Below are 56,831 nucleotides of genomic sequence, written 5' to 3'. Positions count from 1 at the left end.
CTGAAATCGTCGCGGCCATCGCGCCGATCCTCGGTTACTCCGAGGGTAACCAGGCGATCACCTTCACCGTGACCCAGGCCCTGCAACTGGCCGACGCGCTCAAAGGCGTCGACGCCACACAAGCCGCCCTGCTGAGCCGCCTGGCAGAAAGCCACACGCCTCTGGTCGCCACCCTGCTGGCCGAAGACGCCGCGCTGACCTCAACGCCTGAGGCCTACCTCAAGCTGCACCTGCTGTCCCACCGCCTGGTCAAGCCTCACGGCCTGAGCCTGGCTGGCGTGTTCCCGCAACTGCCGAACGTGGCCTGGACCAGCCAGGGCGCGATCGACATCAGCGAACTGGCCGAGCGCCAGCTGGAAGCACGCCTGCGTGGCGAGTTGCTGGAAGTGTTCTCGGTAGACAAGTTCCCGAAAATGACCGACTACGTCGTCCCGGCCGGCGTGCGTATTGCTGACGCGGCACGTATCCGCCTGGGCGCCTACGTAGGCGAAGGCACAACGGTGATGCACGAAGGTTTCGTCAACTTCAACGCTGGCACTGAAGGCCCGGGCATGATCGAAGGTCGTGTATCGGCTGGCGTATTCGTTGGCAAGGGCTCGGACCTGGGCGGCGGCTGCTCCACCATGGGCACCCTGTCGGGCGGCGGCAACATCGTGATCAAGGTCGGCGAAGGCTGCCTGATCGGCGCCAATGCCGGTATCGGTATCCCGCTGGGCGACCGCAACACCGTGGAATCGGGTCTGTACGTCACCGCCGGGACCAAGGTTGCGCTGCTGGATGAGCAGAACCAACTGGTCAAAGTGGTCAAGGCGCGCGAGCTGGCCGGCCAACCGGACCTGCTGTTCCGCCGTAACTCCGAGACCGGTGCAGTGGAGTGCAAAACCCACAAATCGGCCATCGAACTGAACGAAGCGCTGCACGCTCACAACTAAGCAGCCACTCGATGCCACTAGCGGGCCCCGACCCTGGGGCTCGCTTATACGAGTTTTGAACACCATGCTAGTGCCCTCCCCCTGGCGCGCCGACTTTCCGGCCATCGCCGCCCTGCAACGGCAAGGCCAGACCTATCTGGACAACGCCGCCACTACACAAAAACCCCAAGCTCTGTTGGATGCCATCAGCCATTACTACGCCAATGGCGCAGCCAATGTGCACCGGGCCCAGCATTTGCCCGGGGCCCATGCGACACAGGCCTTCGAGGACAGTCGCAGCAAGGTGGCGCAGTGGTTGAATGCAGGTGACACCGGGCACATCGTGTTTACCCACGGCGCGACCTCTGCGCTGAACCTCCTGGCCTACGGCCTCGAGCACTTATTCAATGCGGGCGATGAGCTTGTCATCAGCGCCCTGGAACACCACGCCAACCTGCTGCCCTGGCAGCAACTGGCCAAACGTCGCGCGCTCACACTGGTGGTATTGCCACTCGGTGATGACGGCGTGATCGACCTGCAAGCCGCCGCCGAGTTGATCGGTCCACGCACGCGCCTGCTTGCGGTGAGTCAGCTGTCCAACGTGCTTGGTGCCTGGCAACCGCTGCAAGCCTTACTGGATTTGGCCAAGCCACACGGTGCCCTAACCGTGGTCGACGGCGCCCAGGGCATCGTCCACGGTCGTCACGACGTGCAAGCGCTGGGATGCGACTTCTACGTTTTCTCCAGCCACAAGCTCTACGGCCCGGACGGTGTCGGCGTGCTCTTTGGCCGCAACGAGGCTCTGCATCACCTGCGCCACTGGCAGTTTGGCGGTGAGATGGTGCAGCAGGCGGATTACCACAGCGCCAGCTTCCGTCCAGCACCGCTGGGGTTCGAGGCAGGTACTCCGCCGATAGCCAGCGTGATTGGCTTGGGGGCAAACCTGGATTATCTGAGCTCGCTGGATCAGCAAGCGGTAACCGCCCACGAGGCGGCCCTGCATGACTACCTGTTAAGCGGCCTGAAGGCGCGCAATGGCGTGCGTGTGCTGGGTTCGCCGCAGGTGGCGCTGGTCAGCTTTGTGGTCGAGGGCGTGCATAACGCCGACCTTGCGCACCTGCTGACCGAGCAGGGCATTGCTGTACGCGCAGGCCATCATTGCGCGATGCCCCTGCTCAAGGCGATGCAGCTGTCGGGGGCGATCCGCGTTTCCCTGGCGCTGTATAACGACTCCAACGACCTCGAGCGCTTTTTTGAAGCGCTGGACCAGGCGCTGGATATGTTGCGATGAGCTTGCCGGTGGATGCGGTGGCTGCGCTGGAAGCCTTCCAGGCCGTAGGAAGTTGGGAGCAACGTGCTCGCTTGCTGATGCAGTGGGGTGAGCGTCTGCCGCCTTTAGCGGATGATGAAAAGGTCGACGCCAACCTGGTACAGGGCTGCGAAAGCCTGGTGTGGTTGGTGGGGCACTTAGACCAAGGTCATTGGCAATTTGCCGCGAGCAGCGATGCGCGGATGATCCGTGGTTTGGTGGCATTGCTGCTGGCGCGGGTCAATGGGTTGTCGGCGGACGAGTTGCAGGCAGTCGACTTGCCTGACTGGTTCAATCAACTCGGGCTTTCCCGCCAACTGTCGCCGTCGCGCAGCAATGGCTTGAATGCAGTCCTGCAGCGTATGCGAACGCTAAGCCATACACAGGACTAAATGTGGGAGGGGGCTTGCCCCCGATAGCGGTGGATCAGTCAGCTTATCCAGTGGCTGACACTCTGCAACCGGGGGCAAGCCCCCTCCCACCTTTGAACTGTGTAAAGTTCTGAGATTCAGGCGGGTTTGACCCGCTCGGAAGGCCTACGCACGCCAGCCACAATCTTGTCCACCGCCTTGGTCGCCGCCACCATGCCAAAGGTCGCCGTCACCATCATCACCGCGCCAAACCCGCCCGCGCAGTCCAGCTTCACCCCATCTCCCACAAAACTTTTTTGCAGACAAATGCTGCCGTCCGGCTTGGGATAACGCAGTTGCTCGGTGGAAAACACGCACGGCACGCTGTAATGACGGGTCACGGTGCGAGAGAAGCCGTAGTCACGACGCAAGGTGGAGCGCACCTTTGAGGCCAAGGGATCGTTGAAGGTGCGGTTCAGGTCGCACACCTGGATCAGCGTCGGATCAATCTGCCCACCGGCGCCGCCGGTGGTGATGATTTGGATCTTGCGGCGTTTGCACCACGCAATCAGCGCGGCCTTGGCGTTGACGGCGTCGATACAGTCGATCACGCAATCGATGTTCGGCGTTATGTATTCGGCCATGGTGTCGCGGGTCACGAAATCCGCCACCGCGTGCACAGTGCAATCCGGGTTGATACCGCGCAGGCGCTCGGCCATCACCTCGACCTTGGGCTTGCCCACAGTGCTGTCCAGGGCGTGCAACTGCCGGTTGCTGTTGCTGACGCAGACATCGTCCAGGTCAAACAGCGAAATCTCGCCGACCCCACAACGGGCCATGGCTTCCGCCGCCCAAGAGCCCACACCGCCGACGCCGACGATCGCCACATGGGCCGCCTTCAAGCGTTCCAGGCCTTCAATGCCATACAAGCGGGCGACGCCTGCAAACCGCGGATCTTCTGTACTCATGACCATTACCCCAAAAACCGGCGCGCATTATGGACTACCGAGCGACAAGTACGAAGCAACAAGCTACAAGTAAAGAACTTAGATGGCCTTTCGCTGACTAACGTCCGGCTTTTCTCTGTCTGCTGTACGCTCGGGGAAAGGCCGGTGTAGGATGCGCGCCGTTCGGTGCAGGCCGACACCTCTTTTCGTTCCACACCCTTTGGAACCCGACATAACCATGGCATCGCGTAAATTTGGACTCAACCTGGTGATCGTGCTGGCAATTGCAGCGCTATTCACCGGCTTCTGGGCGCTGGTCAACCGCCCGGTCACTGCTCCCAACTGGCCTGAGCAAATCTCCGGTTTTTCCTACTCGCCGTTCCAGCAAGGCCAGTTCCCGCAGAAAGACCAGTACCCCACTGACGAACAGATGCGTCAGGACCTTGCGATCATGAGCAAGCTGACGGACAACATCCGCACCTACTCGGTCGACGGCACACTGGGGGATATCCCCAAGCTGGCGGAAGAGTTCGGCTTGCGCGTCACCCTGGGGATCTGGATCAGCCCAGACCTGGAGCGCAACGAACGCGAGATCCAGCGCGCCATTGAGATCGCCAACAGCTCGCGCAGTGTCGTGCGCGTGGTGGTCGGCAACGAAGCCTTGTTCCGCGAAGAAATCACCCCCGAGGCACTGATCGTGCTGCTGGACCGGGTGCGCGCCGCGGTGAAGGTACCGGTGACCACCTCCGAGCAATGGCACATCTGGGAAAAGAACCCGCAACTGGCCAAGCACGTCGACCTGATCGCCGCGCACATTTTGCCGTTCTGGGAATACATTCCGATGGACAAGGCCGGCCAATACGTACTCGATCGCGCCAGGGACCTGAAGAAATTGTTCCCGAAAAAGCCACTGCTGCTATCGGAAGTTGGCTGGCCGAGCAACGGCCGCATGCGCGGTGGCAACGAAACGTCCCCGGCAGACCAGGCGGTGTACTTGCGCACCCTAGTGAACAAGCTCAATCGCCAGGGCTACAACTACTTTGTGATTGAGGCCTTCGACCAGCCGTGGAAAGTCAGCGATGAAGGCTCGGCCGGCGCCTACTGGGGCGTTTACAACGCCGCGCGCCAGCAAAAATTCAACTTTGAAGGTCCTATTGTCGCCATCCCGCAATGGCGCGTACTGGCCATCGGCTCGGTGGTGCTTGCCCTGCTGTCCCTGACCCTGCTGATGATCGACGGCTCGGCCCTGCGCCAGCGTGGCCGGACGTTCCTGACCTTTATCGCATTCCTTTGCGGCTCGGTACTGGTGTGGATCGGCTACGACTACAGCCAGCAATACAGCACTTGGTTCAGTGTCACCGTGGGTATCCTCCTGGCACTCGGCGCCCTCGGCGTATTTATTGTGTTGCTGACCGAGGCCCACGAACTGGCGGAAGCAGTCTGGACTCACAAGCGTCGCCGTGAATTCCTGCCGGTTGAAGGGGATTCGGACTACCGCCCGAAAGTGTCGATCCACGTGCCGTGCTACAACGAGCCGCCGGAGATGGTCAAACAGACCCTCGACGCCCTGGCCGCGCTCGATTACCCGGACTACGAAGTCCTGATTATCGACAACAACACCAAAGACCCGGCTGTTTGGGAACCGGTGCGCGACTACTGCGAAACCCTCGGCCCGCGCTTCAAGTTCTTCCACGTCGCGCCCCTGGCCGGTTTCAAGGGCGGCGCGCTGAACTACTTAATCCCGCACACCGCCAAGGATGCTGAGGTGATCGCGGTGATCGACTCGGACTACTGCGTGTCGCCGAACTGGCTCAAGCACATGGTGCCGCACTTCGCCGACCCGAAAATCGCCGTGGTGCAGTCGCCGCAGGACTACCGCGACCAGAACGAAAGTACCTTCAAGAAGCTCTGCTACGCAGAATACAAAGGCTTCTTCCACATCGGCATGGTTACCCGTAACGACCGCGACGCGATCATCCAGCACGGCACCATGACCATGACCCGTCGCTCGGTGCTCGAAGAACTCGGCTGGGCCGACTGGTGCATCTGCGAAGACGCTGAACTGGGCTTGCGGGTGTTCGAGAAAGGCCTGTCGGCGGCGTATTACCACGACAGCTACGGCAAGGGCCTGATGCCCGATACCTTTATCGACTTCAAGAAACAGCGTTTCCGCTGGGCCTATGGCGCGATCCAGATCATCAAGCGTCATACCGCCAGCCTGCTGCGCGGCAAGGACACGGAGCTGACCCGTGGCCAGCGCTACCACTTCCTCGCGGGCTGGTTGCCGTGGGTGGCGGACGGTATGAACATCTTCTTCACCGTCGGCGCGTTGTTGTGGTCGGCGGCGATGATCATCGTGCCGACGCGGGTCGATCCGCCGCTGCTGATTTTCGCGATCCCGCCGTTGGCGTTGTTCGTTTTCAAGGTGGGCAAGATCATCTTCCTGTACCGCCGTGCCGTGGGCGTGAACCTCAAGGATGCGTTCTGCGCCGCGCTGGCTGGCCTGGCGCTGTCCCACACCATCGCCAAGGCGGTGCTGTATGGCTTCTTCACCACCAGTATTCCGTTCTTTCGTACGCCGAAAAACGCGGATAACCACGGCTTCTGGGTCGCGATTTCCGAAGCCCGCGAAGAAATGTTCATCATGCTGCTGCTGTGGGGCGCTGCGCTGGGGATCTACCTGGTGCAGGGCCTGCCAAGCAATGACATACGTTTCTGGGTGGTGATGCTGCTGGTGCAATCGCTGCCGTATGTGGCGGCGTTGATTATGGCGTTCCTGTCGTCGCTGCCAAAACCGGCAGCCGCGTCTGAGCCAGCGCCGGCCGCGTAAAAACTTGCGCAATGCACTAAACGGCGGCCTCTGGTCGCCGTTTTGCTATAAGATAACGGCCGTTTTGTCCGCCCGCCCTGCTCTTCCAAACATGCTTTCCGGAGTTTTCCCATGACGGCCCATGCCGACCTTTCGCCGACCCTTCAACTTGCCATCGACCTGATCCGTCGCCCCTCGGTCACACCGATCGACGCCGATTGCCAGAAGCTGATGATGCAGCGCCTGGGCGACGCTGGTTTTGCGCTGGAGCCGATGCGTATCGAAGATGTGGACAACTTTTGGGCTACCCACGGTAAGCACGAAGGTCCGGTGCTGTGCTTCGCCGGTCACACTGATGTAGTGCCAACCGGCCCGGTACAGGCCTGGCAGAACGACCCTTTTGACGCGCTGATCGACGAAAACGGCATGCTCTGCGGGCGTGGCGCAGCCGACATGAAAGGCAGCCTCGCCGCGATGCTGGTGGCTTCGGAACGTTTTGTCGCCGACTACCCGGACCATAAGGGCTCGGTTGCCTTCCTGATCACCAGCGATGAAGAAGGCCCGGCGCACCACGGCACCAAAGCCGTGATCGAACGCCTGGCCGCGCGCAAAGAGCGCCTGGACTGGTGCATCGTCGGCGAACCGTCGAGCACCACCCTGGTAGGTGATGTGGTCAAGAACGGCCGTCGCGGCTCCCTCGGCGCTACGCTGACCGTACGCGGCGTGCAGGGCCATGTGGCCTACCCGCACCTGGCGAAGAACCCGATCCACCTGGCCGCACCGGCCTTGGCGGAATTGGCCGCCGAGCATTGGGACAACGGCAACACCTTTTTCCCGCCGACCAGCTTCCAGATCTCCAACCTCAATTCCGGCACTGGCGCCACCAACGTGATCCCCGGTGACCTGACGGCGGTGTTCAACTTCCGTTTCTCCACCGAATCCACCGTCGAAGGCCTGCAGCAACGCGTTGCAGCCATCCTCGACAAACATGGCCTGGACTGGCATGTGGAATGGGCGCTGTCGGGCCTGCCGTTCCTCACCGAACCAGGCGCTTTGCTCGACGCCGTGTCTGCCAGCATCAAGGCGATCACCGGTCGCGAGACCCAGGCGTCCACCAGCGGCGGTACGTCGGATGGCCGCTTCATCGCCACCCTCGGCACCCAAGTGGTCGAGCTGGGCCCGGTCAACGCGACGATCCATCAGGTCAACGAGCGCATCCTCGCCAGCGACCTCGATGTACTGACCGAAATTTATTACCAGACCCTGATCAAGTTGCTCGCCTGATGCTTGCTTGTCCCATTTGCAGTGCCCCGCTCAACGCGGTCGAAAACGGCGTAGCCTGCCCGGCGGGGCACCGGTTCGACCGGGCTCGCCTGGGTTACCTGAACCTGTTGCCGGTGCAGCACAAGAACAGCCGCGATCCGGGCGACAACCTGGCCATGGTCGAAGCACGCCGTGACTTCCTCAACGCCGGGCATTACGCCCCGGTGGCCAAGCGCCTCGCCGAACTGGCGGCTGAACGCGCACCGCAGCGCTGGGTCGACATCGGCTGTGGTGAGGGTTACTACACCGCGCAGATCGCCGATGCCTTGCCCCACGCCGACGGCTATGCCCTGGATATTTCCAAGGAAGCGGTCAAGCGTGCGTGCAAGCGCAACCCGAAGCTGACCTGGTTGATCGCCAGCATGGCACGCGTGCCGTTGGCCGACGCCAGCTGCCAGTTCCTCGCCAGCGTGTTCAGCCCATTGGACTGGCAGGAAGCCAAACGCCTGCTCAGCCCCGGCGGCGGCCTGATGAAAGTCGGTCCTACGAGTGGCCACCTGATGGAGCTGCGCGAGCGTCTGTACGATGAAGTGCGCGAGTACACCGACGACAAACACCTGGCCCTGGTGCCGGACGGCATGAGCCTGGCGCACAGTGAAACCCTGGAGTTCACCCTGAGCCTGGCCGACCCCAAAGACCGCGCTAACCTGCTGGCCATGACACCCCACGGCTGGCGCGCCAGCGCCGAGCGCCGTGCCGAAGTGATCGAGGCTGCCGAGCCGTTGCTGGTCACCGTGTCGATGCGTTACGACTATTTCGTGCTTCAATAACCGACTTTAAGTATCCGCGAATGGATTTTCGAATCCCGCAACGAGGAATATCCATGCGCCAACCCGATATCGAGATTTACCTGAAGGACGCCGACGTCGACTACAAGGCCATCGCCGCCTGGCTGGGCGCCGCCCTGGGCCCGTGCACCGACTGGGTCCAGCGTGGCCAGACCTACAAGTGCAAGGCCGGTGACGTGCCGGTCACCTGGCTGCCCAAGGCTGTAGGCAAATGGAACAGCCTGTACCTGGAAAGTGACCAAACCCCGTGGGACGACGACATCGCCTGCGCCCGCGCCGCGTTTGCTGCACTGAACGTTGAAGTGCGCTGCGCGCCGGGGACGTGGGTCGAGGAAGAAGGTGAGGAAAGCGCCGACACCTGGATTCGCATCAGCGCAGACGGTGAAGAGCAGATCACCTGGAAAACTGCCTGAGCCTGAGCGGTAAACCACAATCAACATGTGGGAGGGGGCTTGCCCCCGATAGCGGTGTATCAGCCAATGTGTTCAGTGGCTGACACTCTGCAATCGGGGGCAAGCCCACTCCCACATGGGTTCTGCGGTGTAACAAAAACCCGTATTACAAACCGACCACATCCTCCGCCTGCAAGCCCTTCTCGCCGGTCACCACGGCGTATTCCACCTGCTGGCCCTCGGCCAGGGAACGGTGGCCATCACCGCGAATAGCGCGGTAGTGCACGAACACATCCTTGCCATCTTCACGCTGAATAAAGCCATAGCCCTTTGCATCGTTGAACCACTTCACATTGCCGGTTTCGCGCGTTGCCATCTGTCTTACTCCCACGTACGTTTTTTTATTGTTGAGTCAGTCGCGTTGAACTGCCGAGTATAAGACAGGCTCAAAAACGATCAACTCAAGTTTACATCGCTGCTTTTTTGCCGATTTTCGGCGAATACGGCACACTACGCGCCCGAGCGCCTGCTCGGTTTTTTCCACTTGAAGCAGCTCGCCTATGACCCGCTCCCCGTTCCGCCGTCTGGTGTTTGGCACCTTGCGCCGACTGTTGTACCTCTGGGTTCGCTCGGAAACGATCAACCAGTCGTCCCTTACCCTCAACCTGGACCGCAGCCGGCCGGTGTTCTACGTCCTGCAATCGCCCTCCCTCACCGAATTGGCGGTGGTCGATGCCGAGTGCACCAAGGCCGGCCTGCCGCGCCCGGTGCTGCCAGTATCGGTTGGCCCGTTGATGGAGCCAGCGGCGTTCTTCTACCTCACGCCTGAACCGGACTGGCTCGGCCGTCAGGACAAGCGCGGCGCGCCGCCCACCCTGACTCGCCTGGTCAACACCCTGAGCGAACACGCCGAAGAGAATGCACAAATCATTCCGGTCAGTGTGTTCTGGGGCCAAACCCCGGCGAGCGAGTCCAGCCCGTGGAAACTGCTGTTTGCCGACAGTTGGGCCGTCACCGGCCGTCTACGCCGTCTGTTGAGCATCCTGATTCTTGGTCGCAAGACCCGTGTGCAATTCTCCGCGCCCATCAACCTGCGTGAATTGATCGAGCACAATAAAGGGCACGAACGCACCGTGCGCATGGCCCAGCGCATCCTGCGTGTGCACTTTCGTAACCTGAAGACAGCCGTAATCGGCCCCGACCTGTCTCACCGCCGCAACCTGGTCAAAGGCCTGGTGAATATGCCGCTGGTGCGTCAGGCCATCCTGGATGAAGCCGAACGGGAAAAAATCAGCCCCGAAAAAGCCAAGGCCCAGGCCCTGCGCTATGGCAACGAAATCGCCTCGGACTACACCTACACCGCGATCCGCTTCCTCGAAGTGGTGCTGAGTTGGTTCTGGAACAAAATCTACGACGGCATCAAGGTCAATAACATCGAGGGCGTGCAAAAGGTTGCCCAAGGCTACGAGGTGATTTACGTGCCTTGCCACCGCAGCCATATCGACTACCTGCTGCTGTCCTACCTGCTGTTCAAGAATGGCCTGACCCCGCCGCACATCGCCGCGGGCATCAACCTGAACATGCCGGTGATCGGCAGTTTGCTGCGCCGTGGCGGGGCGTTTTTCATGCGCCGCACCTTCAAAGGCAACCCGCTGTACACCTCGGTGTTCAACGAATACCTGCACACCCTGTTCACCAAGGGTTTCCCGGTTGAGTACTTCGTCGAAGGCGGACGCTCGCGTACCGGGCGCATGCTGCAACCGAAGACCGGGATGCTGGCCATTACGCTGCGCAGTTTCCTGCGCTCCTCGCGTATGCCAATTGTGTTTGTGCCGGTGTATATCGGCTATGAACGCGTGCTGGAAGGCCGGACCTACCTCGGAGAACTGCGCGGCGCGAGCAAGAAGAAGGAGTCGATTTTCGACATTTTCAAAGTGGTCGGCGCGCTCAAGCAGCGCTTTGGCCAGGTCGCGGTCAACTTCGGCGAGCCGATCAAGCTGGCGGAATTCCTCGACAGCGAACAACCCGACTGGCGCACCCAGGAACTGGCTCCGAACTACAAGCCGGCGTGGCTCAACGAGACCACCAACCGCCTCAGCGAGCGGGTGGCCCGCCACTTGAACGAAGCGGCGGCGGTGAACCCGGTGAACCTAGTGGCCCTGGCGCTGCTGTCCACCACACGCCTGGCGTTAGACGAACAGGCCATGGCCCGCCAATTGGACCTGTACCTCGCGCTGCTGCGCCGCGTGCCTTACTCACCCCACACCACTCTGCCCGAGGGGGATGGCCTGGCGTTGATCAAGCACGTCAAGGACATGGACCTGCTGTCAGAACAGAGCGACGCCCTAGGCAAGATTGTCTACCTGGACGAGCAGCACGCCGTCCTGATGACCTACTACCGCAACAACGTGCTGCACATCTTTGCCCTGCCGGCGCTGCTGGCGAGTTTTTTCCAGAGCAGTTCGCGGATGAGCCGCGAACAAATTCTGCGCTACACCCACGCGCTGTACCCATACCTGCAATCGGAGCTGTTTATCCGCTGGTCGCTGGAGGAGTTGGACACTGTCGTCGACCAGTGGCTGGAAGCCTTTGTCGAACAAGGTCTGCTGCGCTTCGAAAACAACGTGTACTTGCGCCCGGCGCCAAGCTCGCGGCAATTCGTACTGCTGACGCTGCTGTCCAAGAGCATCGCCCAGACCCTGCAACGCTTCTACATGGCAATCTCGCTGCTGCTCAACAGCGGCCAGAACACCATCAGCGCCGAAGAGCTGGAGGACCTCTGCACGATCATGGCCCAGCGCCTGTCGATCCTGCATGGCCTCAATGCCCCGGAGTTCTTCGACAAGAGCCTTTTCCGACACTTCATCCAGACGCTGCTGGAACAGGATGTGCTGCGTCGCGATGAGGCCGGCAAACTGAGTTATCACGATCTGCTCGGCGAACTGGCAGAAGGCGCGGCCAAACGGGTGTTGCCGGCTGAGATTCGCCTGTCGATTCGCCAGGTGGCCCTGCATCGTGTTGATGGCGCGGCCGAACAACCGGATGAGCCTGAAGAAACCCGCTAGATTGAATAAGGCGCCAGCGGGATGCTGGCGTCGCTGACAAGGAGCCGCACCATGAAAAAGATCATCCTCCTGAGCCTGACCGCCCTGCTGGGAGCTTGCCAATCCATGACCCCTGCCCCCAAGGCCAGCCTCGATGGCGAAGTGTTTTACCTGCAACGCATCGCCCTGCCGCCAACAGCAACCTTTAGTGTCAGCCTGCAGGACGTGTCCCTTATGGACGCCCCGGCCGTGATCCTTGCGGAACAGAAAGGCCCGATCAAAGGCCAGGTACCGCTGCCGTTTCACCTGAATTACGACCCGGCACAGATTAAACCGGGCCACAGTTATTCGGTGAGTGCTCGCATCGAACAGGATGGCAAGCTACTGTTTATCACTACCGAACGTCACGCCGTGCAGCTCAACGGCCAGGATCCGCAGCCGCTGCGCCTGCGGGTTGATGCGGTCGCACACTGATATTTTCCAGATCATAAGGAAGCGCAAATGCTCCGTAATTCCCTTCGCCTCACTGCTCTGTGTGCCGGCCTGCTGCTCGGCGCCAACGCCATGGCCCTGGACCTGAGTAGCCTGTCCCAAGGCGACGCCAGCGGCGGCCTTAAGGATGCCCTGACCCAAGGCGCACAGATCGCAGTGAAACAACTGGGCAAACCCGGCGGTTTCAGCGACAACCCTGAAGTGAAGATCGGCCTGCCGGGCAAACTGGGCAAAGTCGCCGAGAAGTTGAAAATGTTCGGCATGGGCGACCAGGTTACGCAACTGGAAACCAGCATGAACAAAGCGGCTGAAACCGCTGTGACCCAGGCCCAGCCGATCCTGGTCAACGCCGTGAAAAACATGAGCGTGACCGACGCTAAAGGCATTCTCAGCGGCGGCCAGGATTCGGCCACCCAATACCTGAACAAAAGCTCGCGCGATGCAATCCGCGCCAAGTTCCTGCCGATCGTCAAGGCCGCTACGGATAAGGTCGGCGTGGCCCAGCAGTACAACGCCCTGGCGGGCAAAGCGGCAGCCTTTGGTGCGGTGGATGCCAAGAGCGCCAACGTCGAAAACTACGTGACCGAACAGGCGCTGGATGGTTTGTTCAAGATGATTGCGCAGCAGGAAGAGACGATTCGCAAGAACCCGGCCGCTGCAGCGACGAGTTTGGCGAAGAAGGTGTTTGGAGCACTATAAGCAGCGCGAGGATCGCTCCCTGCAACGGGGAGCGATTCTAGTGAAAAACTGAATCGGCCAGTCGGCCCATCATCAAGGTTGCGAAGCAGCCAATGGCAATCGACGTGATTCGATTGATCTTCAAGGGCGTGAGCCAACTCTTCTGCATCCCTTCGAAGCGACTCCCCAACAACACCCAAGCAGCCCCTACCGGCACAACCACCAACGCCAATAACCCCATGAACTCGGCATAACCTTGCGCGGCGGTGAACGTATTGGACGGAGCGATAAAGGAAACGATCAGCAAGCCCTTGGGATTCATGACCGTCAACAAAAAGAAGTACAACCCGGTGAAGCGATCTTTGCCAGGGCTGATCTCGCTGTTCTTGCGCTGCCACAATTTGCACGACACATACAGCAGGTAGCACGCCGCCGCCAGTTGCGTCGCCTTCAACGCCCACGGTGAAAACGCCGCGAGATAGAGAAGCGCCACACCCCATGCCGACACTTGCAGCAAGTACGCCAGGCACTCGATTAGCACGAGCTTGCAGGATGCCCGAAACCCGAACAACACACCTGCGCGAAACAGCAGGGTGTTGGTGGGGCCAGGGGCAAGCAGTAGCAATATCAGGGCTGAAACAGTGGCCAACATGGTTACGCGACGTCCTTCCTCACTTTGAACCACGCAGCATACAGTGCCGGCAGGAACAATAGCGTCAACGCCGTCGCCACAATCAGCCCGCCCATGATCGCCACCGCCATCGGTCCGAAGAACACACTGCGAGACAGCGGGATCATCGCCAATACCGCCGCGAGTGCCGTCAGCACAATCGGGCGAAAGCGTCGGACGGTGGCTTCGATAATCGCCTGCCACGGCGCCAAGCCAGCCTTGATGTCTTGCTCGATCTGGTCCACCAAGATCACCGAGTTGCGCATGATCATGCCCGACAAGGCGATGGTCCCTAACATGGCTACAAAGCCAAAGGGCTGACGAAACACCAGCAGGAACAGCGTGACGCCGATCAAGCCCAGCGGCGCCGTGAGAAACACCATTGCCGTGCGTGAGAAGCTGCGCAGTTGCAGCATCAGCAAGGTCAGCACCACCACAATAAACAGCGGCACGCCGGCCTTCACCGAGTTCTGCCCGCGGGCGGAGTCCTCGACGGTACCGCCGACGTCCAGCAGGTAGCCATCCGGCAGTTCGGCCCGCACGCCTTCGAGGGTCGGCAGGATCTGCTGCACCAGCGTCGCCGGTTGTTCCTTGCCATAGATGTCGGCGCGCACGGTGACCGTCGGCAGGCGATTACGGTGCCAGATGATGCCTTCCTCGAATCCGTATTCGAGGGTGGCGATCTGCGACAGGGCCACGCTTTTACCGTTGTCGGTCGGCACCGCCAGGCTAGGCAGCAGCGACAGTTCGGTGCGTTCGTGGACCGTGCCGCGCAGGAGGATCTCGATCAATTCGTTGTCCTCCCGGTATTGGCTGACGCTTGAGCCGGTGAGTGAACTCTGCAGGAATTTCGACAGGTTGGCAGTGCTCACACCAAGGGCGCGGGCGCGGTCCTGGTCGATGTTCAGGTAGACAATTTTGCTCGGTTCTTCCCAGTCCAAGTGAACGTTGACCACGTGGGTATTTTCGCGAACCTTGGCGGCAACTTTCCGTGCAAGGGCGCGAACTTCCTCGATATGTTCGCCGGTCACGCGAAACTGCACCGGATAACCCACGGGCGGGCCGTTTTCCAGGCGGGTAACGCGCGAACGCAGGTCGGGAAATTGTTCGTTGAGGGTTGCGATCAGCCAGGTACGCAAGCTTTCGCGCTCTTCGATGGTTTTGGCCAGCACCACAAATTGCGCAAAGCTCGCGGCGGGCAGTTGCTGGTCCAACGGCAAGTAGAAACGCGGCGAACCGGTGCCGACGTAAGCCACGTAGTTCTCGATGCCGGCATGGTCCTTGAGTAAGGCTTCCAGGCGTTTGACCTGATCGGCAGTGTTGCTCAGGGACGCGCCTTCGGCCAGTTTCAGGTCGACCATCAGTTCCTGGCGCCCCGAGGCCGGAAAGAACTGCTGTGGCACAAAGCGAAATAGCGCCACTGAGCCGATAAACAGCAGCAGTGTCAGTACAATCACGGTTTTACGTCGAGTGACGCACCACTCCACCAAACGCCTTACGCGCTGGTAGAACGGCGTTCCGTAGGGATCCGGGCCCTCAGCGCCATGTTTGGCTGCGTGAATCTTCGCCAGGTCCGGCAGGAGCTTTTCCCCCAGGTATGGCACGAACACCACCGCGGCGACCCACGAGGCCAGTAACGCGATGGTCACCACCTGGAAAATCGAACGGGTGTATTCGCCGGTGCTCGATTGCGCAGTGGCAATCGGCAGGAAACCTGCCGCCGTAATCAGCGTGCCGGTGAGCATCGGGAAGGCGGTGCTGGTCCAGGCGAAACTGGCGGCCTTGAGCCGGTCGTAGCCCTGCTCCATTTTGATTGCCATCATTTCCACGGCGATGATCGCGTCATCCACCAGCAAACCGAGGGCGAGTACCAGTGCGCCGAGGGAAATCTTGTGCAGGCCAATGCCGAGGTAATACATGGTGGCGAAGGTCATCGCCAGCACCAACGGAATCGCCAGGGCCACCACCATGCCGGTGCGTACGCCGAGAGAGAAGAAGCTCACCAGCAATACGATCGCCAATGCCTCAGCCAATACCTGCACGAATTCTCCGACACTGGTTTTCACCGCTGCCGGTTGGTCCGACACCTTGCGCAACTCCATGCCTGCCGGAAGGTTCTTCTGCAAACGTGCGAATTCGCCTTCTAGCGCCTTGCCCAATATCAGGATATCGCCGCCGTCGCGCATGGCCACGGCCAGGCCGATTGCATCGGCGCCCATGTAACGCATGCGCGGTGCCGGCGGATCGTTGAAGCCACGGTGAATGTCAGCTACATCGCCGATACGAAAGGTCCGGTCGCCCACTCGAATCGGAAAGTCGCGGATCTCCTCCACCGTCTTGAAGTTGCCCGACACACGCAGTTGCACGCGCTCGCTCGGGGTTTCAAAGAAGCCGGCCGTGGACACCGCGTTCTGTTCCTGCAACGCCTGCTGCACCGCTGCCAATGGCAGGCCGAGGGTGGCGAGCTTGAGGTTGGACAGCTCGATCCAGATTTTCTCATCCTGTAGGCCGAGCAACTCCACCTTGCCCACATCCGCTACCCGTTGCAGCTGAATCTGGATGCGGTCGGCGTAATCCTTGAGCACGGCATAGTCGAAACCGTTGCCGGTCAGCGCATAGATATTGCCGAAGGTGGTGCCGAATTCGTCATTGAAAAACGGGCCCTGGATATCCGGCGGCAAGGTCTGGCGGATGTCGCTAATCTTCTTGCGCACCTGGTACCACAGCTCAGGAATCTGCGCCGAGTGCATGGAGTCGCGGGCAATGAAGGTAACCGTGGACTCGCCAGGGCGCGAGAACGAGACAATGCGCTCGTACTCGCCGGTTTCCATCAGTTTTTTCTCGATGCGCTCGGTGACTTGACGCGAGACTTCCTGGGCCGTAGCACCGGGCCAGTTGGTCTTGATCACCATGGCTTTGAAGGTGAATGGCGGGTCTTCACTTTGTCCCAGCTTGGTGTAGGACAAGGTGCCAACCACGGCCAGCAGGATCATGAGGAACAGTACAATCTGGCGATTACGCAACGCCCATTCGGAAAGATTGAAACCCATCGGGGACTACTCCTTGGCCGCCAGATTCACGACACGGTTGGAGCGATCCACCGGGCGCACTTGCTGGCCCTCGTGGAGCACATGCACGCCCGCGGCGACCACCCAATCGGTGGGTTTCAAGCCTTCCAGCACCGGAACGGTTTTTTCGCCGAAGGCGCCAATGCGCACCGGTACGCGCTTGAGGGTATTGTCCGTTTCCACACGCCAGACGTAAGACGCGCCATTCTCCGCGCTGAGGGCAGACAGCGGCACCGACAGCGGAACGACACCCTCGGTCTGTATGAATACGCGAGCGCTTTGGCCCAATTCCGCCGGGACTTTACCGCCGGTAAACGCCACTCGGGCGGCAAAGGTGCGCGATTTTGGATCGGCTGCGGGAGACAGTTCACGGATGCGTCCGGTAAAACGCTGGTCCGGCTGGCTCCACAACTCCACGGCTACCGGCTGACCGATCTTGAAGCGACCAAAGCCTTGTTCGGGCAGGCTAATGAGCACTTCGCGCTCGCCATCGGTGGCCAGGGTGAACACGGTTTGGCCAGCCGACACCACTTGGCCGACCTCCACGGCGCGCTTAGCGACGACTCCATCCTGCGGGGCACGGAGCACGGCGTAACCGGCTTGGTTGCTGGCCACGTCGAATTCGGCCTTGATCTGCTTGAGGCGCGCTTCGCCGGATCGGTAGAGGTTTTCGGAATTGTCGTACTGAGAACGGCTGACCATCTGACGGTCCATCAGGGTCTTATAGCGATCGCGCTCGGCGCGGACCAGGCTCAGGTTAGCTTGGGCAGCGGCGACTTGGGCGCGGGTAGCCTCCAGTTGCAGGCGCACGTCCTGGGGGTCGAGTTCCGCCAACGGTTGGTTGGCCTTGACGCGCTCACCCTCTTCAACCAGGCGTTTGCTGACTTTGCCACCGATGCGAAAGGCCAGGTCCGGCTCATAGCGAGCCCGCACTTCTCCGGGGTAGCTGTCCATCGACTGTGCCGACGGTTGCGGTTGCACCACCATGGCAGGGCGGACGGTGATCTGGGCCGATTCTTCATGGCCGCAGGCGGCCAACATTAAGACCAGGCTGACAGGCAACGCAAAGGGCAGGAAAGTGCTGCGCATGCTGAAGGACCTTTCGCAAATGAAGCTAGGAATAATTATACTGGCCAGTATGTTATTAATACCAAACTCACCAGTCCAGTATTAAAGGTGAAAATGTCCGACAATCGCGTTAACACCAATAGCCCCGGGCGTCCCAAGGACATGGCAAAACGCCAGGCAATTCTTCAGGCAGCGAAAACTCTGTTTTTGGGGAATGGTTATGCCAGCACCAGCATGGATGCCGTAGCCCTTGAGGCCGGCGTGTCGAAACTGACCGTCTATAGCCACTTCACCGACAAAGAGACCTTGTTCACCGCCGCCGTGGTGGCGACGTGCGAAGAGCAGCTACCGGTGATGTACTTCGAGCTGCCGGAGGGCATGCCAGTCGAGACGGTGTTGCTGAATATCGCGCGCGGTTTTCATCGGCTGATCAACAGCGAGGAGTCGGTGAACCTGCATCGTTTGATGATGACCACCGGCAATCAGGACGTGAAACTCTCACAGATCTTTTTCGAAGCCGGGCCCATGCGCATGCTCCAGGGCATGGAGCGCCTGCTCAGCAAGATCGACCAGAGCGGTGCCCTGAGCATCGACAAACCTTTCACGGCGGCCGAGCACTTCTTCTGCCTGCTCAAGGGCACGGCAAATTTCTGCCTGCTGTATGGCTGCGGCGGGCATCTGAGTGAACACGCCGCCGAAGCCCATGTGCAGGAGGTAGTAGGGTTGTTTATGCGGGCGTACAGGCCTTGAACATCAGGCTTTGAGCGCTTTTTTGGGATAGATGTCATACCGGCTGGACTTGCCGTCCAGCGCATGGCTCGGCTTTGGTCCCTCGATGCACGGCGCCTTGCGGGGGCGCTTGACCACCACGCGATGGCTGGCCAGGGCCAGGGCGGCGGCCAACAAGGCTGGCGCATCCGGATCATCACCCACCAGCGGCCGAAACAGGCGCATTTCCTTCTTCACCAAGGCGGTTTTCTCACGGTGAGGGAACATTGGGTCGAGGTAGATCACCTGGGGCGGCTCGCCTTCCCAGTTGAGCATAACGTCGATGGAGTTGCCCTTGAGCAGCTTCATGCGTGCCACGATTGGCGCGACTTCAAAGTCATCTGCACCACGCGCCAGGCCGTCTTCAAGCAAAGCGCCGATCAACGGCTGGCGCTCGATCAGGCTCATCTCACAGCCCAGGCTGGCCAGCACAAACGCGTCCTTGCCCAGGCCTGCCGTGGCGTCCAGCACCCGAGGGCGCACGCCTTGGGCGATGCCTACGGCTTTAGCGATCATCTGCCCGCTGCCGCCACCATAGAGTCGACGATGAGCTGCACCGCCCTCAACAAAGTCCACCCGCACCGGGCCCGGCGCGTCAGGACCTAGCTGTTGCAGCTGTAGGCCATGCTCGCCAACTTGCAGGGAAAAGTCCGCGTCCGCGAGCTGTAAAGGCAAGCCAAGCAGAGATGCCCACTGCTCGGCGCGGCCCTTAAAACCTTCGCCCAAAGCCTCGACCTGGATGCGGCTGGCCGCTGGTTGTTCGCTCATGAATCACTACGCTCAAAAATATTAAGGATCGGCAAACAGCGGCCGATAAAAATAACAGTCAGGTATTTTGCCAGAGCTGAGCGTCGACCGAGAAAAATGTCAGACATTCTCCCCCTAACCATCGGTGTACTGCCGACCCATAACCATTACGGCCTGCGCAATACTCAAGCGCTGGCCGGGGTGAGTCATGTGTGGCAAGACTTCTTCGCCCGAGCGCTGGCCGAGCAGCTCGGCGATACGCCGGGCGCGCTGGCCGCCCAGGCGCCGGCGCCGGTGGACCCTGCGGTAGAACCCCACGAAGGCGCCGACCTGCTGTCGCAGATCCTCACGCAGCGTGAGTGCGACGTGAAAGACACTGAAATCGCTCCGCCTGAGCCACTTTTCCTGCCGATCGCCGAATTCGAAACCGAGTTGCTGCCACCGGCTGCAACTCCGTTCCCGGACGAAGAAATCGTCGCCCAGCAGCGCCAACAGAACTTCGAAAGCGGTTGGGTACGCCCCATCGTCCTCACCGCAGGCCAACCGCTGCCCGAGCCTAGCCCGGCGCCGCAACCTCGCCCTCTGCACCTGCCGATCGCGGAGTTCGAACTGGACTTGCTGCCGCCGCCCGCCACGCCGTACCCGATCGAAGAGCTGGTGGCCCAACAAAAGGCCTTGGACTTCGACTACTACTGGGCACGCCCACTGATCGCCAACAACCTGCGCCTGGCCGCCTGAGCCTCAGCGACACACCCACCAACGCCCCATGTCCAGATGGAAATGGTTGCGGTGCGCGGCGTTGTAATCCGGGCTCAACACCACGTTGAAATCTTCACAGGCACCATCGCGCACCTGACGTAAAAACCGTGCGCTGGCGCCCTCCCCCGGCCAATCCTTGAGCACGCTGATACTGCGCCCATCCGCCAGCCGAAACCCGGCGATATCCAGGGCATTGGCCGAAGCATGCTGGCTGAGCCGCCCCTCGGCCCGACCATAGATATTGCGGCAGGCAAAGCTGCCCAGGTGATCGACACGCGTGACCGCCTGGCCAAACACCGCCTGCGCCGCCGGTTGCAGGCTGTGGCGCTCAAACAGTGCGAACGCCACCGCCAACGGGCAACTGGCGAGAAAGCTGCTGCTTAATGCCACTTCTGCGCCCTGCACGCGCAAGGTATTGCGCAAAGGGCAGGCGGCGTCTGCGGGCGTGTCCGCCTGATGACTGACACGCAGACCGGACGTTTTCAGCACCTGGTCGCACAACGCCGGATCCTCCTGCAGGCGGCCCAGTTTGTAGCGGGTCAACAGGTTCGGACTGGCACGCACGTCCAGCGGCGCCCACGGGTTCCACTCAGCGGGCAGCGGCACCCAGCCTCGCCATACGCCCACGGCAACAGCACCGCCGAGCAGCAGCAACACGCCCAATATTTTGAAAAAACGCACCGCTTAGCCCTTGAAGAACTGATTGGCCGTGCTGAAGGGCATCGAGCGTTCAGTAAAGCTGAAGGTGCCCAGTTCATAGACTTCCTGGGCCGCCCGGTAGAATTCACCATAAGCCGCCAGCGCCATGGCCGATCCCACGCTGATGCGCTTCACTCCCATCGCGCTCAATTGCGCCACGCTGAGTTTCAGCCCACCGGACATCAACACATTCACAGGCTTTGGCGCCACGGCCTTGACCACCGCCAACACCTCATCGGCGCTGCGCAAGGCCGGCGCATACAGCACGTCGGCACCCGCTTCGGCGTAGGCCTGCAGACGGCGAATGGTGTCAGGTAAATCCAGGCGACCATGCAGGAGGTTTTCCGCACGGGCCGTCAGGGTGAAGGGGAATGGCAGACTGCGAGCGGCGGCGACGGCGGCTTCCACACGTTCCACTGAGAGGTCAAAGGGGTAGATCGGGTCGGCGCTGATACCTGTGGCATCTTCGATGGAGCCGCCGACAATGCCGCTGGCAGCAGCGCGCAGGATGGTTTGGGCACAGCCTTCGGGGGTATCACTGAAGCCGTTTTCCAGGTCGGCTGCCACCGGCAGTGCGGTGGCCTTGGCGATCATGGCGGCATTGAGCAAGGTGTCTTCCAGGGACAACGCCCCTTCCGCATCCGGGCGCCCCAGGCTGAACGCGTAACCCGCACTGGTCGTGGCGAGAGCTTCAAAGCCGAGGCTGGCGAGCATTACTGCGGAGCCTGCGTCCCAAGGATTGGGCATCACGAAGGCGCGGTCGCGCTCATGCAAGGCCTTGAAGGTTTCGGCGCGTCGGGTTTGGGCATCCATGACTGAATCCTGGCGAAAAAAGGAGCCTTAGAGTAACCCCAGTTGTTCGACTTCGGGTTGCCGATCCAATGTCGGCAACGCGGGCAAGCCAGGCAGACGCGCCATCAGCTGGGCGTGGAAGCGCAGTGCCAGCTGCGCGGCGAGCCGGTTATCCGAGGTGTGCAGGAACACATAGGGCGTGCGGCCCTCTTCGATCCAGCCGGCAATTTTCTCCACCCATGGGATCAGGAACGGGTCGTTAGCCTCAAGCTCGGGATGGCCGATAAATCGCACTTGGGGAAACTGGGTCAGCGCGGCCGGGCGTGTGGGCACCTTGGGCTTTTTTGATTGGGCATGCAGCACCGCTGCCGATGTGGACGTGCAACTGAACAATGCGCGCGGGTCGAGGCAGATACGTTCGACGCCACGGTCGCGCAGCAGACGGTTGAGCATGCGCTCGGCATCGCCCTTGGCGAAGAACTCCGGGTGGCGCACTTCCACTGCCAGCGGGCGCTCCAGGCCATCAATAAAACCGGCCAGTTCCGCCAGGCGCTGCGGCGAGAAACTCGCCGACAGTTGCAGCCACAACGGCGAAACCCGCTCACCGAGCGGGCTCATCAAACTGACAAAGCTTTCTGCCGCTGGCAATTGCTCACGCAAGTCGCCGCCATGGCTGATATCACCTGGAAACTTGGCTGTGAAACGAAAATCGTCGGGCATGATGTCGGTCCAGCGCTGCACGGTGGCGGCCGAAGGGCGGGCGTAGAACGTGGTATTGCCTTCAACCGCATTAAAGACTTGGGAATAGAGGGCAAGGTAGTCGCTGGAGCGTGCATCGGCGGGATACAGGTACTCGCGCCAGGCGTTTTCGCTCCAGGACGGGCAACCGAGGTAGTAAGGCAGGCGCATCAGATGTGGATGTCGAGGCCCAACACTTCCATATCCCATTCGACAAAGCCGGCGGTGGTCAGGTAGCTGGCCAGGGCAGTGGCAACGCTTTTGCTCATCGAGCGCGGGAAAACCATGTCTTGTTGACGGGCGGGAAGACCGCTGATTCGTGCTTGGGCGTTGGACTGTGCATCGGGCTGGACTTCGATGAAGTCCGGTGAGTCTTCGACGGACTCGTCTACCGTGACGTTCGCCTTACGTGGCTTACGTTTGATTGGGTAGGACTGTGAGGAAAAGCCGTCTATACGCATGGATGCGAACTCGGTATCAGTGATGGCATTTTAGTGGCGCAATCCGTAGCGCGCAAATGCTCTGGTGATAACTAGAACACATAATTTGAAAAAGGTTTAAAACCCGTGGCAAATTCTGACGATTGGCGACTTTTGCCTCACATTGCCATCATTTTTGGCGTCAAATAATCCCGCGTTCGGCTTTGGTTTGAGCCACTTTATCGCGCAGATAAACCGGCGCAGCCTGATCCGCAGGAATCGCCTCGCCACGCTCAAACGCGAATCGCGCCAGGGTCAGCAGATCTTCCGCGTGAGGCAACATGGCGGCGTCCTGGCCAACCCGTTGAACGCCGATACGCTCGCCGTAGCCCCAGCCAGTGCCCGCACCAAACCAGTCGCCGCTAGCATCGTCCGGCAATACGGACGATTCCGGTGACTGCACAGCTTCCACGCCCACCAGACGCATCTCGCCAGCGGTTTCGCGGTAGCAACCCCAATAGACCTCATCCATCCGCGCATCAATGGCAGCTGCGACTTGCGGAGCGCCATGCTCACGCAATGCGCGTTGGGCCAGCACCGCAAGGTTGGAGACCGGTAATACCGGGCGCTCCAGGGCAAATGCCAGGCCCTGAACTACGCCAATGGCGATCCGCACACCGGTAAACGCCCCCGGACCACGGCCAAAAGCGATGGCATCGACAGCAGCCAGGGTGGTGCCCGCCTCTTCCAGCAGTTGCTTGATCATCGGCAACAGCTTCTGCGCGTGCAGGCGCGGGATCACCTCGTAGTGGCTCGTAACGATGCCATCGTGCAGCAAGGCAACGGAGCAAGCTTCAGTCGCGGTGTCCAGGGCCAGCAGGGTGCTCATCGGTGTGGGTGTCCAAGTCGAAAAAAAGTGCGCCAGTATAAACAACAACGGCCCGCAAGCGGGCCGTTGTTGAGCGAGCCGATCGTAGGATCAGCTCAGTGCTTGCAGCACCTTGGCAGTGATGGCTTCTACCGAGCCAACGCCAGGGATGTGGCTGTACTTCGGCTTGCCCTGGGCAGCGGACAGCTTCTGGTAGAAATCTACCAATGGCTTGGTCTGCGAGTGGTAGACCGACAGGCGATGACGCACGGTTTCTTCAGTGTCGTCTTTACGCTGCACCAGGTCTTCACCGGTGACATCGTCCTTGCCTTCAACCTTCGGCGGGTTGTAGACGACGTGGTACACGCGGCCCGAGCCCTCGTGAACGCGACGACCGGCAATACGCTGGACGATTTCTTCGTCTTCAACGGCGATTTCGACCACAGCATCCAGCTCAACGCCGGCCTTCACCAGGGCTTCAGCCTGGGGAATGGTGCGTGGGAAGCCGTCGAACAGGAAACCGTTCTTGCAGTCTTCCTGGCTGATGCGTTCCTTGACCAGGTTGATGATCAGGTCATCGGAGACCAGGCCGCCGCTGTCCATCACGCTCTTGGCGATCAGGCCCAGCTCGGTGCCAGCCTTGACGGCCGCACGCAGCATGTCGCCGGTGGAGATTTGTGGAATGCCGAATTTTTCAGTGATGAACTTTGCCTGAGTACCTTTACCGGCCCCGGGAGCTCCCAGCAGAATGACGCGCATCGATGTGCTCCTCAATTTTTTATATAGAGATGACGCTCGGATTCACCGCGTGGGGGCAAATCTCGTAGAAGTATGGCTCGTAAAAATAGGATTCCGGCCGCCCAAACGGCCAAAGGCTGATCAAGATACACAGCAGGCCTTAACCACACAAGCCGCCAAAAGTCGCAGGAACCGCGCCCGGCATGCGCCATAGGTAGGGTGTGCCTGAGTGCAACCCGACGCTCTAAACGCCGACCGCCCTTTTCCGGACGGTCGTCGTGGTTTATCTGCAAGCCCTTGAGAACACGCAAAAAACCTCAGCCGGTGTTGCGCAACCCGGCGGCAATACCGGCCACGGACACCAGCAGCGCCTGTTCCAGAGGGCTGTCCTGCGCCGCTTCCTGCTGGCGCGAACGTGCCAGCAACTCAGCCTGCAACAGGTGCAAGGGATCAAGGTAGGTGTTGCGCAGGCGAATGAACTCCAGGGTGTCAGGGCTGTGGGCCAGCAGTTGCGACTGGCCAGTCAGGCCAAGCACCACGTCACACGCCTGCGACAATAGGTCGCGTAAGTGCACCCCCAATGGCAACAGATCCGGCTGCACCAGGCGCTCGTCATAGAGACGCGCGATATCGGCATCCGCCTTGGCCAGGACCATTTCCAGCATATCGATACGGGTACGGAAGAACGGCCACTGCTCACGCATCTGCCCCAGCAGTTCACCTTCGCCGCGCTCTAACGCCTTGCTCAACGCCGCTTCCCAGCCCAGCCAGGCAGGCAGCATCAGCCGAGTCTGTGTCCAGCCGAAGATCCACGGGATGGCGCGCAGACTTTCTATACCACCAGCACGGCGCTTGGCTGGACGACTGCCCAACGGCAAACGGCCGAGCTCCTGCTCGGGGGTGGACTGGCGAAAATATTCAACGAACTGCGGATTTTCCCGCACCACCGCACGGTAGGCGCTCACACCATCGGCGGCCAATTCGTCCATCAAGTGGCGCCAGGCTGGCTCGGGTGGGGGCGGTGGCAGCAGCGTCGCTTCCAAAACGGCGGCCAGGTAAAGATTGAGGTTCTGCTCGGCGATATCCGGCAGGCCGAACTTGAAGCGGATCATCTCGCCCTGCTCAGTGGTACGGAAACGCCCTGCCACCGAGCCCGGCGGCTGCGACAGGATCGCGGCGTGTGCCGGGCCGCCGCCTCGGCCGACGGTGCCACCGCGACCATGGAACAACAGCAGTTCCACCTGTTGCTCGCGGCAGATATCCACCAACCGTTCCTGCGCGCGGTATTGCGCCCACGCAGCAGCGGTGGTGCCGGCGTCCTTGGCTGAGTCGGAGTAGCCGATCATCACTTCCTGCGGGCCCTGCAAACGCGCACGGTAGCCCGGCAGCAGCAACAGCTGTTCGATCACGGGACCGGCGTTATCCAGGTCGGCCAGGGTTTCGAACAGCGGCACCACGCGCATCGGCCGTTGTACGCCCGACTCTTTAAGCAGCAATTGCACGGCGAGCACATCCGACGCGGCGCCGGCCATGGAGATGACATAAGAACCCAACGAGGCAGCCGGCGCGGCAGCCACTTCCTTACAGGTGTTGAGTACTTCGGCTGTGTCCGCCGACGGTTTGAAATAGCCCGGCAGCAGCGGTCGCCGGTTGGCCAATTCCTTCATCAGAAAGCTGATGCGTGCGTCTTCGTCCCACTCGTCGTAACGACCGAGGCCCAGGTAATCGGTGATTTCGGTCATGGCCGCCGAATGGCGACTGGAATCCTGGCGCACATCCAGCCGCACCAGGAACAGGCCAAAGGTCACAGCACGGCGCAGGCAATCAAGCAGCGGACCGTCGGCGATCACGCCCATGCCGCACTCATGCAGCGACTGGTAGCACAGCTCCAGCGGTTCCAGCAGGTCGCGGTTGTTCTGCAACACCTCGGCCGGTGCCGGCGTGCTGCTGCTCAATGCGGTGTGCGCCCATTGGCGTGTGGCTCGCAGACGTTCGCGCAGTTGCTTGAGCACGGCGCGGTAGGGCTCGACGCTGTCGCCAACCTTGGCCTGCAACGCCGGGCTGGCCTTTTGCATCGACAGTTCGGACGCCAAGTGGTCGATATCGCGCAGGTATAAGTCAGCGGCCATCCACCGTGCGAGCAGCAACACTTCACGGGTGACCGGCGCGGTCACATTCGGGTTGCCGTCGCGGTCGCCGCCCATCCACGACGCAAAACGAATCGGCGCGGCTTCCAAAGGCAGACGCAGGCCAGTGGCGGCATGCAGGGCCTGGTCAGCCTTGCGCAAATAATTGGGGATGGCGTGCCACAGCGAATGCTCAATCACCGCAAAGCCCCATTTGGCTTCGTCCACCGGAGTGGGTCGGGTGCGGCGGATTTCTTCGGTGTGCCAGGCTTCGGCGATCAACCGTTGCAGGCGTTGGCGGATCTGTTCGCGCTCAGCCGTGGTGAGGTCGCGGTGATCTTGCAGCGCCAGTTGCGCGGCGATGGCATCGTATTTCTGGATCAGGGTGCGGCGCGCCACTTCGGTGGGGTGGGCGGTGAGGACCAACTCGATCTCCAGGCGCCCCAACTGGCGGGCCAGGGATTCATTGCTATGGCCTTCGCTTTGCAAACGCGCCAGCAATTCAGGCAACACACGGGATTCGAACGGTGCCGGCTGCGACTCGTCACGCCGGTGAATCAACTGGTACTGCTCGGCGATATTGGCGAGGTTCAAGAACTGGTTGAACGCCCGGGCCACGGGCAGCAGCTCGTCCTCCTGCAACTGGTTGAGGCTGGTGCTCAGCTCATCACCGGCACCCCGGCGGTCAGCCTTGGCGCCTTTGCGGATCTGCTCGATCTTGTCGAGAAAATCATCGCCATACTGCTCTCGAATGGTGTTGCCCAGCAGTTCACCCAGCAGGTGAACATCCTCACGCAAGCGTGCATCGATATCACTCATCAGCCAATCTCCAGCCAGAAATCCGGGACGCGCAGGCCTGCCAGAGTGCCGTCAGCATCGTTTTATGACAAGACTTTAAACCTTGCGGCTTGCAGCTAGTCTCAACGGTGAGCCGCCGCATTATCCACGCGAGCGACTGGTCACTCATCACCGCCTGCCATCGCGGGCTTTATTGAGGTTGCCATGAAAATTCGAGAACTGGCCCAGCATTGGGAAGAGAACGCTAAGGGTCGTTTGACCAAGACCGAGTACGCCATCCATCTTGATGTAGAGGCCGCCGCACGGTTGGCGGCCATCGCCGAGATGTACCCCAAGCGCAGTACCGAAGAACTGCTCGGTGAGCTGATCGGCGCGGCCCTTGAAGAGCTGGAAGCCAGCTTCCCCTACATCAAAGGGCAACACGTCATCGCCACCGATGAAGAGGGCGATCCGCTTTATGAAGACGTCGGCCCTACGCCACGTTTTCTCACGTTGTCGCGGCGCTATCTGCATGACTTGTCGGCCAGCGTCGACGAATCCAAGCACTAACCGCCGTCTATCTACCCCTTGTATTCCGGGCCTCCAAGAGGCCCGGCGTACTTCTGCGCGCAGCAAAAGTTCCATTTTTTTACGCTGACCGTTCAGTCAGTTATTTTTTTAGGCAAATCGCCATCTTCTCTGAACTATTCAAAAAAGCCTCCGGTCACAGCCAGTAAGCCATCACTTGGAACAGCCGTTTGAATAGGTGCCCCGCGCTTAACCGCCAGGCCCACAACCGCTGACCACCTGCGATGGATTTTGAAGTTTTTCAGGAGTTATCCAATGGAGTTGAAGACGATGAAGACCAGCACTGCCAAATCCTCGTTTAACCACCTGCGCGGGCTTAAATTGGCCGCGCTGGCAATCGGCACCAGCTTCGTTCTGGCGGGCTGCGCCGGCAACCCTCCGACTGAGCAATACGCAGTAACCCAGTCCGCGGTGAACAGCGCTGTCAGCGCCGGCGGCACCGAGTACGCGGCCGTAGAAATGAAGTCGGCCCAGGACAAGCTCAAGCAAGCCGAAATCGCCATGCATGACAAGAACTACGACGAAGCCCGTCGCCTGTCCGAGCAAGCCGAGTGGGACGCTCGCGTTGCAGAGCGCAAAGCCCAGGCCGCCAAAGCCGACCAGGCTGTGAAGGACTCCCAGAAAGCTGTTCAGGAGCTGCGTCAGGAAGGCATGCGCCCGGCTGCTATCCAGCAGAAATAAGCTGCTGCCCCTGATTGCATTGCACCCGATATCGAATTGAAAGGACGACATGACTATGCGTAAACAATTGATGATCCCTGCCCTGCTGGCGATGAGCGTTGCACTGGCGGCTTGCTCCACCCCGCCAAACGCGAACCTGGAAAATGCACGGACCAACTTCTCGGCCCTGCAGGCCAACCCGAACGCCACCAAAGTAGCGGCTCTGGAAACCAAGGACGCTCAGGACTGGCTGGACAAGGCTGACAAAGCCTATCGCGACAAGGAAGACCAGAAAAAAGTCGACCAACTGGCCTACCTGACCAATCAGCGCGTTGAAGTGGCTAAAGACACCATCGCGCTGCGCGAGTCCGAGGCCAAGCTGAAAAATGCTGGTGACGAACGCGCCCGCGCCCTGCTCGACGCTCGTGACGCTCAGATCAAGCAACTGCAAGACAGCCTGAACGCTAAGCAAACCGATCGCGGCACCCTGGTGACCTTTGGTGACGTGCTGTTTGCTACCAACAAGGCCGATCTGAAATCCAGCGGCCTGGTAAACATCAACAAGCTGGCGCAGTTCCTCCAGGAAAACCCGGATCGCCAAGTGATCATTGAGGGTTACACCGACAGCACCGGCGCTGACGCCTACAACCAGAGCCTCTCGGAGCGCCGTGCCGCTTCGGTTCAGGTTGCGCTGATCAAGATGGGCGTTGACCCACGCCGCATCGTGACCACCGGCTACGGCAAGGAATACCCGGTTGCCGATAATGGCAGCGTGTCGGGCCGTGCCATGAACCGTCGTGTTGAAGTGACCATCTCTAACGATAACCAACCAGTGAAGCCACGCTCTTCCGTCGCTAACTGATTGATTAACGCTGGATAAGAAAACCCACCTTACGGTGGGTTTTTTTTGGGCTCATCGAACTGGACCGTTCGATGCGTATCCTCAGCGGGCAGCTCTATCTTCGCGCCATAAGTATTGTGTGACAGCTTGTCCATCATTTGCTGGAGTTCATGGTCCTGAGCATCCAGCCGTTGCAACGACTCATGCCCCCTCGCCATGTCCAGCATGTTGCGTATTGCAGCAATAGTGATCGCCACGTTTTCGGCCCCGATCTGTGTAAGTCATATCGCATTCAGTGGTTGCTGGCGCGATACGGTTCCAGATATTTCAGTTCAGTACGGGGGCTGCAGCTGCACGATCTACGGGGGCGAGTCGCAAATCGTGAGGTTTTAAGAGGGCTTACTGCTGCAGTTGTGGCGTTTCCTGCCCCATACAACGTACTGCCTGTTTCTTGTTGTTTACCAGCACGCCACTGAGGCCTTTCTGCTCGGTGTCGAACATCACCAGCACGCCATCGACGCACTGCGCCACCTGGGCCGCCGGGGTCAAAGAAATTTTGTAGTCCTCGCCAGGCACGGTTTTGAGCATGGTGAAGTCACTGAGCAACAACGCATCTTCCGGCTTGGCGAAGTGCAGGTAGCCGTAGTACCACAGGCAGCCGACGGTGCCGATGATGGTGCCGATGCCGGTGAGAATCAGCGGGATCATGTTGCGTTCTTCGCTCATTGCGGGCTCTCTGATCAGTCAACTTTAGGAATGGGGTAGTTCGGAATTTCGCCCAGGCGGCGTAGGCCGTTGAAGTGCTGCGGGTCATCCAGGTAGCGCAGCATCACGGTTTGCCAGGTCTTGTCGGCAAAGGTCTGCACATGACCGCCTCGGGTCAATTGCAACACCCTGGGCGGTGGCGCCGCCTGGTACAGACGGATGCCATTGGAAAGCGGCACGATCGGGTCATCCAGGCTGTGGAACAGCAGTTTCGGCACGCCGGTCAGCCGAGGCATGGCGTTGATCGCACTGTCGGCGTCGGGGACCAGCCAGGACAAGGGCACTTGAAACGGCCATGTTAGCCAGGAGGTGCTGAGGGCGAATTGTCCTACGTCACGATAACTGGCTGGCACACCATCCAGTACCAACGCCTTAAGCCTGGCCTGACGCTCCGGATGCTCTGCCAGGTAATGCACGGCCAGCGCACCGCCCAGGCTCTGGCCGAGAACAATCAGCGGCTGGCCCTGGGTTTCGGGGGCTTTGTCGATCCAACTGAATGCTGCATCCACATCCTGATAGATCGCCGGCAAGGACGGTTTGCCTTCGGACAACCCGTATCCGCGATAGTCCACCAGCAGCACCTGATAGCCCTGCTCCGGCAACCACCAACTGCCACCCAGGTGCCAGGCCAGATTGCCGCCGTTGCCGTGCAAATGCAGCACCGTGCCTTTGACGGGCACGCCAGCCTTGGCCGGCAGCCACCACGCGTGCAGCTTCACGCCGTCGGCGGTGGTGAGGGTGACGTCGCGGTATTGCAAGTGCGCTTTTTCGGGCGTGAACGGCAGGCCGGGTTCGGGGTAGAACAGCAGGGAGCTGCAACCGTTCAATGTGAGTAGCAGGCATAGAATGCCGAGGATTCTCATCCGTTGAAGCCTCGTGATTAAGGTGAAATTGACCGACTGTTGAAGATTCAATGTGGGAGGTGGTTTGCGCCCTCCCACATTTAGACCCGGTTTCTTCAGAGGATATTGGAGTAATCCGCCTCGATCCGATCAAGGCTCAAGTGGTTGAGGAAGTTGGAGAAGCACATCCACGCCGCCAATGCGTTCATGTCGCGGAACTGTTCAGGCAGGTACTTGGGCGGCACCACCAGGCCTTCGTCCACCAGTTGGCGCAGGGTACGCATGTCTTCCAGAGTGGTCTTGCCGCAGAACAGCAACGGCACCTGTTCCAGCTTGCCTTTGCGCACGGCCAACTGGATGTAGTTGTAGACCATGATGAAGCCCTTGAGGTAGGACAAATCCTTGGTAAACGGCAGTCCATTGGGCACCGAGCCACGGAATACGCGACTGGCGTTGCCATAGCTTTCAGCGATTTCAAAGCCTTGCTCGCGGAAGAATTCGAACACCTGCAGGAAATCGGCGCCCTCCTCCACCATGTGGATAGCGCGCGTGCGGTTGGTGAGTTTGCGCAGGCGACTCGGGTAGGAGGCGAAGGTGATGATCTCCATCAGAATCGCCAAGCCTTCCTGGGTCACCGTGGAAGACGGCGGGCCTTTGGACAGGAAAGTGCAGATCGGCTGGTTCTGGCCGTTGAGGGTAGTGCCGACGTGCACCAGGCCTTCATGGACTTCCAGGGCGCGCACGTCGCGATTGTTGAACATCGCATCGGCGCGGATCTTGATGTAGTCGGCCCCCGCCGCTGCATCCGCAACGATGCCGTCGGACTCGAACACGCGAATGGTTTCTTCCGCCTCGCCGAACACCTTGTTCAGGCGGGTTTGCAGCAGGGCGACGGCGTCCTTGGCGGTGAGGGTCTTGGCTTCGTCCTTGAGGTCGCCACGGCCGTCGATGTTATTCAGGTAGTCGGAGAGCATCAGGCCCAGGTCGGCCAGGGTTGGGTCGCCGGCGTGGAACGCATCGGAGGCGGCGCCGTACAGCTCTTGGGAGATCAGGCCGAAGTCCTCGGTGCCGCGCGCTTCGAGCATCCGAACCACCATGCGGTACTCGCGGCACATGCGACGCATGATCTGCCCCACCGGGCTGAACTGGCCGAGGCGACGGGTGATGTCACGCTCGATATTCTGGAATTCCAGCTTCACCGCACTGGAGTCAAACGACAGCGGCCGGTTCAGGTAATAGTCGCGGTCTACGGCAGGCATTGCCTTGCCCTTGGCCTTGAGGAATCCCTGGCGAATAGTGTCGTCCCATTTGACGGCGTCGAGGACGCGAATCGGTGTCTGTGCCAGCACAATGCGATCGGACAAGGTGCGTATCGTCTGCTGGTAATCGTCCACCGGGTGCTTCCTTCTTTAAACGTTATTTGCCCGCACGCTGATAGCGCGCGGCTTCAACGAACACATCGGCATTGGCCGGGTCATCCAGGTAGGCGAATACCCGGTCCATGGGGCTGTCCACCAACACCCCGTCGCCTTCGACGGTTTCTACGGTGCCTCCATCCAATGCCTGTTGGCCGATGGCTTGGCGGATCTGCTCCAGATCCAGGTTGTAGACCACCAATTCGTGCTTTTCGTCGAATTCGAAGCCGGCCAGGATAAAATTCCCACCGAACTTTGTAGGCAACGGCGCCGACAGGTACCACCGATTGCCATGGCGCGACACAGTAAACAGGTACTCATCGCGCTGGCCCGGCGCCGCTTTAGGGTAGCTCACGGCTTTGTAGCGGTGCTCACCGGCGCGAGTGATGTGTAAGCTGAGCGGCTCACCCCACGCATTCTTGCTGGACCAGTGGCCCAGCAACTCATTCGGCGCCGCTTCACGGCTTGCCAGCGGCTCCTTGAAGGTCACCAAACAACCGCTGAGCAGCAGGAACGACAAGGCGATTAGCGCGATACGCCAGGTTTTCATCAGACACCCTCCGGTGTCAGACCGAGGCCAACACCAAATGCATGTAACGCTTGAGGATCTCAAGCATCTCTTCACCGGTCAGAGGCTCTGCGCCGCCCAACAGGCCCTGATATTCCATCCGACTGATAATCGCCGTCAACACCTTGGCGTCCTGCTGCGGCTCGCGGGAGCCCAACACCTGGAAAAACTGCCCGGTGCCCTGCAATAAAATCTGCTGATGGGAACGCACCAGTTCGGCCAGGCGCGGGTTCAATAGCGCTTCCTGACGAAACGCCTGTTCGGCCATGAGGTGTTCGCGACGGTTGGTCAGTTGGCGCAGCACATAGTCGGCGGTCAGTCGCGCGATGTCATCGGCCAATTGCGAACGTGACTCCGGGCTGCCATCGCCGTAGGCAACCATCTCGCGCAACAGGCCTTCGTTACGCACCCACAGCTTGCCCATGAAGGCGGCGCTGCGTTCGACGTACTGCGCGAAGGTGTCGGTCAGCAGGTCATCGATGTCTTTGAAGTAGTAGGTGGTCGCCGACAACGGCACGCCCGCTTCCGCCGCCACCGCCCGATGGCGCACGGCTCGTACGCCCTCACGCACCACAATACGCATGGCCGCATCGAGAATGTCTTGCCGCCGTTGCTCGCTGCCCCGACGACTGGCCTTACGGCCCTGGTACTGGACGCTTTCAGCCACGGCAGCGGCAATGCCGGCGGCGCCTTCTTGTGCGATTACGCGGTTCACGACACACATCCTTGAATAGATCAAAACCTGGCGCTGTTTGCTTGACGCTTAAAAACGCCCCATAAAAAAGCCGCCTTATAAAAGGCGGCTTCGGATTTCGCTAGGGTTACGCTTGCGGCCGCATGTGCGGGAACAAGATCACATCGCGGATCGACGGCGAGTTGGTCAACAACATCACCAGTCGGTCGATGCCGATACCTTCACCGGCGGTTGGCGGCATGCCGTATTCCAGGGCGCGTACGAAGTCTGCGTCGTAGTGCATGGCTTCGTCGTCACCGGCGTCCTTATCGGCCACCTGAGCCATGAAGCGCTCGGCCTGGTCTTCCGCGTCATTCAACTCGGAGTAGGCGTTGGCGATTTCGCGGCCACCAATGAACAGCTCGAAACGGTCAGTGACGTTCGGGTTGTCATCGTTGCGACGGGCCAGCGGCGAGACTTCGAACGGGTACTGGGTAATGAAGTGCGGCTGTTCCAGCTTGTGCTCGACCAGCTCTTCGAAAATCATCACCTGCAGTTTGCCCAGGCCTTCGAAGCCCAGCACCTTGGCGCCGGCTTTCTTGGCGATGGCGCGGGCTTTGTCGATGTCGTTGAGGTCGTCAGCGGTCAGCTCGGGGTTGTACTTGAGGATCGAGTCGAACACCGACAGGCGCACGAACGGCTCGCCGAAGTGGAACACCTTGTCGCCGTACGGCACGTCGGTGCTGCCCAGGACCAGCTGTGCCAGTTCGCGGAACAGTTCTTCGGTCAGGTCCATGTTGTCTTCGTAGTCGGCGTAGGCCTGGTAGAACTCCAACATGGTGAATTCTGGGTTGTGACGGGTCGAGACACCTTCGTTACGGAAGTTGCGGTTGATCTCGAAGACCTTTTCAAAACCACCCACCACCAGACGCTTCAGGTACAGCTCCGGCGCGATACGCAGGAACATTTCCAGGTCCAGGGCGTTGTGGTGGGTTTCGAATGGCTTGGCTGCGGCACCGCCGGGGATGGTTTGCAGCATCGGGGTTTCGACTTCGAGGAAGTCACGCGCCATCAGGAAGCTGCGGATGTGGGCGATGACTTGCGAACGCACGCGGAAGGTCTGGCGCACGTCTTCGTTGACGATCAGGTCAACGTAGCGCTGGCGGTAGCGCTGCTCGGTGTCGGTCAGGCCGTGGTGCTTGTCCGGTAGCGGGCGCAGGGACTTGGTCAGCAGGCGCACGCTGGTCATCTCGACGTACAGGTCGCCCTTGCCGGAACGGGCCAGGGTGCCTTCGGCGGCAATGATGTCGCCCATGTCCCAGGTTTTCACCGAGGCCAGGGTTTCTTCAGGCAAGGTCTTGCGGTTGACGTAGACCTGGATGCGACCGGTCATGTCCTGGATCACCATGAACGAGCCACGGTTGAGCATGATGCGACCTGCCACCTTGACCGGGATCGCAGCCTCTGCCAGCTCTTCCTTGGTCTTGTCCGCGTACTGTTTCTGCAAGGCATCGCAGTAGTTTTCGCGGCGGAAGTCATTGGGGAAGGCATTGCCCTTCGCGCGCTCGGCAGCAAGCTTTTCCTTGCGCAGGGCGATCAGGGAGTTTTCTTCCTGTTGCAGGGCTTGCGGGTCGAGTTGTTGGTCGCTCATGTCTTTAAAATTTCCATCAGGTTCGTTGTCCCCGGCCTGCGGCCGGGGATCGCCGGCAAGCCGGCTCCTACAATCTTTATTACAAGCCGGACTTCAGGCTGGCTTCCAGGTATTCGTCGATATCGCCGTCGAGTACCTTGTCGCAGTCGCTGCGTTCGATGTTAGTGCGCAGATCCTTGATCCGCGACGCATCGAGCACATACGAACGGATCTGGTGACCCCAGCCGATATCCGACTTGGTGTCTTCCAGCGCCTGGGAAGCGGCGTTGCGCTTCTGCATTTCCTGCTCGTACAACTTGGCCCGCAGCATTTTCATGGCGGTGTCCTTGTTGGCGTGCTGGGAACGTTCGTTCTGGCAACTGACCACGGTGTTGGTCGGTACGTGAGTAATACGTACGGCCGAGTCGGTGGTGTTTACGTGCTGACCACCAGCACCGGAGGAACGGTAGGTGTCGATACGCAGGTCGGCCGGGTTGATCTCGATTTCCACCTTGTCGTCGATCTCTGGCGAGACGAACACCGCGGAGAACGAAGTGTGGCGACGGTTGCCGGAGTCGAACGGGCTCTTGCGCACCAGGCGGTGCACGCCGATTTCGGTACGCAGCCAGCCAAAGGCGTATTCACCCTTGATGTGCACGGTCGCGCCCTTGATGCCAGCCACTTCACCGGCCGACAGCTCCATGATGGTAGCGTCGAAGCCGCGTTTGTCGGCCCAGCGCAGGTACATGCGCAGCAGGATGTTGGCCCAGTCCTGGGCTTCGGTGCCGCCGGAACCGGCCTGGATGTCCAGGTAGGCGTTGTTCGGGTCCATTTCATGGCTGAACATGCGGCGGAATTCGAGCTTGGCGAGGTTTTCCTCTAGACGGGCCAGCTCGGCGATGACATCGCCCACTGCGCCTTCGTCGTTTTCTTCGACGGCCATGTCCAGCAGGTCACGGCAATCGGCCAGACCGGTGTTCAGTTCGTCGAGGGTGTCGACGATCTGCGCCAGCGCAGCGCGCTCGCGGCCCAACTCTTGGGCGTATTCAGGTTTGTTCCAGACACTCGGATCTTCAAGCTCACGATTGACTTCGGTCAGACGCTCATGCTTTTGATCGTAGTCAAAGATACCCCCGAATAGTTTCGGAGCGCTCGGACAGGTCCTTGATGGTGTTCAGGATCGGGTTGATTTCCATGGCGGGCAGCACTCGTTGGCGAACTTTTGAAAGCCGGCGAGTATAACGGCAAACGGGGGGGAGCGGCAGCCCGCCTGGCGAAAAGGCAGACTACGCTGGGTTAAATGTGAGAGGGGGCCTGCTCCCGATGGCGGTGCATCAGGTGACTGACCCTCCGCTATCGGGGGCAAGCCCCCTCCCACATGTTGATCGGTTGCGGCCTCGATTCACTCGATGCCGACCTGATTACGCCCATTGTGTTTGGCCGTATACAAGCCCTTGTCCGCCGCCAATATCAGCTGCCGACAATCCGTACCCTGCTGCGGCGTGGTGGTCGACAGGCCGATGCTGATCGTCAGGCTGGAGCCTTCTGCCGGGGCGATATGCGGGATTTTCAACGCCGCGACGGCCATGCGCAGCTTTTCGGCCACCAGTCGCGCGCCTCCCGGTGAGGTGTTCGGCAGCACCAACGCAAACTCTTCACCACCGTAGCGCGCCGGCAGGTCCGAAGGGCGACTGCTGGCGTCGCGGATGGTGGCGGCAACTTTGCGCAGGGCTTCGTCGCCTTCGACGTGACCGAAGCTGTCGTTGTAGGTCTTGAAGAAGTCCACGTCGATCATCAGCAGCGACAGTTGGGTCTGGTCGCGCATGGCGCGGCGCCACTCCAGTTCCAGGTATTCGTCGAAGTGACGGCGGTTGGATAGTCCGGTAAGGCCATCGGAGTTCATCAGGCGTTGCAGCACCAGGTTGGTGTCCAGCAACTGTTGCTGGCTGACCCGCAGCGCGCGGTAAGCCGCATCGCGCTGCAGCAGCGTCATGTAGGAACGCGAGTGATAGCGGATGCGTGCCACCAGTTCGATGTTGTCCGGCAGCTTGACCAGGTAGTCGTTGGCCCCCGCCGAGAATGCAGCGCTCTTGATCAGCGGGTCTTCCTTGGTGGATAGCACGATGATCGGGATGTTCTGCGTGGCCGGGTGATTGCGGTAATCGCGCACCAGAGTCAGGCCATCGAGGCCGGGCATCACCAAGTCCTGCAGGATCACCGTCGGCTTGATGCGGATAGCCTGGGCAATCGCCTGGTGCGGATCGGCGCAGAAGTGGAAATCGATGTTTTCTTCATGGGCCAGGCCGCGTCGGACCGCTTCGCCGATCATGGCCTGGTCGTCGACCAGCAACACCATGGCGGCATTTTCGTCGGTCTTGATGTCGTCGATCTGTAAATCATTCATCTGCAGTCACCTGAATTACTACCTGCAAGCCAGCATCGCGCAAGGTCATGTTCATTGTGCAAAGACCTCCAGTAATCGGGGCGCAATTCTGTCCAGAGGGCGAATTTCAACAGCGGCATCAATCGCCGCCGCCGCTTTGGGCATGCCATACACCGCCGAGCTCTGCTGATCCTGGGCGATGGTCAAATAACCTTGTTCACGCATTAACTTAAGGCCCTGGGCCCCGTCACGACCCATGCCGGTCAGCAGTACGCCGACGGCGTCACCATTCCAGTGGCTGGCCACGCTTTCGAAGAACACGTCGATCGAAGGCCGGTAAATCTCGTTCACCGGCTCTGCGGTATAGGCTAGCGTGCCGTTCTTCAATAGACGAATGTGGTGATTGGTACCGGCCAGCAAGACCACACCGCTTTGCGGCGGTTCGCCTTCGCGGGCCAGGCGCACCGGCAGCCCGGAAGCACTGCTGAGCCATTCGGCCATGCCGGCGGCAAAGACCTGGTCCACATGCTGCACCAGCACGATGGCGGCGGGAAAGTCACGGGGTAAACCCTTGAGCAGGATTTCCAGGGCAGCCGGGCCACCCGCCGAAGAGCCGATAGCCACCAAACTCTGGCGTTTGCCGGAGGTGCGCGCTGACGTGGTTTCGGTGCGCACGCGGCTGCCGCGCTGGCCGATCAGCCAGCCGATGTTGAGGATTTTGCGCAGCAGCGGTGCCGCCGCATCCTTTGGATTGCCTACGCCGAGTGCAGGCGTGTCCACCACATCCAGGGCGCCGTGGCCCATGGCTTCGAACACCCGGCTCATATTGGCCTGGCGGTCGACGGTCACCAACAGGATCGCGCACGGGGTCTCGGCCATGATCTGCCGCGTGGCCTCCACGCCGTCCATCACCGGCATGATCAGATCCATCAGGATCAGGTCAGGCGTCAACTCAGCGCAGCGCTGCACTGCCTCCAGACCATTGCCGGCCACCCACACCACCTCGTGCGAGGGCTCGAAATTCAAGGCGCGGCGCAAGGCCTCCACGGCCAGGGGCATGTCGTTGACGATCGCAACCCTCATGACCGCGCGCCCCCAATCAGCTCCACGACGGCATCCAGCAACGCGTCGTCGTGGAAGCTGGCCTTGGCCAAGTAATAATCGGCGCCGGCATCCAACCCACGGCGACGGTCCTCTTCACGGTCTTTGTACGACACCACCATCACCGGCAACGATTGCAGGCGAGTATCACGGCGCAAGAGTGTGACCAATTCAATACCGTCCATGCGAGGCATATCAATGTCAGTGATCAGCAGGTCGAAGTCTTCGGAACGTAAGGCGTTCCAGCCGTCCATACCGTCGACCGCAACGGCCACTTCGTACCCGCGATTAAGCAGCAATTTACGTTGCAACTCACGCACGGTGAGCGAGTCATCCACCACCAGTACGCGTTTGCGCGGCGCCTCGGTGACCTGCTGGCTGCGCCGGGCGATGCGTTCCAGGCGCCCGGTGTTGAGCAGCTTGTCCACCGAACGCAGCATGTCTTCAACATCGACGATCAACACCACCGAGCCGTCATCCAGCAAGGCGCCGGCGGAAATATCCTGGACCTTGCCCAGGCGGTCATCCAGCGGCAACACCACCAGGGTACGCTCGCCGATGAAACGTTCCACGGCGATACCGTACACCGCATCGCGCTCGCGGATCACCACCACCTTCAAGGTCTCGTCATTGGTCTGCCCCGGCGGGCGCTGTAACAGCTGGCTGGCGGCGACCAGGCCAACATGCCGGCCCTCGTGCCAGAAATGCTGGCGGCCTTCGAGTTGCACAATGTCGTCGGGGGCCAGGTCGCACATACGTTCGATATGCGCCAGCGGGAACGCATAGGCTTCTTCGCCAACTTCCACCACTAGGCTGCGCACCACCGAAAGGGTCAGCGGCACCTCCAAGTGAAAACGACTGCCCTGCCCCGCCGTCTGCTCCAGCACCACCGCGCCGCGCAACTGGCGGACCATATGCTGCACCGCATCCAGTCCGACGCCGCGCCCGGACACCTCGGTAACCTTGTCGCGCAGGCTGAAACCCGGCAGGAACAGGAACGTCAGCAGTTCCTCTTCGCTCAGGTTCAACACAGTCTCCAGGGTCGACAGATGACGGTCGACAATGGTCCCGCGCAGGCGCTCCAGGTCAACGCCGTTGCCGTCGTCGCTCAGTTCCAGCACCAGTAGACCGGCCTGATGGGAGGCGCGCAGGCGGATCAAGCCTTCGGCGGGTTTGCCGGCCAGCAGGCGCTGGTCGGGCATTTCGATGCCGTGGTCGACGGCATTGCGCAATAGATGGGTGAGCGGCGCTTCGAGCTTTTCCAGCACATCACGGTCGACCTGGGTCTTTTCGCCCTCGATCTCCAGGCGCACCTGCTTGCCGAGGCTGCGGCCGAGGTCGCGCACCATACGCACCTGTCCGGCCAGCACATCGGCAAACGGACGCATGCGACAGGCCAGCGCAGTGTCGTAGAGCACCTGAGCGCGCTGCCCTGCCTGCCAGCCGAACTCATCCAGCTCGGCCGTTTTTTCCGCCAGTAAGGCCTGCGCCTCGCTCAGCAGGCGACGGGTATCAGCCAGGGCTTCCTGGGCTTCGAGGTTCAGATCCAGAGTCTTGAGGTGACCGTCCAGTGTGTCCAGGGCGCGCACGCTATTGCTTTGAATACGTTTGAGGCGCTGCATGCTGGCCAGATAGGGCTTGAGCCGCTGGGTTTCCACCAGGGATTTGCTCGACAGATCCAGCAGACTGTTCAAGCGCTCGGCGGTCACGCGCAACACGCGCTCGCCGCCTTCGGTCATGCGCTTGCCCTGACGCGGCGGATCGCTGGCAACAGGGGGAGCGGGCTCGGGCTCCGGCGGCAATTCTTCGATGACCGGCGCGGGTGCAGGCTGGGACACGACAGGCGGTGGCGCAGCTTTAGCGGTGGGCTGCGACGGATCCAACAGGCGCTCCATCAACGCCACATAAGCGTCGATGTCCGCTGGCCCCACGGTGTTTCCCGGGGTGGCGATGCGCATCAGCAGGTCGGTGCCTTGCAGCAAGGCGTCAATGTGTTCGGGTTGCAGGTACAGGCGACTTTCCTGGGCGCTGACCAGGCAATCCTCCATGACGTGGGACACGCTGACACCCGCATCCACCCCCACGATCCGCGCCGCGCCCTTGAGCGAATGGGCCGCGCGCATACAGGCTTCAAGCTGGTCGGCCTGGGTCGGGTTACGCTCCAGGGCCAGCAGGCCCGCGTTCAGTACCTGGGTCTGTGCATCGGCTTCCAGGCTGAACAGTTCCAGCAGCGAGGCGTCGCGCATCTGATCGGGGGTCATGTGAGGCTCCGGGTCACGGCGGACAACAATTGCGCCTCATCCAGCCAACGCAGGCTGCGGCCCTTCCATTGCAACACGCCCTGAGTAAAGCGTGCGCTGGCCTGGGAGCCTGGCGCCGACGCAGCGTTCAAGGTGCGCTCATCGATGGCATGGATGCCGTCCACTTCGTCCACCGGTACCACCACTGGGCCATCCTGCGCGGCGATGATCAACATACGCGGCATGATCCGCCCGCCACTGGCGCCGTGACCGGTGTTGTCCAGGCCGAGCAGCTCCACCAGAGACAGGCACGCCACCAGCGCCCCCCGCACGTTCGCCACGCCGAGCAAGGCGCGGGAACGCTGGTGCGGCAGCGAGTGAATCGGTTGCAACGGAGCCACCTCCACCAGGCAGCGGGTGGCGATGCCCAACCACTCTTCACCGAGACGGAACATCAGCAACGAGCGGGTGACGATCTCTTCGTCGACTTCAACTGCAGCGGCCGGACGATGGTCGTCCTGCTGCAGGGCGTAGCGATCCAGCAGGCGCGTGGCGGCCGCTGAGTACACCGCACAGTTGCGGCAGTGGATATGGTCCACCAGCAGCGGGCAGGACTTGTCGCCGTGGATACCGATCCGGTTCCAGCAGTCGTCGATGGCCTGGGTGTCGGCCATAGTCAGGTCCAGGCCGGCGGTGTCGAGCGCGTCGGGGCTACTCATCGTTTGGACTCACTGTCTGCTCGCTCGCTACGGGCGGCCCGCGCTTGCAAACGGCGCGCCCCCGCGCTGTCGCCCTGGGATTCGAGCAACGCGGCCAGGTGAATCAAGGCCTGCGGGTGCTGAGGTTCCAGGTACAAGGCTTTCCGATAAAACCCCTGAGCCTCCAGGGCGCTGCCGGCCACATCGCTGAGCAGCCCCAGCCAGTAGAACACCTGGGCGGCTGGCGGGTGGCTGTTCAAATACTGTTCGCAGGCGACACGGGCCTCGGCACTCTTGCCTTCGTTGGCCAAGGTGGCGATGCGGCTGAGCAAGGTACCCGCGTCGGAAGGCGGCGGTGGCTTGATCGGCACCACCTGGGCGCTCGCGGTACTGAACGGCCTTGGCTTGACAGGGATGGGCGCCGCGCTGCGCTGAGGGCTCGGTATCGGCACGAATACCGGCGCCGGCAGGTTAGGTTCGGCGTGCCGACTAAAGGCGAAAGACTGCGGCACCCCGATCGAACGCATGCCATGCCGGCCCAGCAGGCTGCCTTCGGCCGGGCCGATAAACAGTACGCCGTCTACGTGGGTCAGGCCCTTGAGCACATCGAACACTTGCTTCTGCGTCGGCTGGTCGAAATAGATCAAAAGGTTGCGGCAAAACACGAAATCGTAGCTCGCCTCGTTCGCCAGCAGCGTCGGGTCCAGTAAGTTGCCGACTTGCAGACGCACTTGTTCGCGCACGCGGTCGGCGATGTGGAACCCGTCGCTGTGTTCAGTGAAGTGGCGATCGCGAAAGGCAATATCGCTACCGCGGAACGAGTTCTTGCCATACACCCCGCGCCGCGCACGCTCCACCGACAGCGGGCTGACGTCCAGGCCGAGCACCTTGAACTGATGCGGCGCCAGGCCGGCATCGAGCAGGGCCATGGCAATCGAATAGGGTTCTTCGCCGGTGGAGCACGGCAGGCTGAGGATGCGCAGCGCGCGCATCTGCTTGATCTCGGCCAGGCGTGCAATCGCCAACCGGGCCAAAGTCGCAAAGGATTCGGGGTAACGGAAAAACCACGTCTCGGGAACGATCACCGCTTCGATCAGTGCTTGTTGCTCGTCGTGGGAGCTTTGCAGGCGCTGCCAGTATTCGCCTGGCGTCTGCGCCTGCACGGCCTGGCTGCGCTGGCGCACGGCGCGCTCGATAATGGCCTCGCCGACCGACGCGACGTCCAGGCCGATACGTTCCTTGAGGAAGGCAAAGAAGCGCGGGTCGTTGCTCATACGCTCAGCTCGGCAGAAAACAACAGGGCGCGCACGTCATCGGTGAGCACGTCGTTCACGCCGATCCATTGCATCAGGCCCAACGCATCCTCACGCACCGGCCCCAAATAGCGCGCCTGGGGGTTCTCCAGGCCATAAGGCTGAAATTCCGCGGGGTCGCAACGCAGGGTATCGGTGGCCTGCTCGAGGATCAGCCCCAACCGGCGAGACTCGACCCAGGGTTGCGGCTGGTAATTGACCAACACCAACCGCGTGCTGGTACGCGCCTGGGCCGCCGTACCGAAGGTCAGCGCACTCAGGTCGATGACCGGCACCAACGCTCCGCGATGAGCAAAGATACCCGCCACCCAAGAGGGCGCATGGGCAATGGGCTTGAGCGGCAGGCGCGGCAGCACCTCGGCCACTTCGGTGGCCTTGAGGGCATAACGTTCACTGCCGATGTGAAACACCAGGAACAACGCCTTTTTCGCTGCCGGGACGGCGCCGCGTTTAGCCGCGAGGTCGCTCATCACACTTTGAAACGCGACACGCCGCTGCGCAGACCCACCGCAACCTGGCTCAGTTCATCAATGGCAAAGCTGGCTTGGCGCAGGGATTCGACGGTCTGGCTGCTGGCATCACCCAACTGCACCAGCGCGTGGTTGATCTGCTCGGCGCCGGTGGCCTGGGCCTGCATGCCCTCGTTGACCATCAACACCCGCGGCGCCAGGGCCTGCACCTGATGGATGATCTGCGACAGTTGCTCGCCCACTTGCTGCACTTCGAACATGCCGCGGCGCACTTCTTCGGAGAACTTGTCCATGCCCATCACGCCAGCAGACACCGCCGACTGAATCTCACGCACCATCTGCTCGATGTCGTAAGTGGCCACGGCGGTCTGATCGGCGAGACGACGCACTTCGGTGGCGACCACGGCAAACCCGCGGCCGTATTCACCGGCTTTTTCCGCTTCGATGGCGGCGTTCAGGGACAACAGGTTGGTCTGGTCGGCGACTTTGACGATGGTCACCACCACCTGGTTGATGTTGCCGGCCTTCTCATTGAGGATCGCCAGCTTGGCATTCACCAAGTCGGCGGCCCCCATCACCGAGTGCATCGTCTCTTCCATGCGCGCCAAACCCTGCTGGCCGGAACCGGCGGCCACCGAAGCCTGGTCGGCAGCGGTGGAGACTTCGGTCATGGTGCGCACCAGATCCTTGGAAGTGGCGGCGATTTCCCGCGAAGTGGCGCCGATCTCGGTGGTGGTCGCGGCAGTTTCGGTAGCGGTGGCCTGCTGCTGCTTGGAGGTCGCCGCAATCTCCGTCACTGAGGTGGTGACCTGAACCGAAGAGCGTTGCGCCTGGGAAACCAGAGCGGTGAGCTCGGTCATCATGTCGTTGAAGCCGGTTTCTACCGCGTTGAATTCGTCCTTGCGCTCCAGATTCAGGCGCTTGCTCAGGTCGCCAGTGCGCATGGTGTCGAGGATTTCGACGATGCGCTGCATCGGCGCCATGATCGCGCGCATCAGCAGCAGGCCGCACAGGCCGGCGGCGAGGATGGCGATGATCAGCGACACGCCCATGCTGATCTTGGCCGACAGAACGGCATCGTCAATCGCCGCGGTGGCGCGATCAGAGACGTTTTTGTTCTCCGTAATAATGTCATTGAGCTTCATGCGACCTTCGATCCAGATCGGCGTCAGTTGCTCTTCAAGCAACTCGCGTGCAGCGGGCAGGTCGTTGTTCTGGACGCGGTCCAGCAACTGCTCAAGGACCTTGTTGTAATTGATGTGTGCGGCTTTGAAGTTATCGAACTCCATGCGATCAGCCTGGCTGCGCACGGTTTTTTCGTAATTGGCCATCTGTTGCTCAATACGCGCTTCGAAGGCCTTGTAGTCGGCCTTGTCGGTATTGGTGAAGGTTTTATCCTCACGCAGGCCAATGATGTCGATGGTCTGAAGGTAACTGTCGACCCACGCGCTGCGGATCATAGAACTGAGATAAACCCCCGGTACCGCATCGTCCCGGACGGCTTCCTGACTGGTTTCGATCTTCAGCAACCGTGAGTAGGAGACCACAACCATTAACAGCATGATGGCGATAATGACCGCAAAACTTGCCAGGATGCGTTGGCGCAAGGTCCAGTTCTTCACAGTAATTCCTCGAAGGGCCATTCAAATGGAGGGGAGTATAGCTGAGCAGAAGGCCTCATTAATCAATGGGTTTTGATGCAGCGCTCATGGAATGCAAAAACACCCTGGGGCATTCAGCCAGCCAGGGTGCTTTATCTATACAGAGATGCTCAGAGGGTAGCTTGACGCACCTGCTTTTCCAGCTCCAGCTTCAAGCCAGGCTCCAGTTTCAGTTGGCGGGCCAATTCGTCCAGATAGGCCTTTTCCATGAAGTTTTCTTCGTCGACCAGCATCACACTGGCGATATACATTTCGGCAGCCATTTCCGGGGTGCTTGCCGCGCGGGCGACATCGGCCGGGTCCAGAGGCTTGTTCAGCTCGGCGTGCAGCCAGCTTTGCAGCTCGCGGTCGTTATCCAGCTTGGTGAACTCACCCTCGATCAGCTCTCGCTCGCGCTCATCCACATGGCCGTCGGCCTTGGCTGCTGCAACCAGCGCCTTGAGAATGCCTTGGCTGTGCAGCTCGACTTGGGCCGGTGGTAGGCGGTCGATGGTCTGCGGCTCGCCCTTGGGCGCATTGGCTTGATTGGCCTGCCAGTTGCCGTAGGCCTTGTAGGCAATGACGCCTAATGCGGCCAGCCCGCCGTAGGTCAGGGCTTTGCCGCCGAATTTGCGCGCCTTCTTGTTGCCCATCAACAAGCCCATGGCACCGGCTGCCAGGGCGCCGCCACCGGCACCGCCAAGCAGGCTGCCCAGCCCCCCGCCGCCAAGCAGTCCGCCCAAAGCGCCTTTGTCGTCCTGCTTGCGTTGGCCGCCAGCCTTGTTTTGCAGCATGTCCTGGCCGGACTTGAGCAACTGATCGAGCAATCCACGGGTATTCATTCGTAGCCTCCAGACACTTGGGTTCATAGGACCAATAGGCCCCCAGCGTAAAACTAAGTGCCAAAAAGCCCTGATCTAGAGTGCTTCCAGATGTAACGCCACTGCCGTTCGCTAAAACCGATATACACTCGGACAAATCTATAAAAACACCCCACTGGTAATTCCAGCATGATGACCTTGCGTCAAATCCGGCACTTTATCGCCGTGGCCGAGACCGGCTCGATCTCCGCCGCCGCGCAGACCGCGTTTATTTCCCAGTCGACCCTGACCCTGGCGATCCAGCAATTGGAGCAGGAAATCGGGGTAAACCTGTTCAACCGCCACGCCAAGGGCATGACCCTCACCCATCAGGGCCACCAGTTCCTGCGCCAGGCGCACTTGATCCTCGCCACCGTCGACAACGCCAAGCGCAGCCTGCAACAAAGCACCGACCAAGTGGCCGGGCAATTGATCATCGGCGTGACCAGCCTGGTGGCCGGCTACTACCTCGCCGACCTGCTCACCCGCTTCCAGCGCGCCTACCCCAATGTGGAAATCCGCGTGATGGAGGACGAACGCCCCTATATCGAGCATTTGCTGGTGAGCGGCGAAATCGACGTCGGCGTGCTGATCCTCTCCAACCTCGAAGACCGCCACGCCCTTCAGACAGAAGTCCTGACCCACTCGCCCCATCGCCTGTGGCTGCCGGCGCAGCACCCGCTGCTGGAGCACGACAGCATCAACCTGGCCGATGTCGCGCGCGAGCCGTTGATTCAGCTGAATGTTGATGAAATGGGCCAAAACGCCCAGCGCCTTTGGACCAGCGCAGGCCTGCAACCCCGCGTCACGCTGCGTACAGCATCGACGGAGGCAGTGCGTAGCCTAGTGGCAGCAGGACTGGGCGTGTCGATTCAGCCAGACATGACCTACCGCCCATGGTCCCTGGAGGGCGACATCATCGAGGCACGGCCGATCGCCGACCTCAGCCAGACCCTCGATGTGGGCCTGGCGTGGCGCCGAGGCACCGCGCGTCCCGCGCTGGTAGACCCGTTCCTCACCGTGGCCCGGGAACAGCCGCACCCACGCAAGCCATCTATTTAATCGAATGCTGCATTCAGTATTTAGTATTTGTTGACCTCGCGCCTGACCTCTACTCTCAGTTCATCCATAAGAGAAGGTCCGGCGCCTTGTAAGAGAACGCCCATGACCACACAAGAAAAGAGATCGCGAAAAATGTCCGGCGCGCCCACCCCGCTGCTTACTGCGTTGCTGATCGACGGCGAACTGGTCCAGGGCCAGGGATTCGCCGAGCCGATCATCAACCCGGCCACCGGTGAAGTGCTTACCCAAATTGCTGAAGCCAGCACCGAGCAGGTCGAATCAGCCATCCTCGCGGCCCACCGCGCATTTGCCAGCTGGTCGCGGACCACGCCGCAACAGCGTTCAAACATTCTTCTGGGCATCGCTGATGCCATCGAAAAACAATCCGATTACCTGGCCCGCCTGGAATCCCTGAACTGCGGCAAGCCGTTGCACCTGGCGCGTCAGGATGACTTGAGCGCCACCGTCGACGTGTTCCGTTTCTTCGCCGGGGCCGTGCGCTGCCAGACCGGGCAACTGAGCGGCGAATACCTGCCGGGCTACACCAGCATGGTGCGGCGCGATCCAATTGGCGTCGTCGCCTCCATCGCACCGTGGAACTACCCGTTGATGATGGCCGCCTGGAAGATCGCCCCGGCGCTGGCTGCCGGTAATACCTTGGTGTTCAAGCCGTCGGAACATACGCCGCTGTCGATCCTCGCACTGGCCCCTGTGCTGAAGGACTTGTTACCACGCGGGGTCATCAACATTCTCTGTGGCGGCGGTGAAGGTGTGGGCAGTCATCTGGTCAGCCACCCGAAAGTGCGCATGGTTTCCCTGACCGGCGATATCGTCACCGGGCAGAAAATCCTGCAAGCCGCGTCCAAGACGCTCAAACGCACGCACCTGGAACTGGGCGGCAAAGCGCCGGTAATCGTGTGTAACGATGCCGTCCTGCAGGCCGTGGTCGAGGGTGTGCGCGCCTACGGTTACTACAACGCCGGTCAGGACTGCACCGCCGCATGCCGCATCTACGCCCAGGCGGGGATTCACGACAAATTGGTCGCCGACCTCGGTGCGGCGGTCAGCAGCCTGCGCTTTGCCGGCAAGCGTGATGCCGACAACGAACTCGGCCCGCTGATCAGTACGCGCCAGCGCGACCGCGTGGCCAGTTTTGTCGAGCGTGCCCTCGGCCAGCCGCATATCGAGCGGGTCACGGGCGCCGCCGTGCATTCCGGCGCGGGCTTCTATTACCAGCCAACCTTGCTCGCCGGCTGTAAACAGAGCGATGAAATTGTGCAGCGCGAAGTGTTTGGTCCAGTGGTAACCGTGACCCGCTTCGATGAGCTGGAACAGGCAGTGGACTGGGCCAATGACTCCGAATACGGCCTGGCCTCCTCTGTGTGGACCCAGAATCTGGACAAGGCCATGCAGGTAGCCGCACGCCTGCAATACGGCTGCACTTGGATCAACAGCCATTTCATGCTGGTCAGCGAAATGCCCCACGGCGGCTTGAAGCGCTCGGGGTATGGGAAAGATCTGTCCAGTGATTCGCTACAGGACTACAGCGTGGTGCGCCACATCATGGCCCGCCACGGCCAACATCTTTAAAACAACAACTAAGCTTTTGCGTCACCGGTTGCACACAACTGCCCCGACCATAATTAAAGAAGAGGGAACCCCCATGTCCGCGCACAAGACCGCACTGCTCAGTGCCTTGACCACCGCGCTGCTGGCCAGCGTCAGCATTCAGGCCGCCGAACCGCTCAAGGCGATTGGCGCTGGCGAAGGCCAGCTGGATATCGTCGCCTGGCCCGGCTATATCGAACGTGGCGAAAGCGACAAGGCCTACGACTGGGTCACTGGTTTCGAGAAGGAAACCGGCTGCAAGGTCAATGTGAAAACCGCCGCCACTTCTGACGAAATGGTCAGCCTGATGGCCAAGGGCGGGTATGACCTGGTCACCGCGTCGGGCGATGCGTCGCTGCGATTGATCGTCGGCAAGCGTGTGCAGCCGATCAACACCTCGCTGATCCCAAACTGGAAAAACATCGACCCACGCCTTAAAGACGCGCCGTGGTACGTGGTCGGCCAGCAGACCTACGGCACCCCGTACCAATGGGGCCCGAACGTACTGATGTACAACACCAACGTGTTCAAGACCGCGCCCACCAGCTGGGATGTGCTGTTCAACGCCCAGAACCTGCCGGACGGCAAGCCGAACAAAGGCCGCGTGCAGGCCTATGACGGCCCGATCTACATCGCCGATGCAGCGCTGTACCTCAAATCGACCCAGCCGGAACTGGGCATCCAGAGCCCATACGAACTGACCGAAACCCAGTACAAAGCCGTGCTCGACCTGTTGCGCGCCCAGCAACCGTTGATCCACCGCTACTGGCACGACACCACCGTGCAAATGAGTGACTTCAAGAACGAAGGCGTGGTGGCCTCCAGCGCCTGGCCGTATCAAGTCAACGGGCTGGTCAATGAAAAACAGCCAATTGCCTCGACCATTCCGAAAGAAGGCGCCACCGGCTGGGCCGACACCACCATGTTGCACAGCGAGGCCAAGCACCCGAACTGCGCCTACAAGTGGATGGACTGGTCGCTGCAGCCGAAGGTCCAGGGCGATGTCGCCGCCTGGTTCGGTTCGCTGCCGGCGGTGCCTGCGGCCTGTAAGGAAAGCGAACTGCTCGGCGCCGAGGGTTGCAAGACCAACGGCTTCGACCAGTTCGACAAAATCGCCTTCTGGAAAACCCCGCAGGCTGAGGGCGGCAAGTTCGTACCGTACAGCCGCTGGACCCAGGATTACATCGCGATCATGGGCGGCAGGTAAGGCCTTCCAAACGACCTAGGTCCCCTGTGGGAGGGGGCTTGTTCACGATAGCGGTACATCAGACAAACCTGTGTTGCCTGACACACCGCCATCGGGAGCAAGCCTCCTCCCACATTGACCGCACTCATAGATGTTTTGTTTTTTCAGAAGTCCAGGCCGGGCCGCTGCGACGACCCGCGCCTTTTTGGAGCACCGCACCATGACGCTTGCAGTCCAATTCACCCACGTTTCCCGTCAGTTCGGCGAAGTGAAAGCCGTCGACCGGGTTTCCATCGATATCCAGGACGGCGAGTTCTTTTCCATGCTCGGCCCTTCCGGCTCTGGCAAGACCACTTGCCTGCGCCTGATCGCCGGGTTCGAGCAACCGAGCGCTGGCTCGATCCGCATTCATGGCGAGGAAGCCGCCGGCTTGCCGCCGTATCAGCGTGACGTAAACACCGTGTTCCAGGATTACGCACTGTTCCCCCATATGAATGTGCGCGACAACGTGGCCTACGGCCTCAAGGTCAAAGGCGTGGGCAAGGCCGAACGCCTGAACCGCGCCGAAGAAGCCTTGGGCATGGTCGCCCTCGGTGGGTATGGCGACCGTAAGCCGGTGCAACTTTCAGGTGGGCAGCGCCAGCGTGTGGCACTGGCACGCGCACTGGTCAATCGCCCCCGCGTGCTGCTGCTCGATGAACCCTTGGGCGCCCTTGACCTCAAGCTGCGCGAACAGATGCAAAGCGAGCTGAAGAAGCTGCAACGCCAGTTGGGCATCACCTTTATTTTCGTGACCCACGATCAAACCGAAGCGTTGTCGATGTCCGACCGCGTGGCAGTGTTCAACAAAGGCCGCATCGAACAAGTCGACACCCCGCGCAACCTGTACATGAAACCGGCTACCTCATTCGTCGCCGAATTCGTAGGCACCTCCAACGTGATTCGCGGCGAGCTGGCCCAGCGCCTCAGCGGCAGCGCGCAGCCATTTTCGATCCGCCCGGAACACGTGCGGTTTGCCGACGGCCCACTGGGTGCTGGCGAAGTGGAAGTCAGCGGCCTGCTGCATGACATCCAGTACCAGGGCAGCGCCACCCGCTATGAGCTGAAACTGGAAAACGGCCAGGCGCTGAACATCAGCCAGGCCAACAACCAGTGGCTGGATATCAGCAGCGGCCATCAGGTCGGCCAGTCCATTACCGCGCGCTGGGCGCGGGAAGCCATGACACCGCTGACCGACATTGCAGGCGAGGTGTGACATGAGCCTGGCCCTCTCCCAACCACCGATGCGCAGGTTTTCCAACCTGCTGTACCGCAAGCCCAACCTGTATCTGGCGATGCTGTTGATACCGCCGCTGATCTGGTTCGGCGCGATTTACCTCGGCTCGTTGCTGACCTTGCTGTGGCAAGGCTTCTACACCTTCGACGACTTCACCATGGCGGTCACGCCGGACCTGACCCTGGCCAACTTCGCCGCACTGTTCCAGCCGTCGAACTTCGACATCATCCTTCGCACCTTGAGCATGGCGATTGTGGTGTCGATTGCCAGCGCCATCGTGGCCTTCCCGATTGCCTACTACATGGCGCGCTACACCACGGGCAAGACCAAGGCATTCTTTTACATCGCAGTGATGATGCCGATGTGGGCCAGCTACATCGTCAAGGCCTACGCCTGGACCCTGCTGCTGGCCAAGGGCGGCGTGGCGCAGTGGTTCGTGCAGCACCTGGGCCTGGAACCGGTGTTGCAGTTCGTGCTGGGTATTCCCGGTGTGGGCGGCAGCACCTTGAGCACCTCACACCTGGGGCGGTTCATGGTGTTCGTCTATATCTGGCTGCCGTTCATGATCCTGCCGATCCAGGCATCGCTGGAGCGTTTGCCGCCGTCGTTGCTGCAAGCCTCGGCGGATCTGGGCGCCAAGCCGCGCCAGACCTTTATGCAAGTGATTCTGCCACTGTCGATTCCGGGGATTGCCGCCGGGTCGATCTTCACCTTCTCGCTGACCCTGGGCGATTTCATCGTGCCGCAACTGGTGGGCCCACCGGGCTACTTCGTCGGTGGCATGGTCTACGCGCAGCAAGGCGCCATCGGCAACATGCCCATGGCAGCGGCGTTCACCCTGGTGCCCATCGTGCTGATTGCGGTTTACCTGTCCATCGTCAAACGCCTGGGGGCCTTCGATGCACTCTGAGAAATCTTCGCTGGGACTAAAGATCGCAGCCTGGGGCGGCCTGGTGTTTTTACACTTCCCGATCCTGATCATCTTCCTCTACGCCTTCAATACCGAAGAGGCAGCGTTCAGCTTTCCGCCACAGGGCTTCACGTTGAAGTGGTTCAGCGTGGCGTTCGCCCGGCCGGACGTGCTGGAGTCGATCAAGTTGTCGCTGCAGATCGCAGCCATCGCCACCCTGATCGCCATGGTGCTCGGCACATTGGCCTCGGCGGCGCTGTATCGCCGTGAGTTCTTTGGCAAGCAAGGCGTGTCGCTGATGCTGATCCTGCCGATTGCGCTGCCGGGGATCATCACCGGTATCGCGTTGCTGGCGACGTTCAAGACGTTGGGCATCGAGCCCGGGATGTTCACCATCATCGTCGGCCACGCGACCTTCTGCGTGGTGATCGTCTACAACAACGTCATCGCCCGTTTGCGCCGCACGTCCCACAGCCTGATTGAAGCCTCAATGGACCTGGGCGCCGACGGCTGGCAGACCTTCCGCTACATCATCATGCCCAACCTGGGCTCGGCGCTGCTGGCCGGCGGCATGCTCGCCTTCGCGCTGTCGTTCGACGAAATCATCGTCACCACCTTCACCGCCGGCCACGAGCGCACCTTGCCGCTGTGGTTGCTCAACCAGTTGAGTCGCCCGCGGGATGTGCCGGTGACCAACGTGGTGGCGATGCTGGTGATGCTGGTGACGATGTTCCCGATTCTCGGTGCCTATTACCTGACCCGCGGTGGTGAAAGCGTGGCCGGGAGTGGCGGTAAATAACTTTTTTATTGAAGGCACCGAGCTCAAATGTGGGAGGGGGCTTGCTCCCGATAGCGGTGGGTCAGTTGTAGATGATGTGACTGAAAGACTGTCATCGGGGGCAAGCCCCCTCCCACATTTAGAGTCGGTTGCTTCAAGGAAATAACAATAGTTTGTGGAGAGCTGAACCATGCAAACCAAATTACTGATCAACGGCCAACTGATCGAAGGCGAAGGCCCGGCTCAAGCCGTATTCAACCCAGCCCTCGGCCGCGTACTGGTAGAAATCAAGGAAGCCAGCGAAGCCCAGGTCGACGCCGCTGTGCGCGCAGCCGATGCGGCGTTCGAAGGTTGGTCGCAAACCGCACCGAAGGACCGCTCGCTGCTGCTGCTGAAACTGGCCGACGCGATCGAAGTCCACGGCGAAGAGCTGGCCAAGCTGGAATCGGACAACTGCGGCAAGCCCTACAGCGCTGCGCTGAACGACGAGATCCCGGCGATTGCCGATGTGTTCCGCTTCTTCGCCGGCGCCAGCCGTTGCATGAGCGGCTCGGCCGGCGGTGAATACCTGCCGGGCCACACCTCGATGATCCGCCGCGACCCGGTGGGCGTGATCGCCTCCATTGCGCCGTGGAACTACCCGCTGATGATGGTCGCCTGGAAAATCGCCCCGGCCCTGGCCGCCGGTAATACCGTGGTGCTCAAGCCGTCGGAGCAAACCCCGCTGACCGCGTTGCGCATGGTTGAACTGGCGTCGGAGATTTTCCCGGCCGGCGTACTCAACCTGGTGTTCGGTCGTGGGCCGACCGTGGGCAGCCCACTGGTGAACCACCCGAAAGTGCGCATGGTGTCGCTGACCGGCTCCATCGCCACCGGCGCGAATATCATTTCCAGCACCGCTGACAGCGTGAAGCGCATGCACATGGAGTTGGGCGGCAAAGCGCCGGTGATCATCTTCAACGACGCGGACATCGATGCCGCCGTGGAAGGCATTCGCACCTTTGGCTTCTATAACGCCGGCCAGGACTGCACGGCCGCGTGCCGCATTTACGCCCAAGCGGATATCTACGACGCATTTGTCGAGAAGCTCGGCGCGGCGGTCGCCAGCATCAAATACGGCTTGCAGGATGACCCGGCCACCGAACTGGGCCCGCTGATCACCGCACAGCACCGCGACCGTGTCGCGGGGTTTGTCGAGCGTGCGGTGGCACAGCCGCATATCCGCCTGATCACCGGTGGCAAGGCGGTGGACGGCAATGGGTTCTTCTTTGAGCCGACGGTATTGGCCGATGCACAGCAGGACGATGAAATCGTGCGCCGCGAGGTGTTCGGGCCAGTGGTGTCGGTGACGAAGTTCACCGACGAGGCACAGGTGTTGGGCTGGGCCAATGATTCGGACTACGGCTTGGCGTCGTCCGTATGGACCGCCGATGTAGGCCGCGCCCACCGTTTGGCCGCGCGGTTGCAGTATGGCTGCACGTGGGTGAATACCCACTTCATGCTGGTCAGCGAAATGCCCCATGGCGGTCAGAAACTATCGGGCTATGGCAAGGACATGTCCATGTATGGGCTGGAGGACTACACCACCGTTCGCCATGTGATGTTCAAGCACTGATTAAGCGCCTCCCCGGCACCTGCCTTGGGTGCCGGGTCCTACAACAATAAAATCTCAGGTTCCCACCAATGGACATCACCCGCCGCGACTTCCTCAACGGCGTCGCCATTACCGTTGCCGCAGGCATGACCCCACTGCAACTGCTCCAGGCCGCACCCGATGGCCGCTACTACCCCCCTGCCCTTACCGGCCTGCGCGGCAGCCATGTCGGCTCGTTCGAAGTGGCTCACCAGATGGGCTGGGAAAAGAAAGTGTTCGACACCGAGAAATTGCCGATCACCGAGGATTACGACCTGGTGGTGGTCGGGGGTGGCTTGAGCGGTTTGTCGGCGGCATGGTTCTACCGGGAAAAGCACCCCAAGGCGAAGATCCTGATCCTGGAAAACCACGACGACTTCGGCGGCCACGCCAAGCGCAATGAATTCCAGGCCGGTGGCCGCATGATCATCGGTTACGGCGGCAGCGAGGCGTTGCAGTCGCCGAACCATCTGTACAGCAAGGAAGTGAACGGGCTGTTGAAGAAGCTCGGGGTTGATATCAAGCGCTTCGAAACCGCCTTCGACCGCCAGTTCTACCCCAACCTGGGCCTGTCGCGCGGTGTGTTTTTCGACAAGGAAAACTTCGGCGAAGACAAACTGGTGACCGGCGACCCGACGCCCATGGTGGCCGACGATATTGCGCCGGACCAACTGCATGCGCGGTCCATCAGCGACTTCATCAATGACTTCCCCCTGCCTGCAGAGGATCGCCAGGCGCTGATAGACCTGCACATGACGCCAAAGGACTACTTGCCAGGTAAGACTGCCGAAGAAAAGGCCGACCATCTGGCGGCGACCAGCTACCGCAATTTCCTGCTCAAGGACGTAGGCTTATCGGAAGGCGCGGTGAAGTACTTCCAAAGCCGTACCAATGACTTCATGGCGCTGAGCATTGATGCCGTGGCAGCGGCCGATGCCTATAGCGTAGGTTTCCCCGGGTTTGCGGGCATGAACCTGGCACCGATCAGCGAAGAAGCCGCAGCGGAAATGGAAGAGCCCTACATCTACCATTTCCCGGATGGCAATGCCTCGGTGGCGCGGTTGCTGGTGCGTAGTCTGATCCCAGGCGTAGCACCGGGGCACACCATGGACGACATCGTGCTGGCTACCTTTGACTACGCCAGGCTCGACCAACCCAAGGCGCCGGTACGGCTGCGCTTGAACAGCACCGCCGTCAGCGTGCGTAACGTCGATGGCGGTGTGCATATCGGCTACAGCCGCGGCGGCCAACTCGCACAGGTGCGCGGCAAGCGCTGCATCCTGGCGTGCTACAACATGATGATTCCGTACCTGCTCAAAGACCTGCCAGCGCCCCAGGCCCATGCCTTGAGCCAGAACGTGAAATACCCGCTGGTGTACACCAAGGTGGTGATCCGCAATTGGCAGTCCTTCCAAAAACTGGGGGTGCATGAAATTTACGCGGCGACCCAACCGTACAGTCGCATCAAGCTGGACTACCCGGTGAGCATGGGCGGCTACGATCACCCACGGGACCCGACGCAGCCGATTGGCCTGCACATGGTCTACGTGCCCACCAGCCCCAACAGCGGTATGAACGCCCGCGACCAGGCACGCGCTGGGCGGGGCAAGCTGTATGGGCAGACGTTCGAGCAACTGGAGGCGCAACTGCGTGACCAACTGCAACGCATGCTCGGGCCGGGTGGGTTCAAGCACGAGACGGATATTCTGGCGATCACGGTCAACCGCTGGTCACACGGGTATGCGAGCTTCTCCAACAGCTTGTTTGATAACGCAGATGAGAGCGAAGCGTTGATGAATCTGGCGCGCAAACCTGTAGGCCATGTGAGCATCGCCAACTCGGATGCGGCATGGAGTGCGTACGCCCATGCGGCGATTGATGAGGCTTTTCGGGCAGTGAGAGAGGTGGGCTAAGTCGAAATAGTGTGGCTAAAAGTAGTCTTGTGGTGAGCGGGCTTGCCCCGCGCTGGGCTGCGAAGCGGCCCTGAAGCCAAATGCCGCACGTTTTCAGACGGCCTGTGTGTTTTTTATGGGGGCCGCTTCGCGCCCCAGCGCGGGGCAAGCCCGCTCACTACAACAGCGTGCAACTCACTTGACGACACAACTTGCTTCATATGAAGCGTTGATGAATCTGGCGCGCAAATCTGTAGGGCATGTGAGCATCGCCAACTCGGATGCGGCGTGGAGTGCGTACGCCCATGCGGCGATTGATGAGGCTTTTCGGGCGGTGAGAGAGGTGAGCTAAGTCGAAATAGTGTGGCTAAAAGAAGTCTTGTGGTGAGCGGGCTTGCCCCGCGCTGGGCTGCGAAGCGGCCCTGAAGCCAAATGCCGCACGTTTTCAGACGGCCTGTGTGGTTTTCATGGGGGCCGCTTCGCGCCCCAGCGCGGGGCAAGCCCGCTCACTACAACAGC

At 60.9% G+C, this 56,831-nt stretch carries 52 protein-coding genes (1 of these 52 running past the window's edge); 23 read left to right on the top strand and 29 right to left on the bottom strand.

Going from position 1 to position 56,831, the window contains the following annotated elements; genetic code table 11:
* The 3 genes from dapD to AOA61_RS05060 form a co-directional block, all read left to right on the top strand.
* Positions 1-932 carry the 3' portion of a 2,3,4,5-tetrahydropyridine-2,6-dicarboxylate N-succinyltransferase gene (gene dapD, locus AOA61_RS05070; protein WP_032891666.1) on the top strand. The gene continues 103 nt to the left of window position 1, outside the view, so the window shows 932 of its 1,035 coding nt (coding positions 104-1,035); its start codon lies off the left edge, out of view; the stop codon is at positions 930-932.
* Between the two features lie 64 nt (positions 933-996).
* Positions 997-2,202: an aminotransferase class V-fold PLP-dependent enzyme gene (locus tag AOA61_RS05065; RefSeq protein ID WP_099601270.1), complete on the top strand. Its 1,206-nt coding sequence runs from the start codon at positions 997-999 to the stop codon at positions 2,200-2,202.
* Positions 2,199-2,612, top strand: coding sequence for a SufE family protein (locus AOA61_RS05060; protein ID WP_095184002.1), 414 nt, complete (start codon positions 2,199-2,201; stop codon positions 2,610-2,612). The genes AOA61_RS05065 and AOA61_RS05060 overlap by 4 nt, the downstream gene beginning before the upstream one ends.
* A 116-nt stretch (positions 2,613-2,728) precedes the next feature.
* On the opposite strand, the gene tcdA is transcribed toward AOA61_RS05060, so the two are convergent.
* On the bottom strand, positions 2,729-3,544 hold the full coding sequence (gene tcdA, locus AOA61_RS05055; protein WP_032891671.1) for a tRNA cyclic N6-threonylcarbamoyladenosine(37) synthase TcdA: 816 nt from the start codon (positions 3,542-3,544) through the stop codon (positions 2,729-2,731).
* A 211-nt stretch (positions 3,545-3,755) separates the two neighbouring features.
* Between tcdA and AOA61_RS05050 the strand changes: the two genes are divergently transcribed.
* From AOA61_RS05050 to AOA61_RS05035, 4 genes are all read left to right on the top strand, one after another.
* Positions 3,756-6,347, top strand: a complete 2,592-nt coding sequence (locus AOA61_RS05050) for a glycosyltransferase (RefSeq protein WP_032891673.1) — start codon at positions 3,756-3,758, stop codon at positions 6,345-6,347.
* A 111-nt stretch (positions 6,348-6,458) separates the two neighbouring features.
* Positions 6,459-7,610 carry a succinyl-diaminopimelate desuccinylase gene (dapE, locus tag AOA61_RS05045; RefSeq protein WP_099601269.1) on the top strand — a complete coding sequence of 384 codons (1,152 nt, stop codon included), beginning with the start codon at positions 6,459-6,461 and terminating at the stop codon, positions 7,608-7,610.
* Entirely contained in the window at positions 7,610-8,419 is an 810-nt protein-coding gene (locus tag AOA61_RS05040) for a putative RNA methyltransferase (protein WP_099601268.1), read from the top strand. Before dapE ends, AOA61_RS05040 begins: the two co-directional genes overlap by 1 nt.
* 53 nt (positions 8,420-8,472) lie before the next feature.
* Positions 8,473-8,850 carry a hypothetical protein gene (locus tag AOA61_RS05035; RefSeq protein ID WP_032891679.1) on the top strand — a complete coding sequence of 126 codons (378 nt, stop codon included), beginning with the start codon at positions 8,473-8,475 and terminating at the stop codon, positions 8,848-8,850.
* A 145-nt stretch (positions 8,851-8,995) separates the two neighbouring features.
* Here the strand turns inward: AOA61_RS05035 and AOA61_RS05030 are convergent, their stop codons facing one another.
* The gene (locus AOA61_RS05030) at positions 8,996-9,205 is read right to left on the bottom strand and encodes a cold-shock protein (RefSeq protein WP_032891681.1); all 210 of its coding nucleotides are present in this window, start codon (positions 9,203-9,205) and stop codon (positions 8,996-8,998) included.
* 184 nt (positions 9,206-9,389) lie between these two features.
* Here AOA61_RS05030 and plsB point away from each other — a divergent pair, with 184 nt between their 5' ends.
* The 3 genes from plsB to AOA61_RS05015 are packed head-to-tail and all read left to right on the top strand — an operon-like array spanning position 9,390 to position 13,064.
* Complete coding sequence (gene plsB, locus AOA61_RS05025) at positions 9,390-11,894, top strand: glycerol-3-phosphate 1-O-acyltransferase PlsB (protein WP_099601267.1); 2,505 nt, start codon at positions 9,390-9,392, stop codon at positions 11,892-11,894.
* A 51-nt stretch (positions 11,895-11,945) separates the two neighbouring features.
* Positions 11,946-12,347, top strand: a complete 402-nt coding sequence (locus AOA61_RS05020) for a YbaY family lipoprotein (protein WP_099601266.1) — start codon at positions 11,946-11,948, stop codon at positions 12,345-12,347.
* A 27-nt stretch (positions 12,348-12,374) separates the two neighbouring features.
* Positions 12,375-13,064 (top strand): DUF4197 domain-containing protein, encoded by a 690-nt coding sequence (locus tag AOA61_RS05015; protein WP_032891686.1) that lies wholly within the window; start codon positions 12,375-12,377, stop codon positions 13,062-13,064.
* 37 nt (positions 13,065-13,101) lie between these two features.
* Here AOA61_RS05015 and AOA61_RS05010 read toward each other — a convergent pair whose 3' ends face one another.
* From AOA61_RS05010 to AOA61_RS05000, 3 genes are read right to left on the bottom strand one after another with little or no spacing between them, the layout of a single operon-like run.
* On the bottom strand, positions 13,102-13,695 hold the full coding sequence (locus AOA61_RS05010) for a LysE family translocator (protein ID WP_099601265.1): 594 nt from the start codon (positions 13,693-13,695) through the stop codon (positions 13,102-13,104).
* Positions 13,696-13,697: 2 nt separating this feature from the next.
* Entirely contained in the window at positions 13,698-16,763 is a 3,066-nt protein-coding gene (locus AOA61_RS05005) for an efflux RND transporter permease subunit (protein WP_095183997.1), read from the bottom strand.
* A gap of 6 nt (positions 16,764-16,769) precedes the next feature.
* The gene (locus tag AOA61_RS05000) at positions 16,770-17,870 is read right to left on the bottom strand and encodes an efflux RND transporter periplasmic adaptor subunit (RefSeq protein WP_099601264.1); all 1,101 of its coding nucleotides are present in this window, start codon (positions 17,868-17,870) and stop codon (positions 16,770-16,772) included.
* A gap of 93 nt (positions 17,871-17,963) precedes the next feature.
* Between AOA61_RS05000 and AOA61_RS04995 the strand changes: the two genes are divergently transcribed.
* Entirely contained in the window at positions 17,964-18,599 is a 636-nt protein-coding gene (locus AOA61_RS04995) for a TetR/AcrR family transcriptional regulator (protein ID WP_032891696.1), read from the top strand.
* A 3-nt stretch (positions 18,600-18,602) separates the two neighbouring features.
* Here AOA61_RS04995 and AOA61_RS04990 read toward each other — a convergent pair whose 3' ends face one another.
* Complete coding sequence (locus AOA61_RS04990) at positions 18,603-19,385, bottom strand: class I SAM-dependent methyltransferase (protein ID WP_032891699.1); 783 nt, start codon at positions 19,383-19,385, stop codon at positions 18,603-18,605.
* Positions 19,386-19,481: 96 nt separating this feature from the next.
* Here AOA61_RS04990 and AOA61_RS04985 point away from each other — a divergent pair, with 96 nt between their 5' ends.
* Complete coding sequence (locus AOA61_RS04985; protein WP_099601263.1) at positions 19,482-20,102, top strand: energy transducer TonB; 621 nt, start codon at positions 19,482-19,484, stop codon at positions 20,100-20,102.
* 3 nt (positions 20,103-20,105) lie between these two features.
* Here AOA61_RS04985 and AOA61_RS04980 read toward each other — a convergent pair whose 3' ends face one another.
* From AOA61_RS04980 to ppc, 7 genes are all read right to left on the bottom strand, one after another.
* On the bottom strand, positions 20,106-20,804 hold the full coding sequence (locus tag AOA61_RS04980; RefSeq protein ID WP_099601262.1) for an extensin family protein: 699 nt from the start codon (positions 20,802-20,804) through the stop codon (positions 20,106-20,108).
* 3 nt (positions 20,805-20,807) lie between these two features.
* A complete protein-coding gene (locus AOA61_RS04975; protein ID WP_032891704.1) occupies positions 20,808-21,635 on the bottom strand; it encodes an oxaloacetate decarboxylase in 828 nt (275 codons plus the stop codon).
* Positions 21,636-21,662: 27 nt separating this feature from the next.
* A complete protein-coding gene (locus AOA61_RS04970) occupies positions 21,663-22,523 on the bottom strand; it encodes a DUF72 domain-containing protein (RefSeq protein ID WP_099601261.1) in 861 nt (286 codons plus the stop codon).
* Positions 22,523-22,813: a hypothetical protein gene (locus tag AOA61_RS04965; RefSeq protein ID WP_095183991.1), complete on the bottom strand. Its 291-nt coding sequence runs from the start codon at positions 22,811-22,813 to the stop codon at positions 22,523-22,525. Before AOA61_RS04965 ends, AOA61_RS04970 begins: the two co-directional genes overlap by 1 nt.
* Before the next feature lie 160 nt (positions 22,814-22,973).
* Positions 22,974-23,660, bottom strand: coding sequence for a tRNA (adenosine(37)-N6)-threonylcarbamoyltransferase complex dimerization subunit type 1 TsaB (gene tsaB / locus AOA61_RS04960; protein WP_099601260.1), 687 nt, complete (start codon positions 23,658-23,660; stop codon positions 22,974-22,976).
* 90 nt (positions 23,661-23,750) lie between these two features.
* Positions 23,751-24,398, bottom strand: a complete 648-nt coding sequence (gene adk / locus AOA61_RS04955) for an adenylate kinase (protein WP_003172225.1) — start codon at positions 24,396-24,398, stop codon at positions 23,751-23,753.
* 296 nt (positions 24,399-24,694) lie between these two features.
* Complete coding sequence (gene ppc / locus AOA61_RS04950; protein ID WP_032891709.1) at positions 24,695-27,322, bottom strand: phosphoenolpyruvate carboxylase; 2,628 nt, start codon at positions 27,320-27,322, stop codon at positions 24,695-24,697.
* Between the two features lie 183 nt (positions 27,323-27,505).
* Here ppc and AOA61_RS04945 point away from each other — a divergent pair, with 183 nt between their 5' ends.
* The 3 genes from AOA61_RS04945 to AOA61_RS04935 all read left to right on the top strand — a co-directional run bounded on the left by AOA61_RS04945 (position 27,506) and on the right by AOA61_RS04935 (position 29,390).
* Positions 27,506-27,850, top strand: a complete 345-nt coding sequence (locus AOA61_RS04945; protein WP_099601259.1) for a pilin assembly protein — start codon at positions 27,506-27,508, stop codon at positions 27,848-27,850.
* A gap of 273 nt (positions 27,851-28,123) precedes the next feature.
* Positions 28,124-28,549: a DUF4398 domain-containing protein gene (locus AOA61_RS04940; protein WP_032891711.1), complete on the top strand. Its 426-nt coding sequence runs from the start codon at positions 28,124-28,126 to the stop codon at positions 28,547-28,549.
* A gap of 55 nt (positions 28,550-28,604) precedes the next feature.
* Positions 28,605-29,390 carry an OmpA family protein gene (locus AOA61_RS04935; RefSeq protein WP_032891712.1) on the top strand — a complete coding sequence of 262 codons (786 nt, stop codon included), beginning with the start codon at positions 28,605-28,607 and terminating at the stop codon, positions 29,388-29,390.
* A 29-nt stretch (positions 29,391-29,419) separates the two neighbouring features.
* Here AOA61_RS04935 and AOA61_RS04930 read toward each other — a convergent pair whose 3' ends face one another.
* The 16 genes from AOA61_RS04930 to AOA61_RS04855 form a co-directional block, all read right to left on the bottom strand.
* A complete protein-coding gene (locus tag AOA61_RS04930; protein WP_032891713.1) occupies positions 29,420-29,626 on the bottom strand; it encodes a hypothetical protein in 207 nt (68 codons plus the stop codon).
* Positions 29,627-29,768: 142 nt separating this feature from the next.
* Positions 29,769-30,095, bottom strand: a complete 327-nt coding sequence (locus tag AOA61_RS04925) for a hypothetical protein (protein WP_003172217.1) — start codon at positions 30,093-30,095, stop codon at positions 29,769-29,771.
* Between the two features lie 14 nt (positions 30,096-30,109).
* On the bottom strand, positions 30,110-30,997 hold the full coding sequence (locus tag AOA61_RS04920) for an alpha/beta hydrolase (RefSeq protein ID WP_095183989.1): 888 nt from the start codon (positions 30,995-30,997) through the stop codon (positions 30,110-30,112).
* A 95-nt stretch (positions 30,998-31,092) separates the two neighbouring features.
* Positions 31,093-32,370, bottom strand: a complete 1,278-nt coding sequence (locus AOA61_RS04915; RefSeq protein ID WP_032891715.1) for a flavohemoglobin expression-modulating QEGLA motif protein — start codon at positions 32,368-32,370, stop codon at positions 31,093-31,095.
* 22 nt (positions 32,371-32,392) lie between these two features.
* Positions 32,393-32,941, bottom strand: coding sequence for a hypothetical protein (locus AOA61_RS04910; protein WP_099601258.1), 549 nt, complete (start codon positions 32,939-32,941; stop codon positions 32,393-32,395).
* Positions 32,942-32,957: 16 nt separating this feature from the next.
* Positions 32,958-33,674: a TetR/AcrR family transcriptional regulator gene (locus AOA61_RS04905; protein WP_032891717.1), complete on the bottom strand. Its 717-nt coding sequence runs from the start codon at positions 33,672-33,674 to the stop codon at positions 32,958-32,960.
* Between the two features lie 106 nt (positions 33,675-33,780).
* A complete protein-coding gene (gene lysS / locus AOA61_RS04900; protein ID WP_032891718.1) occupies positions 33,781-35,283 on the bottom strand; it encodes a lysine--tRNA ligase in 1,503 nt (500 codons plus the stop codon).
* 79 nt (positions 35,284-35,362) lie between these two features.
* Positions 35,363-36,458 (bottom strand): peptide chain release factor 2 gene (gene prfB, locus AOA61_RS04895; protein ID WP_099601257.1). Its coding sequence is split into 2 segments (ribosomal slippage): positions 35,363-36,385 and positions 36,387-36,458, totalling 1,095 coding nucleotides; the frame shifts between segments, so codons are not numbered across the junction.
* A gap of 206 nt (positions 36,459-36,664) precedes the next feature.
* The gene (locus AOA61_RS04890) at positions 36,665-37,666 is read right to left on the bottom strand and encodes a diguanylate cyclase (RefSeq protein WP_032891719.1); all 1,002 of its coding nucleotides are present in this window, start codon (positions 37,664-37,666) and stop codon (positions 36,665-36,667) included.
* A 51-nt stretch (positions 37,667-37,717) separates the two neighbouring features.
* The gene (locus AOA61_RS04885) at positions 37,718-38,728 is read right to left on the bottom strand and encodes a chemotaxis response regulator protein-glutamate methylesterase (RefSeq protein ID WP_099601256.1); all 1,011 of its coding nucleotides are present in this window, start codon (positions 38,726-38,728) and stop codon (positions 37,718-37,720) included.
* On the bottom strand, positions 38,725-41,007 hold the full coding sequence (locus AOA61_RS04880) for a hybrid sensor histidine kinase/response regulator (RefSeq protein WP_095183986.1): 2,283 nt from the start codon (positions 41,005-41,007) through the stop codon (positions 38,725-38,727). The genes AOA61_RS04885 and AOA61_RS04880 overlap by 4 nt, the downstream gene beginning before the upstream one ends.
* Positions 41,004-41,705 (bottom strand): chemotaxis protein CheW, encoded by a 702-nt coding sequence (locus tag AOA61_RS04875; protein WP_032891722.1) that lies wholly within the window; start codon positions 41,703-41,705, stop codon positions 41,004-41,006. Before AOA61_RS04875 ends, AOA61_RS04880 begins: the two co-directional genes overlap by 4 nt.
* Entirely contained in the window at positions 41,702-42,958 is a 1,257-nt protein-coding gene (locus tag AOA61_RS04870; RefSeq protein WP_032891723.1) for a protein-glutamate O-methyltransferase CheR, read from the bottom strand. The genes AOA61_RS04875 and AOA61_RS04870 overlap by 4 nt, the downstream gene beginning before the upstream one ends.
* A complete protein-coding gene (locus tag AOA61_RS04865) occupies positions 42,955-43,467 on the bottom strand; it encodes a chemotaxis protein CheW (protein WP_032891724.1) in 513 nt (170 codons plus the stop codon). The genes AOA61_RS04870 and AOA61_RS04865 overlap by 4 nt, the downstream gene beginning before the upstream one ends.
* A complete protein-coding gene (locus AOA61_RS04860) occupies positions 43,467-45,089 on the bottom strand; it encodes a methyl-accepting chemotaxis protein (RefSeq protein WP_032891725.1) in 1,623 nt (540 codons plus the stop codon). Before AOA61_RS04860 ends, AOA61_RS04865 begins: the two co-directional genes overlap by 1 nt.
* A 149-nt stretch (positions 45,090-45,238) precedes the next feature.
* Positions 45,239-45,949 (bottom strand): tellurite resistance TerB family protein, encoded by a 711-nt coding sequence (locus AOA61_RS04855; protein WP_099601255.1) that lies wholly within the window; start codon positions 45,947-45,949, stop codon positions 45,239-45,241.
* 168 nt (positions 45,950-46,117) lie between these two features.
* Here AOA61_RS04855 and AOA61_RS04850 point away from each other — a divergent pair, with 168 nt between their 5' ends.
* The 8 genes from AOA61_RS04850 to AOA61_RS04815 all read left to right on the top strand — a co-directional run bounded on the left by AOA61_RS04850 (position 46,118) and on the right by AOA61_RS04815 (position 56,333).
* On the top strand, positions 46,118-47,029 hold the full coding sequence (locus tag AOA61_RS04850; protein ID WP_032891728.1) for a LysR family transcriptional regulator: 912 nt from the start codon (positions 46,118-46,120) through the stop codon (positions 47,027-47,029).
* A 132-nt stretch (positions 47,030-47,161) separates the two neighbouring features.
* A complete protein-coding gene (locus tag AOA61_RS04845; protein ID WP_178075181.1) occupies positions 47,162-48,619 on the top strand; it encodes a gamma-aminobutyraldehyde dehydrogenase in 1,458 nt (485 codons plus the stop codon).
* 73 nt (positions 48,620-48,692) lie between these two features.
* On the top strand, positions 48,693-49,844 hold the full coding sequence (gene ydcS, locus AOA61_RS04840; protein WP_095183982.1) for a putative ABC transporter substrate-binding protein YdcS: 1,152 nt from the start codon (positions 48,693-48,695) through the stop codon (positions 49,842-49,844).
* Positions 49,845-50,043: 199 nt separating this feature from the next.
* Positions 50,044-51,078, top strand: coding sequence for an ABC transporter ATP-binding protein (locus tag AOA61_RS04835; protein WP_095183981.1), 1,035 nt, complete (start codon positions 50,044-50,046; stop codon positions 51,076-51,078).
* A gap of 1 nt (position 51,079) precedes the next feature.
* Positions 51,080-52,009, top strand: coding sequence for an ABC transporter permease (locus tag AOA61_RS04830; RefSeq protein ID WP_032891733.1), 930 nt, complete (start codon positions 51,080-51,082; stop codon positions 52,007-52,009).
* A complete protein-coding gene (locus AOA61_RS04825) occupies positions 51,999-52,808 on the top strand; it encodes an ABC transporter permease (RefSeq protein WP_032891735.1) in 810 nt (269 codons plus the stop codon). Before AOA61_RS04830 ends, AOA61_RS04825 begins: the two co-directional genes overlap by 11 nt.
* A gap of 169 nt (positions 52,809-52,977) precedes the next feature.
* Positions 52,978-54,402, top strand: coding sequence for a gamma-aminobutyraldehyde dehydrogenase (locus AOA61_RS04820; RefSeq protein ID WP_099601253.1), 1,425 nt, complete (start codon positions 52,978-52,980; stop codon positions 54,400-54,402).
* 68 nt (positions 54,403-54,470) lie between these two features.
* Positions 54,471-56,333 (top strand): FAD/NAD(P)-binding protein, encoded by a 1,863-nt coding sequence (locus AOA61_RS04815; protein ID WP_099601252.1) that lies wholly within the window; start codon positions 54,471-54,473, stop codon positions 56,331-56,333.
* The last annotated feature ends 498 nt before the right edge of the window (positions 56,334-56,831 follow it).

Source organism: Pseudomonas sp. 2995-1 (assembly GCF_002742505.1).
Taxonomy (GTDB): domain Bacteria; phylum Pseudomonadota; class Gammaproteobacteria; order Pseudomonadales; family Pseudomonadaceae; genus Aquipseudomonas; species Aquipseudomonas sivasensis.
This window is presented reverse-complemented; position numbering and strand designations above follow the sequence as displayed.

What these genes read in the sequence shown, in the direction of transcription:
- AOA61_RS05005 (WP_095183997.1), bottom strand. Translation starts at nt 16,763, where the DNA reads ATGGGTTTCAATCTTTCCGAATGGGCGTTGCGTAATCGCCAGATTGTA.
- plsB (WP_099601267.1), top strand. Translation starts at nt 9,390, where the DNA reads ATGACCCGCTCCCCGTTCCGCCGTCTGGTGTTTGGCACCTTGCGCCGA.
- AOA61_RS04990 (WP_032891699.1), bottom strand. Translation starts at nt 19,385, where the DNA reads ATGAGCGAACAACCAGCGGCCAGCCGCATCCAGGTCGAGGCTTTGGGC.
- AOA61_RS04875 (WP_032891722.1), bottom strand. Translation starts at nt 41,705, where the DNA reads ATGAGTAGCCCCGACGCGCTCGACACCGCCGGCCTGGACCTGACTATG.
- AOA61_RS04890 (WP_032891719.1), bottom strand. Translation starts at nt 37,666, where the DNA reads ATGAATGATTTACAGATCGACGACATCAAGACCGACGAAAATGCCGCC.
- AOA61_RS04995 (WP_032891696.1), top strand. Translation starts at nt 17,964, where the DNA reads ATGTCCGACAATCGCGTTAACACCAATAGCCCCGGGCGTCCCAAGGAC.
- ydcS (WP_095183982.1), top strand. Translation starts at nt 48,693, where the DNA reads ATGTCCGCGCACAAGACCGCACTGCTCAGTGCCTTGACCACCGCGCTG.
- adk (WP_003172225.1), bottom strand. Translation starts at nt 24,398, where the DNA reads ATGCGCGTCATTCTGCTGGGAGCTCCCGGGGCCGGTAAAGGTACTCAG.
- AOA61_RS04830 (WP_032891733.1), top strand. Translation starts at nt 51,080, where the DNA reads ATGAGCCTGGCCCTCTCCCAACCACCGATGCGCAGGTTTTCCAACCTG.
- AOA61_RS05000 (WP_099601264.1), bottom strand. Translation starts at nt 17,870, where the DNA reads ATGCGCAGCACTTTCCTGCCCTTTGCGTTGCCTGTCAGCCTGGTCTTA.
- AOA61_RS04945 (WP_099601259.1), top strand. Translation starts at nt 27,506, where the DNA reads ATGAAAATTCGAGAACTGGCCCAGCATTGGGAAGAGAACGCTAAGGGT.
- AOA61_RS04880 (WP_095183986.1), bottom strand. Translation starts at nt 41,007, where the DNA reads ATGACCCCCGATCAGATGCGCGACGCCTCGCTGCTGGAACTGTTCAGC.
- AOA61_RS04970 (WP_099601261.1), bottom strand. Translation starts at nt 22,523, where the DNA reads ATGCGCCTGCCTTACTACCTCGGTTGCCCGTCCTGGAGCGAAAACGCC.
- AOA61_RS05020 (WP_099601266.1), top strand. Translation starts at nt 11,946, where the DNA reads ATGAAAAAGATCATCCTCCTGAGCCTGACCGCCCTGCTGGGAGCTTGC.
- tsaB (WP_099601260.1), bottom strand. Translation starts at nt 23,660, where the DNA reads ATGAGCACCCTGCTGGCCCTGGACACCGCGACTGAAGCTTGCTCCGTT.
- AOA61_RS04965 (WP_095183991.1), bottom strand. Translation starts at nt 22,813, where the DNA reads ATGCGTATAGACGGCTTTTCCTCACAGTCCTACCCAATCAAACGTAAG.
- AOA61_RS05010 (WP_099601265.1), bottom strand. Translation starts at nt 13,695, where the DNA reads ATGTTGGCCACTGTTTCAGCCCTGATATTGCTACTGCTTGCCCCTGGC.
- AOA61_RS04835 (WP_095183981.1), top strand. Translation starts at nt 50,044, where the DNA reads ATGACGCTTGCAGTCCAATTCACCCACGTTTCCCGTCAGTTCGGCGAA.
- AOA61_RS05035 (WP_032891679.1), top strand. Translation starts at nt 8,473, where the DNA reads ATGCGCCAACCCGATATCGAGATTTACCTGAAGGACGCCGACGTCGAC.
- AOA61_RS05060 (WP_095184002.1), top strand. Translation starts at nt 2,199, where the DNA reads ATGAGCTTGCCGGTGGATGCGGTGGCTGCGCTGGAAGCCTTCCAGGCC.
- AOA61_RS04825 (WP_032891735.1), top strand. Translation starts at nt 51,999, where the DNA reads ATGCACTCTGAGAAATCTTCGCTGGGACTAAAGATCGCAGCCTGGGGC.
- ppc (WP_032891709.1), bottom strand. Translation starts at nt 27,322, where the DNA reads ATGAGTGATATCGATGCACGCTTGCGTGAGGATGTTCACCTGCTGGGT.
- AOA61_RS04885 (WP_099601256.1), bottom strand. Translation starts at nt 38,728, where the DNA reads ATGAGGGTTGCGATCGTCAACGACATGCCCCTGGCCGTGGAGGCCTTG.
- AOA61_RS04910 (WP_099601258.1), bottom strand. Translation starts at nt 32,941, where the DNA reads ATGAAAACCTGGCGTATCGCGCTAATCGCCTTGTCGTTCCTGCTGCTC.
- AOA61_RS04820 (WP_099601253.1), top strand. Translation starts at nt 52,978, where the DNA reads ATGCAAACCAAATTACTGATCAACGGCCAACTGATCGAAGGCGAAGGC.
- AOA61_RS04920 (WP_095183989.1), bottom strand. Translation starts at nt 30,997, where the DNA reads ATGAGAATCCTCGGCATTCTATGCCTGCTACTCACATTGAACGGTTGC.
- AOA61_RS05065 (WP_099601270.1), top strand. Translation starts at nt 997, where the DNA reads ATGCTAGTGCCCTCCCCCTGGCGCGCCGACTTTCCGGCCATCGCCGCC.
- tcdA (WP_032891671.1), bottom strand. Translation starts at nt 3,544, where the DNA reads ATGGTCATGAGTACAGAAGATCCGCGGTTTGCAGGCGTCGCCCGCTTG.
- AOA61_RS04815 (WP_099601252.1), top strand. Translation starts at nt 54,471, where the DNA reads ATGGACATCACCCGCCGCGACTTCCTCAACGGCGTCGCCATTACCGTT.
- lysS (WP_032891718.1), bottom strand. Translation starts at nt 35,283, where the DNA reads ATGAGCGACCAACAACTCGACCCGCAAGCCCTGCAACAGGAAGAAAAC.
- AOA61_RS04975 (WP_032891704.1), bottom strand. Translation starts at nt 21,635, where the DNA reads ATGGATGCCCAAACCCGACGCGCCGAAACCTTCAAGGCCTTGCATGAG.
- AOA61_RS04925 (WP_003172217.1), bottom strand. Translation starts at nt 30,095, where the DNA reads ATGAGCGAAGAACGCAACATGATCCCGCTGATTCTCACCGGCATCGGC.
- AOA61_RS04870 (WP_032891723.1), bottom strand. Translation starts at nt 42,958, where the DNA reads ATGAGCAACGACCCGCGCTTCTTTGCCTTCCTCAAGGAACGTATCGGC.
- AOA61_RS05030 (WP_032891681.1), bottom strand. Translation starts at nt 9,205, where the DNA reads ATGGCAACGCGCGAAACCGGCAATGTGAAGTGGTTCAACGATGCAAAG.
- AOA61_RS04985 (WP_099601263.1), top strand. Translation starts at nt 19,482, where the DNA reads ATGTCAGACATTCTCCCCCTAACCATCGGTGTACTGCCGACCCATAAC.
- AOA61_RS05040 (WP_099601268.1), top strand. Translation starts at nt 7,610, where the DNA reads ATGCTTGCTTGTCCCATTTGCAGTGCCCCGCTCAACGCGGTCGAAAAC.
- dapE (WP_099601269.1), top strand. Translation starts at nt 6,459, where the DNA reads ATGACGGCCCATGCCGACCTTTCGCCGACCCTTCAACTTGCCATCGAC.
- AOA61_RS04940 (WP_032891711.1), top strand. Translation starts at nt 28,124, where the DNA reads ATGGAGTTGAAGACGATGAAGACCAGCACTGCCAAATCCTCGTTTAAC.
- AOA61_RS04935 (WP_032891712.1), top strand. Translation starts at nt 28,605, where the DNA reads ATGCGTAAACAATTGATGATCCCTGCCCTGCTGGCGATGAGCGTTGCA.
- AOA61_RS04865 (WP_032891724.1), bottom strand. Translation starts at nt 43,467, where the DNA reads ATGAGCGACCTCGCGGCTAAACGCGGCGCCGTCCCGGCAGCGAAAAAG.
- AOA61_RS04850 (WP_032891728.1), top strand. Translation starts at nt 46,118, where the DNA reads ATGATGACCTTGCGTCAAATCCGGCACTTTATCGCCGTGGCCGAGACC.
- AOA61_RS04855 (WP_099601255.1), bottom strand. Translation starts at nt 45,949, where the DNA reads ATGAATACCCGTGGATTGCTCGATCAGTTGCTCAAGTCCGGCCAGGAC.
- AOA61_RS05050 (WP_032891673.1), top strand. Translation starts at nt 3,756, where the DNA reads ATGGCATCGCGTAAATTTGGACTCAACCTGGTGATCGTGCTGGCAATT.
- AOA61_RS04845 (WP_178075181.1), top strand. Translation starts at nt 47,162, where the DNA reads ATGTCCGGCGCGCCCACCCCGCTGCTTACTGCGTTGCTGATCGACGGC.
- AOA61_RS05015 (WP_032891686.1), top strand. Translation starts at nt 12,375, where the DNA reads ATGCTCCGTAATTCCCTTCGCCTCACTGCTCTGTGTGCCGGCCTGCTG.